This is a genomic window from Commensalibacter sp. M0133 (assembly GCF_016101485.1).
Taxonomy (GTDB): Bacteria; Pseudomonadota; Alphaproteobacteria; order Acetobacterales; family Acetobacteraceae; genus Commensalibacter; species Commensalibacter melissae.
The window spans coordinates 299,815-357,485 of the sequence record NZ_JACFQI010000001.1 but is presented as its reverse complement, the minus strand read 5'-3'; the positions used below and the strand labels follow the sequence as shown (position 1 = coordinate 357,485).

Annotated in this window: 44 protein-coding genes and 1 tRNA gene (1 of these 45 running past the window's edge); 25 read left to right on the top strand and 20 right to left on the bottom strand. The window is 37.7% G+C overall.

Annotated elements, in window-relative coordinates; genetic code table 11:
• A protein-coding gene (locus H3T46_RS01575) for an AsmA family protein (RefSeq protein ID WP_198197226.1) crosses the window boundary here: on the top strand, positions 1 to 1,642 show its 3' portion. Its footprint begins 515 nt before the window's first position; only the last 1,642 of its 2,157 coding nucleotides appear in the window; its start codon lies beyond the left edge, outside the window; it ends in the stop codon at positions 1,640 to 1,642.
• A 29-nt stretch (positions 1,643 to 1,671) separates the two neighbouring features.
• Positions 1,672 to 2,397, top strand: a complete 726-nt coding sequence (locus H3T46_RS01570; protein WP_155580406.1) for an ATP12 family chaperone protein — start codon at positions 1,672 to 1,674, stop codon at positions 2,395 to 2,397.
• Positions 2,398 to 2,442: 45 nt separating this feature from the next.
• Here the strand turns inward: H3T46_RS01570 and H3T46_RS01565 are convergent, their stop codons facing one another.
• Positions 2,443 to 3,624 (bottom strand): bifunctional 2-C-methyl-D-erythritol 4-phosphate cytidylyltransferase/2-C-methyl-D-erythritol 2,4-cyclodiphosphate synthase, encoded by a 1,182-nt coding sequence (locus H3T46_RS01565; protein ID WP_155580405.1) that lies wholly within the window; start codon positions 3,622 to 3,624, stop codon positions 2,443 to 2,445.
• A 132-nt stretch (positions 3,625 to 3,756) separates the two neighbouring features.
• Here H3T46_RS01565 and dusB point away from each other — a divergent pair, with 132 nt between their 5' ends.
• From dusB to hflX, 7 genes are read left to right on the top strand one after another with little or no spacing between them, the layout of a single operon-like run.
• On the top strand, positions 3,757 to 4,800 hold the full coding sequence (dusB, locus tag H3T46_RS01560) for a tRNA dihydrouridine synthase DusB (RefSeq protein ID WP_155580404.1): 1,044 nt from the start codon (positions 3,757 to 3,759) through the stop codon (positions 4,798 to 4,800).
• Between the two features lie 8 nt (positions 4,801 to 4,808).
• Entirely contained in the window at positions 4,809 to 5,909 is a 1,101-nt protein-coding gene (locus H3T46_RS01555) for a nitrogen regulation protein NR(II) (RefSeq protein WP_198197225.1), read from the top strand.
• 17 nt (positions 5,910 to 5,926) lie between these two features.
• Positions 5,927 to 7,387, top strand: coding sequence for a sigma-54 dependent transcriptional regulator (locus H3T46_RS01550; RefSeq protein WP_198197224.1), 1,461 nt, complete (start codon positions 5,927 to 5,929; stop codon positions 7,385 to 7,387).
• On the top strand, positions 7,357 to 9,603 hold the full coding sequence (locus H3T46_RS01545; protein WP_198197223.1) for a PAS domain-containing sensor histidine kinase: 2,247 nt from the start codon (positions 7,357 to 7,359) through the stop codon (positions 9,601 to 9,603). The genes H3T46_RS01550 and H3T46_RS01545 overlap by 31 nt, the downstream gene beginning before the upstream one ends.
• On the top strand, positions 9,593 to 11,005 hold the full coding sequence (locus H3T46_RS01540) for a sigma-54 dependent transcriptional regulator (protein ID WP_198197222.1): 1,413 nt from the start codon (positions 9,593 to 9,595) through the stop codon (positions 11,003 to 11,005). Before H3T46_RS01545 ends, H3T46_RS01540 begins: the two co-directional genes overlap by 11 nt.
• 54 nt (positions 11,006 to 11,059) lie before the next feature.
• Positions 11,060 to 11,332: an RNA chaperone Hfq gene (gene hfq / locus H3T46_RS01535; RefSeq protein WP_122124269.1), complete on the top strand. Its 273-nt coding sequence runs from the start codon at positions 11,060 to 11,062 to the stop codon at positions 11,330 to 11,332.
• 12 nt (positions 11,333 to 11,344) lie between these two features.
• Complete coding sequence (gene hflX, locus H3T46_RS01530; RefSeq protein WP_155566791.1) at positions 11,345 to 12,634, top strand: GTPase HflX; 1,290 nt, start codon at positions 11,345 to 11,347, stop codon at positions 12,632 to 12,634.
• A gap of 7 nt (positions 12,635 to 12,641) precedes the next feature.
• On the opposite strand, the gene H3T46_RS01525 is transcribed toward hflX, so the two are convergent.
• On the bottom strand, positions 12,642 to 13,808 hold the full coding sequence (locus H3T46_RS01525) for a hypothetical protein (protein WP_122123567.1): 1,167 nt from the start codon (positions 13,806 to 13,808) through the stop codon (positions 12,642 to 12,644).
• 97 nt (positions 13,809 to 13,905) lie between these two features.
• Here H3T46_RS01525 and H3T46_RS01520 point away from each other — a divergent pair, with 97 nt between their 5' ends.
• Positions 13,906 to 14,739 (top strand): SDR family oxidoreductase, encoded by an 834-nt coding sequence (locus H3T46_RS01520; protein WP_155580399.1) that lies wholly within the window; start codon positions 13,906 to 13,908, stop codon positions 14,737 to 14,739.
• A gap of 5 nt (positions 14,740 to 14,744) precedes the next feature.
• Here the strand turns inward: H3T46_RS01520 and H3T46_RS01515 are convergent.
• Positions 14,745 to 14,819: transfer RNA gene (locus H3T46_RS01515), tRNA-Cys, on the bottom strand.
• Between the two features lie 136 nt (positions 14,820 to 14,955).
• Between H3T46_RS01515 and H3T46_RS01510 the strand changes: the two genes are divergently transcribed.
• The 4 genes from H3T46_RS01510 to msrA all read left to right on the top strand — a co-directional run bounded on the left by H3T46_RS01510 (position 14,956) and on the right by msrA (position 20,513).
• Positions 14,956 to 15,603: a protein-L-isoaspartate O-methyltransferase gene (locus H3T46_RS01510; protein ID WP_198197221.1), complete on the top strand. Its 648-nt coding sequence runs from the start codon at positions 14,956 to 14,958 to the stop codon at positions 15,601 to 15,603.
• Between the two features lie 54 nt (positions 15,604 to 15,657).
• Positions 15,658 to 17,121 (top strand): TolC family outer membrane protein, encoded by a 1,464-nt coding sequence (locus H3T46_RS01505; RefSeq protein ID WP_110437977.1) that lies wholly within the window; start codon positions 15,658 to 15,660, stop codon positions 17,119 to 17,121.
• Positions 17,122 to 17,156: 35 nt separating this feature from the next.
• A complete protein-coding gene (locus tag H3T46_RS01500) occupies positions 17,157 to 19,838 on the top strand; it encodes a valine--tRNA ligase (protein WP_198197220.1) in 2,682 nt (893 codons plus the stop codon).
• A gap of 117 nt (positions 19,839 to 19,955) precedes the next feature.
• Entirely contained in the window at positions 19,956 to 20,513 is a 558-nt protein-coding gene (gene msrA / locus H3T46_RS01495) for a peptide-methionine (S)-S-oxide reductase MsrA (protein WP_198197219.1), read from the top strand.
• Positions 20,514 to 20,515: 2 nt separating this feature from the next.
• Here the strand turns inward: msrA and H3T46_RS01490 are convergent, their stop codons facing one another.
• The 5 genes from H3T46_RS01490 to H3T46_RS01470 form a co-directional block, all read right to left on the bottom strand.
• A complete protein-coding gene (locus H3T46_RS01490) occupies positions 20,516 to 21,847 on the bottom strand; it encodes an AAA-associated domain-containing protein (RefSeq protein ID WP_198197218.1) in 1,332 nt (443 codons plus the stop codon).
• A 10-nt stretch (positions 21,848 to 21,857) separates the two neighbouring features.
• Positions 21,858 to 23,582 (bottom strand): ABC transporter permease subunit, encoded by a 1,725-nt coding sequence (locus tag H3T46_RS01485; protein ID WP_198197217.1) that lies wholly within the window; start codon positions 23,580 to 23,582, stop codon positions 21,858 to 21,860.
• An 87-nt stretch (positions 23,583 to 23,669) separates the two neighbouring features.
• A complete protein-coding gene (gene dut / locus H3T46_RS01480; RefSeq protein ID WP_198197216.1) occupies positions 23,670 to 24,128 on the bottom strand; it encodes a dUTP diphosphatase in 459 nt (152 codons plus the stop codon).
• 5 nt (positions 24,129 to 24,133) lie between these two features.
• Positions 24,134 to 25,351, bottom strand: coding sequence for a bifunctional phosphopantothenoylcysteine decarboxylase/phosphopantothenate--cysteine ligase CoaBC (coaBC, locus tag H3T46_RS01475; RefSeq protein ID WP_198197215.1), 1,218 nt, complete (start codon positions 25,349 to 25,351; stop codon positions 24,134 to 24,136).
• 24 nt (positions 25,352 to 25,375) lie between these two features.
• Positions 25,376 to 26,146 carry a class I SAM-dependent methyltransferase gene (locus H3T46_RS01470; protein ID WP_198197214.1) on the bottom strand — a complete coding sequence of 257 codons (771 nt, stop codon included), beginning with the start codon at positions 26,144 to 26,146 and terminating at the stop codon, positions 25,376 to 25,378.
• A 23-nt stretch (positions 26,147 to 26,169) separates the two neighbouring features.
• Here H3T46_RS01470 and mutM point away from each other — a divergent pair, with 23 nt between their 5' ends.
• The 9 genes from mutM to thiL all read left to right on the top strand — a co-directional run bounded on the left by mutM (position 26,170) and on the right by thiL (position 36,191).
• Positions 26,170 to 27,033 (top strand): bifunctional DNA-formamidopyrimidine glycosylase/DNA-(apurinic or apyrimidinic site) lyase, encoded by an 864-nt coding sequence (mutM, locus tag H3T46_RS01465; protein WP_198197213.1) that lies wholly within the window; start codon positions 26,170 to 26,172, stop codon positions 27,031 to 27,033.
• A gap of 107 nt (positions 27,034 to 27,140) precedes the next feature.
• On the top strand, positions 27,141 to 27,410 hold the full coding sequence (gene rpsT / locus H3T46_RS01460) for a 30S ribosomal protein S20 (protein ID WP_198197212.1): 270 nt from the start codon (positions 27,141 to 27,143) through the stop codon (positions 27,408 to 27,410).
• A 232-nt stretch (positions 27,411 to 27,642) separates the two neighbouring features.
• Positions 27,643 to 29,184 (top strand): chromosomal replication initiator protein DnaA, encoded by a 1,542-nt coding sequence (gene dnaA / locus H3T46_RS01455; RefSeq protein ID WP_198197211.1) that lies wholly within the window; start codon positions 27,643 to 27,645, stop codon positions 29,182 to 29,184.
• 96 nt (positions 29,185 to 29,280) lie between these two features.
• The gene (gene dnaN / locus H3T46_RS01450) at positions 29,281 to 30,405 is read left to right on the top strand and encodes a DNA polymerase III subunit beta (protein ID WP_198197210.1); all 1,125 of its coding nucleotides are present in this window, start codon (positions 29,281 to 29,283) and stop codon (positions 30,403 to 30,405) included.
• Between the two features lie 24 nt (positions 30,406 to 30,429).
• The gene (gene recF, locus H3T46_RS01445) at positions 30,430 to 31,545 is read left to right on the top strand and encodes a DNA replication/repair protein RecF (protein WP_198197209.1); all 1,116 of its coding nucleotides are present in this window, start codon (positions 30,430 to 30,432) and stop codon (positions 31,543 to 31,545) included.
• A 108-nt stretch (positions 31,546 to 31,653) separates the two neighbouring features.
• The gene (gene gyrB, locus H3T46_RS01440) at positions 31,654 to 34,113 is read left to right on the top strand and encodes a DNA topoisomerase (ATP-hydrolyzing) subunit B (protein ID WP_198197208.1); all 2,460 of its coding nucleotides are present in this window, start codon (positions 31,654 to 31,656) and stop codon (positions 34,111 to 34,113) included.
• A gap of 123 nt (positions 34,114 to 34,236) precedes the next feature.
• On the top strand, positions 34,237 to 34,695 hold the full coding sequence (gene nrdR / locus H3T46_RS01435; protein WP_122123554.1) for a transcriptional regulator NrdR: 459 nt from the start codon (positions 34,237 to 34,239) through the stop codon (positions 34,693 to 34,695).
• A 41-nt stretch (positions 34,696 to 34,736) separates the two neighbouring features.
• Entirely contained in the window at positions 34,737 to 35,234 is a 498-nt protein-coding gene (gene nusB / locus H3T46_RS01430) for a transcription antitermination factor NusB (RefSeq protein ID WP_196424697.1), read from the top strand.
• A gap of 3 nt (positions 35,235 to 35,237) precedes the next feature.
• Positions 35,238 to 36,191: a thiamine-phosphate kinase gene (thiL, locus tag H3T46_RS01425; RefSeq protein ID WP_155568084.1), complete on the top strand. Its 954-nt coding sequence runs from the start codon at positions 35,238 to 35,240 to the stop codon at positions 36,189 to 36,191.
• Positions 36,192 to 36,465: 274 nt separating this feature from the next.
• Here thiL and H3T46_RS08970 read toward each other — a convergent pair whose 3' ends face one another.
• From H3T46_RS08970 to H3T46_RS01400, 6 genes are all read right to left on the bottom strand, one after another.
• Positions 36,466 to 36,597 (bottom strand): hypothetical protein, encoded by a 132-nt coding sequence (locus H3T46_RS08970; protein ID WP_255550275.1) that lies wholly within the window; start codon positions 36,595 to 36,597, stop codon positions 36,466 to 36,468.
• Between the two features lie 371 nt (positions 36,598 to 36,968).
• Positions 36,969 to 37,940, bottom strand: coding sequence for a hypothetical protein (locus H3T46_RS01420; protein WP_198197207.1), 972 nt, complete (start codon positions 37,938 to 37,940; stop codon positions 36,969 to 36,971).
• Between the two features lie 343 nt (positions 37,941 to 38,283).
• Positions 38,284 to 38,460: a hypothetical protein gene (locus tag H3T46_RS01415; protein ID WP_198197206.1), complete on the bottom strand. Its 177-nt coding sequence runs from the start codon at positions 38,458 to 38,460 to the stop codon at positions 38,284 to 38,286.
• A 112-nt stretch (positions 38,461 to 38,572) separates the two neighbouring features.
• Positions 38,573 to 39,346 (bottom strand): hypothetical protein, encoded by a 774-nt coding sequence (locus H3T46_RS01410; RefSeq protein WP_198197205.1) that lies wholly within the window; start codon positions 39,344 to 39,346, stop codon positions 38,573 to 38,575.
• On the bottom strand, positions 39,333 to 39,677 hold the full coding sequence (locus H3T46_RS01405; protein WP_198197204.1) for a hypothetical protein: 345 nt from the start codon (positions 39,675 to 39,677) through the stop codon (positions 39,333 to 39,335). Before H3T46_RS01405 ends, H3T46_RS01410 begins: the two co-directional genes overlap by 14 nt.
• Positions 39,670 to 42,060: a hemagglutinin repeat-containing protein gene (locus tag H3T46_RS01400; protein WP_370552770.1), complete on the bottom strand. Its 2,391-nt coding sequence runs from the start codon at positions 42,058 to 42,060 to the stop codon at positions 39,670 to 39,672. Before H3T46_RS01400 ends, H3T46_RS01405 begins: the two co-directional genes overlap by 8 nt.
• Here H3T46_RS01400 and H3T46_RS01395 point away from each other — a divergent pair.
• Entirely contained in the window at positions 42,025 to 42,243 is a 219-nt protein-coding gene (locus H3T46_RS01395) for a hypothetical protein (protein ID WP_198197202.1), read from the top strand. The two genes, H3T46_RS01400 and H3T46_RS01395, sit on opposite strands and share 36 nt — an antisense overlap.
• On the opposite strand, the gene H3T46_RS01390 is transcribed toward H3T46_RS01395, so the two are convergent.
• The 5 genes from H3T46_RS01390 to H3T46_RS01370 all read right to left on the bottom strand — a co-directional run bounded on the left by H3T46_RS01390 (position 42,224) and on the right by H3T46_RS01370 (position 47,403).
• Complete coding sequence (locus H3T46_RS01390) at positions 42,224 to 43,063, bottom strand: hypothetical protein (RefSeq protein WP_198197201.1); 840 nt, start codon at positions 43,061 to 43,063, stop codon at positions 42,224 to 42,226. The two genes, H3T46_RS01395 and H3T46_RS01390, sit on opposite strands and share 20 nt — an antisense overlap.
• On the bottom strand, positions 43,060 to 43,314 hold the full coding sequence (locus tag H3T46_RS01385) for a hypothetical protein (RefSeq protein ID WP_198197200.1): 255 nt from the start codon (positions 43,312 to 43,314) through the stop codon (positions 43,060 to 43,062). Before H3T46_RS01385 ends, H3T46_RS01390 begins: the two co-directional genes overlap by 4 nt.
• A 68-nt stretch (positions 43,315 to 43,382) precedes the next feature.
• Positions 43,383 to 44,219 carry a hypothetical protein gene (locus H3T46_RS01380; protein ID WP_198197199.1) on the bottom strand — a complete coding sequence of 279 codons (837 nt, stop codon included), beginning with the start codon at positions 44,217 to 44,219 and terminating at the stop codon, positions 43,383 to 43,385.
• Entirely contained in the window at positions 44,216 to 47,230 is a 3,015-nt protein-coding gene (locus H3T46_RS01375) for a hemagglutinin repeat-containing protein (protein ID WP_198197198.1), read from the bottom strand. Before H3T46_RS01375 ends, H3T46_RS01380 begins: the two co-directional genes overlap by 4 nt.
• On the bottom strand, positions 47,185 to 47,403 hold the full coding sequence (locus tag H3T46_RS01370) for a hypothetical protein (protein ID WP_198197197.1): 219 nt from the start codon (positions 47,401 to 47,403) through the stop codon (positions 47,185 to 47,187). The genes H3T46_RS01375 and H3T46_RS01370 overlap by 46 nt, the downstream gene beginning before the upstream one ends.
• Before the next feature lie 62 nt (positions 47,404 to 47,465).
• Here H3T46_RS01370 and H3T46_RS01365 point away from each other — a divergent pair, with 62 nt between their 5' ends.
• Positions 47,466 to 47,690 (top strand): hypothetical protein, encoded by a 225-nt coding sequence (locus tag H3T46_RS01365; RefSeq protein ID WP_198197196.1) that lies wholly within the window; start codon positions 47,466 to 47,468, stop codon positions 47,688 to 47,690.
• A 1,052-nt stretch (positions 47,691 to 48,742) separates the two neighbouring features.
• On the opposite strand, the gene H3T46_RS01360 is transcribed toward H3T46_RS01365, so the two are convergent.
• On the bottom strand, positions 48,743 to 57,643 hold the full coding sequence (locus tag H3T46_RS01360) for a hemagglutinin repeat-containing protein (protein ID WP_232349955.1): 8,901 nt from the start codon (positions 57,641 to 57,643) through the stop codon (positions 48,743 to 48,745).
• Positions 57,644 to 57,671: the final 28 nt, after the last annotated feature.

Genomic DNA, 57,671 nt, shown 5'->3' with positions numbered 1-57,671 from the left:
AAATAATAAACATGCCCATTTTCTTTTGAAAACTGTTGATATTGATCAGTTTGAAGGGAATAAGATACGTTTTGAAATTAATGGACATAATCATCAAGCGAATTTTTCATTATCTGGACGTATTAATCATGCGGATGCTTTGCTATTGCATAGAAATGTAGTTTCTTCATCTCCTGTTAAATTCCAAATGGTTTTAACAGAGTATTTTCAAAATCAAAATGTCGGAAATATACATGTCAATGGAACTGTAAAAGATTCTATCAATTTGAAAAATTTCTCAATATCGGCAAGAGGTGCGATTCTAAACCTGCAGAACCTTAATTTGTTACTTCCACATGCCAATTTACCATTGGTTGAAAATATTACCTTCAATACGCTACTTGAAGATATTGATACAGAAACGGAGAAAAATTCAAAACCAAAAATAAAACTGTTACAATTAAATATGGGTTATATTCCAATTAGGGAATCATACAAAGATTTCGATTTGACGAATGTCCAAATCATGGCCAATCAGTTTAATGAAAATATAAATATCCAGTTTAAGGGAAAACTGAATGACAATATATTCAGTTGGGCTGGCGATTTGGGAACATTGAATAATTTTCAACAAATATTGTTTTCAGATAATCTCAAGGAAATACCCATAAAGGGAAATTTGTCATCAGATAATTATTCGGCACAGATTCATGGGACAGTAGGAGGAAAAAATCCATCTCTCAAAATAAAATTAAATGCATTAAATATTGACCATCAATTTTCTAAAATTGGTTTTGTTGAAGCACATGATATATTTTATAGTGGTAAAATATATTTGCCTTTTAGAGTTGACATTCAGTCAATCAATCATATTCGCGATGAAATTTTGCACAATTTGGGTGCAGAAGGTAGTATAAACGGTAGAAATCTTCAATTTAATCAATATAATTTTAATAATTTTTCAGGATATTTTAATTGGAATAACAACCAGTTAAAAATTAACAATGCACAGTTCATTAATAAACAAAATCATCTTAATCTTGATATCGCCTATAATCATAACAATGATGATCAAAAACTGTATGTTACGATCCATCCATCCGTTTTTCCGATGGAGTGGCTGGAACAAAGATATAAATTGGCAGAATTGTATAGTGGTCCTATTGAAGTGGCTGGAAATATTTCAGCTAAAGGTTCAAATTATGATCAGTGGATTCATTCAATGGTTGGACGAGTTGGAATAGCCGGAATTGGAGGAATCGTCAAGGCTGAAGGATTAAGACATTATCTAGGTAAAGCGGCTGATACTTTGCCATTGAAAAAGAATCTTTCAACGCAATGCTTGGCGGTACATCTTAACCTGAAAAATGATCAATTATATTTTGATACATTTACACTTCAGGCTAAAAAATTTGCCCTGAATGGAACAGGGTATTATTTTATACCCGCACATCAAATTGATTTTCATATTGTTCCCGATATCTCATTGGGTTCATTCAGTGCCTCCCTGCCAATCATTATTAAAGGCAATCTTGACAAACCGATCATAAACTTTGAAAAAAATAAAGATAAGGTTTTTACCCTAAGTATTAATACGATAAAAAAAATGCTTGAACGCACCGATTATTGTTCAGATTCCTTATCAAAAGCTAGAGCACAATAATTATAAATACCTGATATTGGAAAAATTATATGAACAAACCATTAAAATTGCGCCGTTTTTGGGATAAGGCAACTTATATCAAAGATGATGATGGTTTTAGGATATATCTTGATAAACAATTATTACGTCTTCCGCAGAAATCGATACTAAAAGTATCTAACGAAACGCTAGCAAAAAGAATAGTAGATGAATGGCAAAATGCCGGTTGTAAAAAAGGAGATATTTTTTCATTTGATACTTTACCCATTACGCGAATAATCAGTACTCTTATTGAAAAAATCAAACCTGATCGTAAGAAATATATTGATGTCCTTCTTCCCTATGTAAATGGTGAATTGCTTTGCTATCGTGCGGAAAAACCTAAACAATTAGTAAATAAACAAAATCAGCTATGGCAACCTATTTTGCAATGGATTGAAGAGTTTTTACATATAACCTTTAGGGTGACAAAAGGGGTTATGCCTATTGTGCAGGATAAACAAACAATCAATAAGATAAAAACCTATATTATGAGGCTTTCTGATGAAGAATTGACTTTTTTTGCTGTAATTATACCATTATTGGGAAGTGTTGTATTATCAATTGCCATTTTTGAAAGAAAGTTATCAGCACAGCAAGGATTTGAGTATGCTTATCTGGATGAACATATTCAATCTCAAATTTGGGGTTATGATGCAGAACAACAACAAAGATTAAACCTTATACAGAAAGAAATCAATGAATGTGTAGATTATCTTGAATATATCAATAATTGAGGTTCAAATAATTTGATTATCAAACCTCAGAAAATAGTTTGAAAGTTAAATTTTAGACCAAGTTTCCTCTTCTGGCATAAGCAAACATATTACCGCTTGACAGGCAATACCTTCCTGGCGGCCTGTAAATCCCAGTTTTTCGGTAGTTGTCGCTTTAACGGATATAGCTGAAAGTTTGAGTTGCAACAATTCTGAGATCTTTTGCCTCATTGAATCGATATACGGACGCATTTTCGGTTTTTCACAAATCAGGGTAATATCCAGATTACTTATTTTACCACCACGTTCTATTATGCGTTTTCCGGCATGAATAATAAATTTTTGGCTATCCGCATTTTTCCATTGAGGATCAGAGGGAGGAAAATGACTGCCGATATCCCCTTCAGCCAAAGCACCATAGATAGCATCACATAAAGCATGCAGAGCAACATCGGCATCTGAATGGCCTGCCAATCCATGTTCATAGGGTATATTAATACCGCACAGGATCAATGGACGATCTTTTTCAAAAGCATGCACGTCAAAACCGGAACCTATTCTCGGAATCATCACTTTAGACATAAGGCATTCCAATCGTTTCAAATCATTTTTGTAGGTTAATTTAATATTGTTTTCATCACCCATGACCAACATAACGGGTAATCCCGCCTGTTCAAAAAGCGCTGCATCGTCTGTCGCTCCTTTGGAGAATGAACCGCGATGAATTTTAAGTAATTGGCGAAAATTAAACCCTTGAGGTGTTTGTGCACGATATAAATCATCTCTCGAAACTGTATACTCAATAATATTTTGTTTAGTTTTTTTAAGTGTTTCAGCAACGGGAATGGCGGGAATAGCTGCAGGATATTGTTTAAGAGCGTCAATTACCTTTGTAATAATCTCAGATGATACATTCGGTCTTGCTCCATCATGTATTAGAACAACATCAGGCTGTTCAGGTTCGGGAAGTTTTGCCAATGCTTCCAGACCGGCCTTTACACTATCCTGTCGTTCTTCCCCCCCTTGAATGATTGGTAAAATCTTATTATTTTTTAGATCATTTAAAACTGGAGACAGCAATGAGGCATCACCTACGGGCTGTACAAGATCAACATGAGGTAAAAATGCTTTGGCAGCATGAAAGATGACAGGATGACCCAGCAATTGAACATACTGTTTTGGTAACGTTCCATTTTGATTGAACCGTTTACCTGAACCGGCAGATAGAAGAATAAGAGCGATGCGCATAATAACTGAATTGTATAAAAAAAGATATTTTTGTTAAACTATAATTAAAGTAAAAGACTTTATTAATCATGTTTTAAATAATAAATCAATTGTGATAAATTTTACGAAATCAAATTGAAAATAATACCGATAATGATTACAGATACTGCTGAAGATATTCCTGATTTGAAACCAATTTGCCTTGCTGGGGATAAAATAATCAACTATCCTGTTATTCTGGCACCTATGGCAGGAGTGACAGATTTTCCATTCAGACAATTGGTCAAGAAATTCGGTGCGGGCCTGGTTGTTTCCGAAATGATAGCCTCATGGGCCATGATTCGTGAAAACAAGACAACGTTGCAAATGGCTGAACCCATTACAAAGGGCTTGAACTCTACCCAATTAGCTGGTTCAGATCCTCAAGCCATGGCTGAGGCGGCACGAATCGCTGTTGATAAAGGCGCTGATATTATTGATATTAATTTTGGCTGCCCCGTCAAGAAAGTGGCTGTGGGTCAACAAGCTGGCTCAGCCCTGATGAAGGATGAATTAAAAGCATCAATTATATTGGAAGCAGTGGTTAAAGCTGTTGATGTTCCGGTTACGCTTAAAATGCGTATGGGATGGGATCATCAATCCCTAAATGCCCCACAATTGGCCAGAATTGCTGAAGAATGTGGGATTAAAATGATTACAGTGCATGGCAGAACACGACAGCAATTATATAAGGGGAAAGCGGATTGGTCTTTTGTGAAGTATGTTAAGGAAGCTGTTAAAATTCCAGTAATCGTTAACGGTGATATTGTTGATTTCAATACTTCTGTGATTGCTTTGCAACAATCAAAGGCTGACGGAATTATGATTGGACGGGGTGTTTACGGAAAACCCTGGCTTTTATCCAAGATTATCCATTACCTGCAATGCAAGGATATTCCAGCACCTATAACCTTGCAGGAAGAAAAAGAGATCATTCTATCTCATTATGATTCCATGTTAACCTATTATGGGGAGTATTCTGGATTAAGATTGGCCCGTAAACATTTATCATGGTATTGTGCGGGCTTACCTGATTCCGCTTCATTCAGAGCGTCAATTAATAAAATGGACAACGCCAGGGATGTAATCTATGCAATTAACGAATTCTATGATCACCATAGTGATGAATTTTTAATAAGGCATGAATTTGTTAATTGAAATTTATGATGAGCAAAAATATTCATGTTTTTACAGATAGTAATGAGATAATTGAGGCTTTACCTTTTCCATTGGTGATTATCAATCATTTCGGAAAAATTGTTTATTTGAATCATCAGGCAGAATTGTTGTTGAATATTTCCAGAAAATCTGCCCATTGTTGTGAATTGAATGATTTTTTGCTGGAAAATTTATCTTTTTCAACATTGTTTTCACAAGTAAAAGAAAATAGACGTGTTGTTAGACAATACGGAATGAAATTAAGATTGAAAAACGGTAATAATAAAGAATTTTTTCTTTCTCTGGCTCCAGTTGAAAATAATGATGATCTATATATCGTTACATTTCATGATCATTCCTTGCTCAATATCATCAGGAATTCACGGCAAACAACTGATTTCAATCAGATTGAAAAAAATCTGTCACTCATGCTTTCGCATGAAATAAAAAACCCATTGTCAGGTATTCTTGGTGCGGCACAATTGCTGCAACAAACTGTTACAAATGAAGATAAAAAGCTAACCGGCTTAATTTGTACAGAAGTTGAGCGCATAAGTAAAATGCTTGATAGATATATTGATGAAACGCATAAACATATCAAATATTCGAAGTTGAATATTCATGCTATTTTGAATCATGTTATTCAAATCGCAAAAAACGGTTTTGCTAAAGATATCAGAATCAATGCATTATACGATCCATCTCTACCTTTAATAATGGGCGATAAAGATGCATTAATACAATTATTTCTTAATCTTATCAAAAATGCTTCAGAAGCATTGCAAAATTTTGATAATCAAGATGAAATAAGTATAATAACCAAATATCAATCAGATTTGATGATAAAAGAGGCGTGTCATCACTATAATTTTTTACCATTATTGATTGTTATTCGAGATACTGGAGCAGGCGTATCTGAAAAAATAAAAGATCATCTTTTTAATCCGTTTATTAGTGACAAGGAAAATGGATTGGGAATCGGATTAGCTTTATGTAAAAAAATTGTTCAAAATCATGGAGGTATGATTGATGTTGAACGAAATAAGAAATTCACTGATTTTAAGATATTTCTTCCCATCAAACAATCCAAATCGAACCTGAGATATTAAGTTGTAATTAATTAAAAATGGTTATAAAAAAATCAACAATCTTAATTCTGGATGATGATACCTCGATCAGAACAGTTTTAAGTCAGGCCTTTACACGACTAGAATATAATGTAATGGCAACGACAAAAGTTGAATTGGGATTGGATTGGGTTAAGAAAAATAAAGTTGATCTTGTCATAACAGACATAATGATGCCTGATATAAATGGCTTTGATGTTATTGACAGGATTAAATCATTTAATATTGACATACCCATTATTGCTATAAGTGCATTATCAACACTTTCAACGGCATTAGAGGTTGAAAGAAAGAATATTTTTGAATATTTCCCAAAACCATTTGACCTTAATAAGTTAATTGCAACGGTACGAAAAGCATTAAAATCTTTAAAAGTCAATTTTTACAATTTTGATGGAATTATTCATGAAGAAAATTTACCCTTAATTGGTCAGTCAACAGCGATGCAGGAATTGTATCGTATGATCGCTAGGCTAATTCGATCTGATTTGACTGTTCTTATCACGGGAGAAAGCGGAACGGGTAAAGAGCTCGTTGCAAAAGTTTTACACAATTATGGTAATGGAAAAAACAATTCATTTATAACGATAAATTTGGCTATTTTACAGGATGATGATATTGAAAATGAGCTTTTGAAATATACTCCTTTTATTCTTGAAAATAAAAAAGAAATAGACAATCTGGAGAAAAACTATAAAGGTACAATATTTTTGGATGAAATAGGTGAGTTATCACTATCTGCCCAATTTCATCTATTGAAATTTCTTGAAAAAAATTTTTGTTTCTCAACGAATAATTTAAAAACAAAAAAATACCGTATCATAGCGACATCAAAAAACAATCTATTTGAGTTGGTTAAAACCGGGCATTTCAGAGAAGATCTCTTTTATTGTTTAAATATTGCACCATTATATCTTCCACCTTTAAGGGAGAGAACTGAGGATATACCTTTACTTATCCAACATTTTTTAAAAAATGATCAAAATATTATAAATTTTTCTAACGAAACTATGGATTATTTTTTGACTTATAGTTGGCCAGGAAATATTCGTGAATTAAAAAATATCATAACTCGTCTATTGATTCTATATCCCTATGAAACAATCGAGGTTGATTTTGTAAAAAAGATTTTAAATGATTCTTCCATGATTGATAAATCATTCAAGTTGGACAGTTTAAAACCTTTGTCAAAACTGATTGAAAGTCATCTAAACCGTTACTTTATTGAAAATAAAGGTCAACCAATTTCAAATTTACATGAAAAAATTATAATGGAAGTTGAGCGACCCTTGATTGAAATGGCCCTTGTGGAAGCTGAAGGCAATCAAATAAAAACGGCTTCGATGCTGGGAATAAATCGAAATACATTACGTAAAAAAATGAAAATGTTTAATCTTCTCGAATTGAGTAAAAAACATAAAGGCTCAACATGTCTGGAAAAATCTATAAACAGAAAGTGAATAAGGTTACTGAAAAATTTTCTAATAGAAAAGCCACTATTTTCTTAGTTGTGCTGGCCTTGATTTTTACAATCATAACTTTTGTTATTCTTTCAGGTGGAATTGTTACATCTCATAAATCATCGGTACAATTTGTTATTTTAAGTATTAACGGATTAGTTCTTGTTTTATTGATACTAGCTTTATTCTTTTGTATATTTCGTTTGATTTCCGAACATAGACGACGATTGGTTGGTTCAAAAATACATATCAAGCTAATTGTATTATTTAGTATTATTGCCATAGTTCCAACCATTTTGGTTGGAATTTTTGCGACAATTTTATTTCATTTTGGCATTCAAAACTGGTTTAATAACAGGGTAAGCACAGCGCTTAACGAGGCTTTGCTGGCTTCAAAAGGTTATTTACAGGAACATAATGACAATATACGCACTGAAGCCTTTTCTTTGGCCAATTATATACAAGGTATTCAAAACAATTACGCTCAAGCAGGTCAGGATCTATATGATGATAGTAATAGCCTTGATCAGATTCTTGATTCTCAAGCAACATTAAGAGGATTAAATGCTGCCTTTGTCTATAACTCTTTTACCCAAAAAATAATTGCGTCGGGTGGTTTATTCAATAATACATCATACGCCAAACAATTACCTCGATCAGCGACCTTGATGTCACATAATGATGTGGCAATTTTGGATTCACCTGATGAGGAAACAGTTCGTGCTGCCATTCCTATTAACGATACTCCGCCGCTCGTTTTATTGATTATAAGGCCTGTTGATCCGGTTATTCTTAATCATATGCATAAAACTGAAAAAGTTGTTATGCAGTATAATGATTTAAACAACAAAAGTTCAAAAATTCAGGTGATGTTTGTAATTATATTTGCATTGATTGCATTGCTTGTTGTTTTGGTGGCCATTTTGATAGGCCTTTTTATTGCCAACCAAATTGCTCGTCCTGTCGGGTTATTGACGTTAGCTGCACAAAAGATCAGTAAAGGTAACCTCAATGTTAGGGTACCTGAATATGGTAAGGATGATGAAATAACCGATTTGGCACGTGCCTTTAATCAAATGACCAATCAACTTTCTTTCCAGCATAAAGAACTTATAGAGGCCAATCAGCAAATTGATGAACGCAGACGCTTCACCGAAGCGGTTTTATCCGGTGTTTCCAGTGGAGTGATTGGGTTAGACAAGCAAGCAATAATTGAATTGCCTAATCGATCAGCAAATCAACTTCTATCTATTGATTTAATGAATTATATAGGACATAAAATTACGGATGTTGTACCAGAATTCTCTCCCTTGCTATCAATTATTTCCGAAGAAAGAGATACCATCAATAACAATCATAAATTAATTCAAAAGGAAATTCAAATCAAAACCTCTGCTGGGAGTAGAATGTTGCTTGCCCAGATTGGACCAGAAATCAGGGGAAATGAAATTGAGGGATTTGTAATTACCTTTGATGATATAACGGATTTACAAGCGGCGCAGAGAAAAGCCGCCTGGGCAGATATCGCCCGTCGAATTGCGCACGAAATCAAAAACCCTTTAACACCTATCCAACTTTCTGCAGAACGACTTCGAAGACGTTTTCTTAAAGAGATATCCAAAGATCAGGATATATATAATCAGTGTATTGATACAATTGTACGTCACGTTGGTGATATAGGTAGAATGGTCGATGAGTTTTCATCTTTTGCTCGACTTCCCCAACCTGTTATCAAAACAAACGAAGTGACACGCATTATTAGGGAAACATTATTTCTTCAGCAGAATGCACATTGTGAAATAAGATATCATACGGATTTGCCCAATGACAAAATTGAAATGAATTGTGATGCGCGATTGATAAGTCAGGCTCTCACCAACTTGTTTCAAAATGCATCAGATGCTATAAATATGGAAAATGAAAAAAGTAACGGTCATGAAAATTACATAGGAAATATTTGGGTTACATTAGAGTTAAATAAGAATAATATTATCATTTCAGTAAAAGATGATGGAATTGGTCTTCCACAGGAGGACAGGTTAAGGTTAACTGAACCTTATGTAACCCATAAACCTAAGGGAACAGGATTAGGTCTCGCTATTGTAAAAAAAATTATGGAAGAACATAATGGGACATTGCAGTTAAAAGATCGGATCGAAGGTCGGGGAACAATATCAATTTTGACTTTTCAAATACGAGGACAATATGACGCATGAAATTTTAATCGTCGATGATGAGCCAGATATTAGACTACTCATTGAGGGAATTTTACAAGATGAGGGGTATGAAACTCGACTTGCCGGGGATGCGGATTCAGCGATTAAGGCCTTTCATGCAAGAAGACCATCCTTAGTCATTCTTGATATATGGTTGCAAGGGTCAAAAATGGATGGTTTGGAAATTCTTAAACTCATACAAAATGAAAAACCTGCTGTTCCCACTATCATGATATCAGGTCATGGAACAATAGAAACTGCTGTTTCCGCACTTCAACATGGTGCATATGATTTTATTGAAAAACCCTTCAAGACAGATCATCTGCTAGTAGTAGTTCGTCGTGCTCTGGAAGCTGCAAAATTGGCAAGGGAAAATGAAGAATTACGTTTTCGAAGTGGATACGAAGTTAAATTAAATGGACAAAGTCAAACTATCAATTCTGTCAAAAGTCAAATTGAGCGTGTTGCGCCAACTAATTCTCGAGTTTTAATATATGGTGCGCCAGGTACGGGAAAAGAAGTGGCTGCTCGAGCTATACATAAATTATCCAAAAGAGCAGAGGGGCCTTTTTTTGTATTAAATTGCGCAACCCTTTCCCCAACAAGATTTGAAGAGGAATTGTTTGGTATTGAGGGCAATACACAAAATAATTTGCAAAGACGTACCGGTGTTCTTGAAAAGGCTCATGGAGGTACGCTGGTGTTAGATGAAGTTGCCGACATGCCTCTTGAAACACAGGGAAAGATTGTTCGAGCATTACAGGATCAAACATTTCAACGTGTTGGCGGTTCCAGCCGCGTTAAGGTTGATGTGAGGGTTATTGCCATTACGAATAAGGATTTAAACCAAGAAATTGCCAATGGAAGATTCCGAAAGGATTTATATTATCGTCTTGCAGTTGTGCCTTTGAAAATTCCAAGCTTGAAAGAAAGAAGAGAAGATATACCTGAACTCGCAACTTTCTTTTTGAAGCATTATTCTGAATTAACCGGAGTGCCAGTCATTGAATTATCAGCAGATGCTCTAACAACCTTACAGACTTATGAATGGCCAGGAAACGTACGTGAATTACGCAATTTAATGGAACGGCTTTTAATCATGATGCCTGGAAATGTTAATGAAGCTATCCGTACTGATATGTTGCCATCAAATGTCGGTCAAAACGCACCGGGTTTATTGAAAATCGATACACAAACTGATATCATCAGTCTTCCGTTAAGAGAGGCTCGTGATATTTTTGAAACGCAATATTTACAAGCTCAATTAATGCGGTTTGGTGGCAATATCAGTCGGACTGCTGGTTTTGTTGGAATGGAACGAAGTGCTTTACACAGAAAATTGAAACAGTTAGGAGTTACCGGATCAGAAGAAAGAAATAATAATAATAATATAAATAATTAAACTGTTAATATATGCAAGTTTCAATTTCATAAAGTGATTGGTAAAGGTTTTATTTTGTCAAAAGATACATATCAAAATATTCAAGATGTTTTTTTAAATCAGATCCGCCGTTCCAAAGTTTCAGTTACTGTTTTCTTAGTGAATGGCGTGAAATTACAGGGAATCATTTCTGGATTTGATAATTTCTCCATATTATTACGTAGAGAAAGTCATGCGCAGCTCGTTTATAAACATGCTGTAAGTACGATTATGCCCTCGTCACCTGTTCAACTCCCCTTTAATGCACCTGCAGCAACTTCAACTTCCACAACATCTGAAGAAAAGTGAGAATTTATATTTATGATTGAATCCGATTCAGTAAAATCATCAAATTTTGCTGCAGTCATTGTTCCATGGGATGTAAATCTAAAACAAAATGATAGGAATTCTAAATCTAGGCTTGATGAGATTGTTGGATTAGTATCATCTATTAAAATTGATATTGTCTATAGAGAGATTATAAATATTCGGTCATTCCGTTCTTCAACCTTAATAGGGCGGGGAAATATCGAAAATTTAAAATCTGTTATTATTGAGAAAAAGATTCAAGTTGTTATTTTTGATGCACGTTTAAGTCCAATTCAACAACGAAACCTTGAAAAAGAACTTAATTGTAAGGTTATAGATCGAACAGCCTTAATACTGGATATTTTTGGTGAAAGAGCGCAGACCAGAGAAGGTGTGTTACAGGTTGAACTTGCCCACCTACAATATCAGCGTAGCCGACTGGTTAGATCATGGACTCATTTAGAAAGGCAGAGAGGTGGGTTTGGGTTTATGGGGGGGCCCGGTGAAACCCAAATTGAAGCGGATAGAAGGCTGATTGATGAACGGATTACCCGTTTAAAAAAAGATCTTGAACAGGTTCGAAGGACAAGAGGATTGCATCGTAAGGCTCGAAGAAAAGTCCCTTTTCCTATAATTGCCTTGGTTGGCTATACAAATGCAGGAAAATCCACTTTATTCAATCATTTGACAGGGGCTTCTGTTCATGCTCAGGATCAACTTTTTGCTACACTTGATCCAACCATGCGCAAGATTGATCTGCCATCAGGAAAAACAGTCATTCTTTCTGATACAGTTGGTTTTATTAGCGACCTCCCAACCGAATTGATAGCTGCTTTTAGAGCAACGCTTGAAGAAATTTCCGAAGCGGATATCATATTACATGTAAGAGACATTTCACATCCAGAAACCCGTCAACAACAACAAGATGTTTCTTCTGTATTGGACATGATGGTGAAAGATGATGTATTGAGTGAAAACTGGAGGTCATCGACAATTGAAGTTCTCAATAAAATCGACCTCGTAGATTATACTGAATTAACAGGCAAAAATGATAATATTGTCGGTGTATCTGCCTTGACAGGACAAAATCTACCCTCGCTCATTTCTAAAATTGATCAAAGATTGCAATGTTCAATGGAAAAATTGACATATGCTATTGATATTGTTGATGGTTCAGCTTTAGCATGGCTTTATGATCATGGAGAAATTCTTGAGCGTCATGATAGCGAAAAAATCATTCAGATAACGCTGTTACTTTCTCCTATAGATAGAGCTCGATTTGAACAGCTTTATACATACTAAAATTTTTTTATATTTTCATTTCATACATTCGATGAATTTTATTGGGTTCTGGAACAATCCGTTCAATTAAGTTTCGCATACCATGATTTGTTTCCAAAATCCATCCCAATTCAATTGTTTTATAGGGTAAGACTTCTCCACGTTCAAAAAGTTCGGATATAACCAATGATGGCATCAAAGCTCCCAGAGCTGTATCTCTTATGGATCCACTTATACCAAGCAAAATAACGCGGGCTGAATGAAATTGGTGCCGTAAGATTCGATAGATCAATTTACTATATCCCAAAAGGGATGGATCAGGTCCGATATCAATGATTAAATCATAAATATTGGGAATAACCAAAGCAACAGCCACTGGAATATAATTTTGTTCAACCAGAACAAAATTATCAGGTTTTAGCATGGATTTTAAATCTTTAATTAATACAGACATCTCGATTGAGGTGAGAGGAACAAAACCCCAAGTATCATGCCATGCATCATTGTAAAGTTGGCGAAGAATTTCACCATCTCGCGCAATTTCTTTTGTATTTAATTTTCTGGTTGTAATGTTACCCAATTTTCCACATCCCATTTTCAAACCTGCAGGTATTTTATGGGCCTGTTTAGCTCGTGGACCGAATTTCATCTGATATGAAAGTAGATCCATGGCTTTTTCAAGACCGACTGCTTCAATATGGTGATGAAGCCAAGTTGGATGCCAGGGAATGGCAACGGTTGGTAAGGCATTTTGCCCTGTTATCATTATCCCTATTTCAGAATTGGCATTTAGAGTATAAGGTCCCCTGATTTTTTCCATGCCATTATGTTTCAACCATTTGGTTGCAGCGTCTATTAATTTTTTTACGACGCATAAATCATCAATTGCATCCAATGCACCGAACAAACCGACAGGTTCCTTCCATTGTCTTAACGCATTCGGATCAATTTGTGCAGAAATACGTCCAACAGGTTGATGATTTTTATATGCTATGAAATATTTTGCTGAACCATATCGAAAAAAAGCTGATTTTTTTGGATCTAATAAGCTTGATTCTTGCCAGTCCAAGGGAGGGACATATCCAGATAAACCTTTATATAGAAGACGTGGCAATTGAATAAAAAGTTTAAGCTGTTGTTTGGTTTGAACAGGAACAATATCAATATTATTGATGGAGCAAGAATTAAGGGACATGTAAAAACCATAGAAATTATGAATTATTATTTTTGAATTTTACCAATGTAAACTATAAAATAGCATTTTCTGCTTTTATATATAAAAGGATTTTGTCTTGATAGATATAAATTTATCAAAAAACAATCAAACCTTAAATTATCAACCAAAAACTCAATTTAATTCTGCAAAAAATATTCTGATTACCGGGGCTTCCAGTGGAATAGGCCAATCGTTGGCAATAGCATGTGCAAACAAAGGCAAAACTCTTTTTTTATGGGGTCGTTCTCAAGAAAAGTTGGATAGAACGGCACAATTATGTCTAAACAGAGGGGCAAAGGTTCAAATATTTAGTATAGATCTTGCAGATTCAAAAAATAGCTTACGCCAATTGGAAACATTATTAATCAATTATACAATTGATATGGCAATCATGGCTGCCGGTTCTGGGGATATAAGGGAGGATAAAAATAATTTGGAAAGTGATGAGTTATTATTGAAACTGATGCATTTGAATTATGTAACACCATGTGTCATGGGTAATAAAATAGCTCAACAAATGATTGATCGTGGAATTTATGGAAAATTGGTCTTTGTCGGTTCGGTTGCTGCATTTCATTCATTGCCTTTTGCAACTGCCTATAGTAGTTCAAAAGCTGGTTTAAGTCGTTTTGTTGATTCTTTGAGAATTTCCGTGAAAAAATGGAATATAAAAATTACTTTAATCACTCCTGGATTTGTCGATACACCCATGAGTCAAAGGTTGGAATGTAACAAACCTTTTATGATTTCATTAGAAACCGCAACTCAAAAAATAATTAAAGCGATTAATGAAGGAAAAGCAGAGCTAATTATGCCTAAATTGTTTGTTTATCTAAAATGGATCGATCTTGTTATGCCTAACAGATTAAAAGACTTTATTCTCTCTCATCTTCGAGTGAAACAATCTTGAGATCTTGGAGGTCCGGGAGGGAATTGAACCCCCGTAAACGGATTTGCAATCCGCTGCATGAGCCACTCTGCCACCGGACCATTTGATCAAGCTATTGCCTATATCAATGAAATTGGTAAAAAGGTCAAGAAAAAAATGTATAAAAACTTTACTTTTCATATTTGAGTAGTTCATGGTATTAATTTTGAAAGCATAGATATAGAGATTTTATAAACAATGACCCATCCGAATTTTGATTTTGTTCAGGCCCGGCAAAACATGATTGAAAATCAGTTACGTCCTGCTGAAGTCAGTCATGTTAAATTAATAGAAATAATGCGTGTTTTACCACGCGAATATTGTGTTCTGAATAACCAAAAAGAAATGGCTTATTCAGATATTAATATTTTACTTTTTGATCAACGGTATCTTAGTGAGCCAAGAGTGCTTGCCAGACTTGTTCAACTAGCAAATATTGAGGCAAAGCAAAAAATATTGGTTATTGGTGCAGGGACTGGATATCTTTCGGCCATTATTTCCTTAATGGGTGCAGAAGTATATGCATTGGAAGAAAATGAAAAGTTGTCTGTTATTGGTAAAAAATTCTGTAATGAATATGCATCTGACGTGCAATGGTGTGATGGAATATTGCAGGATGGATATCCAAAAAATAAATTTTATGATGCCATAATAATTGACGGCTGTATTAAGAAAATTTCAAAAAAACTGATTGATCAATTAAATAAAAATGGTCATATTATTACGGTATTAAAAAAAGATGGTGATATAGGTCATGCAGTTACAGCAAAAAAGACTGATGAAGGTATAGTAATACAAAAAAGTTTTTATGCTGCCTTACCTTATTTACCAGAATTCATGAAATAATTTATATTTTTGAGCTGCTATTTTATTTTGAAGTGTTATTAATAAGGTATTATCATGATCGTCAATCGTAATTTTGGAATAAGTTTATTAACATTTTTTGCATCGACTACTGTATATGCTCAAAATTATGATGGATCAGGTATGCCAAGTTTTATTCCACATACGCTTGAAGAAGCTTTGGCGACAGCTTATCTAACCAATCCAGATTTGCAACAGGAACGTGCCAGCTTGAGAGCCGTGGATGAACAGGTTTCGACAGCACATGCAGGTTGGAGACCGACTATCACGACAGGTTTGACTGGTGTTGTGACAGAGGGTTATAACTTAGGTGTTTCTGAACCGGCATTAGGTGCTGCAGGGGTTCATTATCCTAAATCTACTACAGAACAAAAATCAGGTGGACGACTTGGATATGGTGCAAATGTTAATATAACACAACCTATTTATCAGGGTGGAAAAACGACTGCTCAAACGCATGAGGCAATAAACAAAGTCATGGCTGAAAGGGCAAAACTTTTATCAACTGAACAAAAGGTTTTTAGCAAGGTTATTGATGCTTATGTAGCTGTTATACAATATCAGCAGCTATTACAGATTAATATTAATAATGAAAAAATTCTGGCTGAACAGGTCAAGGCTACACATCAGCGTTTTAATCTTGGAGAAGTTACGCGAACCGATTCTGCACAGGCAGAAGCGGCATTAGCCGCAGCACGAGCACAGCGTCAAACGACTGAAGGAGATTTGCGTGGTGCTGAGGCAACCTATACCCAAGTTGTGGGGATTGCGCCAGCTCCTAATCTCAAACCACCTCAACCTCTGATTTTACCGATTAAAACAGAACAAGAGGCAATTGCACAGGCAGCATCAAACAATCCAGACGTGATTTCAGCTCTGTTTACTGAAGCATCACAAAAAGATGATGTCAATGTGGCTATTTCGGAAATTATGCCTAAGCTTAATGCTTCTTTATCCTATCAACGCATGGTCAATCAAGGAGTAGGGCAGAATACATCAGATCAAAAAATGGGTATGTTGCAATTAAATATTCCCATTTATCAAAGTGGCGCGGAATATTCTAAAATACGTGAAGCAAAACAGTTGGCTCAGGCTGCACATCGCCAAGTCAGTTCTCAACGAAGAAGTGCCATGCAGCTTGCCTCTACAAACTGGCAAAAATTAATGGCCGCCAAAGCGGCCATAGCAAGCAACCGTGCCGCCATTGCGTCAAATATTATTGCCTTGGCTGGTGTTGAAAAACAGGCTGTTGTTGGAACAAGTACAACATTGGAAATGTTACAACAGCAACAAACCTTGTTAAATTCACAAACCACACTTATTCAGAATTTAAGCTCAATGGTAACGGCATCTTATAGTATTGCTTCAGCCATTGGGCGTTTAACGGCACAAGACCTTAAACTGAATGTACCCCATTATGATTATACAGCATATTATAATGCTGTTAAAAACAGATGGTGGGGTATGAGTGACTACGCACAGGATCAACCTGGACGTTAAAAATTTTTTTTTCTTTAGTACAATAAAAATAATAAATGTTAGATAAAAAATTTAATCCATCTGCTTGTGAAAACGATTTATACTCTATATGGGAAAAAAATGGTTCTTTTTCAGCCAACCCAGAAATCAATGAAAGAAAACCTTTTGCCATAATGATCCCGCCACCAAATGTGACGGGTACCTTGCACATAGGACATGCCCTAACGATGACCTTACAGGATACCCTTGTAAGGTTTCGTCGTATGCAGGGATATGATGTGTTGTGGCAACCAGGTACGGATCATGCTGGTATTTCGACTCAATTGGTTGTTGATCGTCAATTAACAGCTCAAGGCATTGATCGTAAAACCTTGGGCAGGGAAAAATTTATTGAACGTGTCTGGCAATGGAAAGAGGAATCTGGTGGTCAAATTACCCAACAATTAAGACGGGTTGGTGCATCTCTTGATTGGAACAGAGAGCGCTTTACAATGGATGAAGGTTTGTCTGAAGCTGTTAAAAAAGTCTTCATCACGCTTTATCGAGAAGGGTTGATTTATCAGGATAAACGTTTAGTGAACTGGGATCCTGTTTTCAGATCTGCCGTTTCCGATCTTGAAGTCGAGAATAGAGAAATACAGGGAAATCTCTGGTATATCAAATACCCGTTAGTGGAGGATAATACTCAATTTATCGTTATTGCAACAACTCGTCCAGAAACAATGTTGGGTGATACAGCAATCGCTGTTCATCCAGAAGATGACCGTTATAAAGATCTAATAGGCAAAAAAGTTGTTGTTCCATTAACTAATCGTGAAATTATAATTGTTGCCGATGAATATTCAGATCCTGAAAAAGGTACAGGAGCAGTGAAAATTACACCTGCTCATGATTTTAATGATTTTGAAGTAGGTCGTCGTCACAACCTGAAATTGATAACAATTTTAGATGAAAATGCAGCAATTGATCTAAATGAGTTATCTGACAATGAAAAATCAGATTTTATATGTTCTTTACAATCATTACCTCGTGATAAAGCACGTAAAATCATTGTCGAAGAATTAAAAAAGCTTGAATATATTGAAAAAATAGAATCGCATAAACATCAGGTCCCTCATGCTGAACGTGGAGGGGCAGTTATTGAACCTAGATTAACCACACAATGGTATTGTGACGCAAAAACGCTTTCTGAACCTGCTATTAGGGCGGTACAATCGGGAAGGATGAAATTCGTTCCCAAACAATGGGAAAACACTTTTTTTGCTTGGATGAGGGAACTGCAACCTTGGTGTATAAGTCGCCAATTATGGTGGGGGCATCAAATACCCGCGTGGTATGGTCCAGATAATACTGTTTTTGTAGCCTATGATGAAAACGAGGCTAAACAGCAAGCATTAAAATATTATGGATGTGAGCAGGAATTACGAAGAGATGAAGATGTTTTGGATACATGGTTTTCATCCGCATTGTGGCCATTTTCGACATTGGGGTGGCCAAATGAAACAATAGAGCTAGACCGTTATTATCCCGGAAACGTGTTAATAACAGGTTTTGATATCATTTTCTTTTGGGTTGCGAGAATGATGATGATGGGAATGCATTTTATGAAAGATATTCCCTTTAAAACCATTTATTTACATGGACTTGTACGTGACGAAAAAGGTCAAAAAATGTCCAAAACCAAAGGGAATGGTATCGATCCTATTGAAATAATCGACGAGTTCGGTGCTGATGCAATGCGATTCACTATTTGTGCTTTGACAGGGCCGGGTCGAGATATCAAACTAGGTAAAAAACGTATTGAGGAATATCGTACATTCATCACCAAGTTATGGAATGCTGCACGATTTTGCGAAATGAATCAAGTGACTGAAAATACTGAATTTTCACTATCCGATATTCAGTTATCCCTAAGTCAATGGATTTTAGCAGAATTATCAAAAACGATTAGACAGGCCACAGCTGCTCTGGATAATTTTCGTTATGATGAATATGCTTCTGTTTGTTATCATTTTACATGGGATAAATTTTGTGATTGGTTTTTAGAATTTGCAAAATCAGCGTTTCAAAAAAATAACCACGATACAGTAAAAGAAGTTAGAACAATCACTGCTTTTGTATTAAAGAATTTGTTAAAAATTTTACATCCCGTTATTCCGTTTGTAACAGAAATTATTTGGGCTGAATTTGGATTTGGTAAAAAAGGAAGCCTGATCACGTCTTCATGGCCAAAAAGTTATGAATTGGAGGCAGCTGTTTCTCAAAAGGCAAATGATGAAATAGATTTTATAATAAAATTAATAACTGAAATTCGTGTTTTAAAAGCTGAAATGAATATCCCGCCAGCAAAATTAATACCTGTTCTGGTTAGAGATATTGATCAAAAACATTACCAAATTATTGAACAATGGTCAGATGCCATTGGCAAAATGGCCAGAGTGCAATCTATTGCCAAATTACAGAATGAAATACCATCTGGTTCGATTCAAACAGTTATAGATGGTACAATCTTAGTTTTACCCTTACAAGGCATTATTGATATAAAGAAAGAAAAAGAACGCTTAACAAAGGAAATCGAAAAAATTGCATTGGAAATTGAACAACTGAATAAAAAATTATCCAACCAGAATTTTCTTAGTAAGGCAAGACCTGAAATTGTTGAAGAAAATCGTGAACGGTTAAAACAGTTGGTAAAATCTGAGAAGCGATTTAAAACCGCTTTATTGCATTTAAATTAAAAGTAAAATTTTTCAACTATTAAGGATGTTGAAAAGGTAATTCAATATCCTTTTAATTGTACAAATATCATGTTTGATTATTCATCGAAAAAATTTATCTTGTATAAAGGAAAAAATATGCATGGAAATGAAAAAAATCAATTGACAAACAATATAGTTTTGGGTGGTGGATGTTTTTGGTGTATAGAAGCAATTTTAAAAAATGTTAAGGGTATCCATACTATTATACCAGGTTATTCAGGAGGATATACTGAAAACCCAACTTATAAGGAGGTATGCACCAATCAAACTGGGCATGCCGAAGTGGTAAAAATCATTTATGATCCTGATACTATTAGCCTTGATAACATATTAAAATTATTTTTTGTTATTCACGATCCCACGACGAAAGATCGACAAGGTGGAGATATCGGTTCGCAATATCGTTCAATAATTTTACCCGCATCTGTAGAGCGAGAAAAAATTGCCTATAAAATCAAAAAAGAAATTCAAGATAAAAAAATATGGAAAAATCCAATTGTAACAGAAATTAAAATGCTGGATAAATTCTATCCAGCTGAAAAAGAACATCAAAATTATTTTGAATTACATCCTGAAGTGGCTTATTGTCAGACTGTAATTGAACCAAAAGTCAGGAAATTCCGACAGAAATTTATCGACCACCTAAAAAAATAATATTATGTTTTATCAATATTCTTATCATCTTCATCAAGAAAAAACTGGTCAGTTTCCTCATCAAAATCAAAAATTTCTGCATATCTAACCCAACCGATAATGGTTAACAAAGTCTGGCGTGCTGAATTTGGTGACATGGTATCAGTCAATTCATCGCGGAACCTTTCAGCACTTGCTCTATGGTTGGGTCGTTCATCCAGAATGGAACGTATCGAACGGATCAATGAAACATTTTTTATCAAGCTCTTACGGAAAATATCCTTACGTTCTTCCAGTTCAGAATTAACAAGTTTTTTTCCCAATTCAGTTAGGCGGATATCACCTTCGGCCATATCAGCGAATTCAAGCATTTGCAAGGTTTCACCAATAGGCAGTAAATCATCCAGCTCCATTTGCAGACTTTTAGCCAATTGAGGCAAATCTGCCTTTCCACAATAGGGTTCTGTATATAATGTTTCCATCATACCGATCATAAGATTCATTGACATACGTGGAAGCGCTGCGTAACGATTATTTACCGCTTGTTTCATATCGATATTGTTTGGATCGACATTGATTGGATCACGATGAGTCATGAGAATATAAATCCGGTCAACAAATTGTCGAAAAGCCGGATCTTCCCGATTACGGGGATGAGTAAACGTAACTTCCAACTCGTGGGCAATTGTACCCGGATTTGAAGAAAATATAAGTAAACGGTCACACATCAATACAGCTTCCTCGATACTATGTGTAACAATCAAAATGGATTTTACTGGTAATTTTTTTTCTACCCACAGTTCAATAAGATCAGTTCTTAAATTTTCAGCTGTAAGAACATCAAGGGCAGAAAAAGGTTCATCCATCAATAAAAGATCTGGATGCACTACCAACGCTCTTGCCAATCCAACACGTTGACGCATTCCACCCGAAAGCTCTTTTGGATAAGCTTTTTCATAACCCCCTAAACCAATAAGATCTATTGCCTCTTCACTTAACTGTTCCATATTTTTTCGTGGGGTGTTTTTTGCTTCAAGTCCCAGCTGAACATTATCTTGTACAGTCAACCATGGAAAAAGAGCGAAAGATTGAAAAACCATTGCTACATCCTTTGCCGGACCTGACAATAATTGGTTTTTCCATTTTACCTCTCCTTTGCTTGGTGGCGTTAAACCAGCAATAATTCTCAATAAAGTGGATTTTCCAGAGCCAGAGCGTCCTAATAATCCGACAATCTCCCCTTGTTTCAAGGTTAAATTGACGTTATCTAAAACCACCAATTCAGAATTATTATCTTTTTTATATGATTTTTGACAATTCTTGATTTGAAGTAAAATATCCTGTTTTTGATTCATGGTTTTTTCCTTAGATAAAGGACAAGCGTCGTTGAGCAAAACTATATAAAGGGTGCCAGACAATCCGATTGAAAAGAATGACAAACGCCGACATTACAATCATGCCAAGTCCGACCTTGAATGTATTGCCCATTTCTGTTGCAAGTGCGATATATGATCCCAAACCTTCAGCAATCAAGGTTGTATTGCCCCAACTTGCTAATTCTGCAGCGATGGAAGCATTCCAAGCTCCTCCACATGCAGTGAGTGCTCCTGTAACATAATAAGGAAAAATGGCAGGTAACATAACCTTAAACCACCATAATTTTCCATGGATTTGTAAATTGTTTACCACCTCTCTTAAATCACCGGGAAAATTTGAGGCACCACCAACAACATTAAATAAAATGTACCATTGTGTTCCCAGGATCATCAATGGCGTCAACCAAATATTACTACTTAAGTGAAAATGAACAATTCCAACAACAAAAAACGGAAAAAACAGATTGGCTGGAAAGGCAGCCATGAATTGCGCGATAACCTGTGTTCTTTTTGCCCATTTGGGACGTAATCCCAACCATATTCCTGCAGGTACCCAAATGATACTTGCCAGAATTATCATGCTTATAACTCTTAAAAGTGTTAAAAATCCCAGCCATATAACATATAAAATTTCATGAATGGTCAATTGGTTATGGACAGTGTGATAAATGTAAAAACCAGCGATTATGCCCAGAAAACATAATACAGAAATATAAATGACATCTGATGTTTTTGTTGCAATGAATTTTTCATTGAAGAAATTATTTTTCCTGCCAAGAGGCAGGTTGGCAATCTTATGCATTAATTTACCAATGAAGGTCATTACCCACCGAATAAAATAGGTTTTATGTATAAGACGTAAAAACCAAGGAGTAGTGTCTGTTTCGCTTTGTGTAGTTTCAAATCTAAATTTTGATGACCATGCAACCAAGGGACGGAATAGTAATTGGTCATATGCCAAAATAACAAACAACATTGCTCCAATTGCATAAAAAATTGCGGCCAGATTTCTTTGTTCAATTGCCATTCCAACATACGATCCTATTCCAGGCAAAACAATGTTTGTATTTCCAACAGTGATTGTTTCTGAATAGACAATCATGAACCAGCCACCGGACATGGACATCATCATATTCCAGATCAATCCTGGAATAGCGAATGGAACTTCCAGTTTCCAAAAACGTTGCCATCCAGTTAAACCAAAACAACGTGCGGCTTCTTCCATGTCAGGAGGTATCGTTTTGAGGGATTGATACAAACTAAATGCCATATTCCATGCCTGACTGGTAAAAATCGTAAAAATTGCAGCCAGTTCGGCACCAAGAATTTTGCCGGGAAATAATCCCATAAAAAAGACAACTGTAAAGGTTAAAAACCCTAAAATGGGCACAGATTGCAATATATCGAGAACAGGAATTAGCAGCATTTCCGCCTTACGACTTTTGGCTGCTAAGACTGCATATCCAAAGGTAAAAAGTAAAGAAGCGAAAAGAGCGGCAAACATGCGTAAAGTTGTACGCATGGCATATCCTGGCAAATAGATGGGATCCAGGTGTATAAGTTGCGCATTTGGCATATTCAAGGGTTGTATAACGTGCCGTGTAGCTGTTGCAATCGATACTCCTAATGCAATCACACATATAATGGTGATCGCATCAAAAATATTTGGTTTCGATTGAACAGTTACGCTGGCGGGAATATTCTGTTTTTTCATTTGCCCGCCTAGTCCTCTTAATTGTATTTTATTGTTAGATTGAACGATAATTATTAACTAAACTCGATCATATTGTATAAAAAATGATCAGACACCCGTACTTCCAAAACCTCCACACGATCGTTCCGTTTCTTCGAGAATATCTGTTTCTTCCCAAACTGCCCGAATAACTGGGGCTATAATAGCTTGCGCAATGCGCATACCACGTTCGACCACAAAGGATTCTTTCCCTGTGTTCAATAAAATTACTTTAATTTCACCACGATAATCTTCATCAATCGTACCGGGAGAATTGGGAAGTAATATTCCATGTTTCAGGGCCAATCCTGATCTGGGACGGATTTGCAACTCATAATTATGGGGTAAAGCTATCTGTAACCCTGTAGGAATAAGCGCTATTTCTTGCGATAAGATTGTAATCGGTTCATTAACGGCAGCCAGTAAGTCCATTCCTGCCGCACCAATGGTTGCATAGGAAGGGAGTGGCAGTTCTATGGAATGTGCCAGCCTTTTTACTCGAATTCTAGGAAAGGGTGCCAAGGACATGTTAATTACCCCCTATTTTCTGATTTGAAAAATGTAATGATTTCCTGCGTCAAAAGATATCCAATCTTTTTTTTACTGGCTCTCTCAAAATGCTGCTTACCAGAGGATGACAGAATTGTCACCTCATTTTCTGAGCCCCCCATGATATTTGTTGAAGATTGGACATCGTTAACAACTATCCAATCGCAACCTTTACGTATTCTTTTATCAACTGCATTTTTTAAATGGTTTTCAGTCTCCGCTGCGAATCCGATAACAAGTTTTGGACGATTATTTTTAAGTTGAGAAATTTTTGCAAGAATATCAGGATTGATTTCCATTTCCAGAATTGGTGGGAGAATATCCGCTGTCTTTTTGATTTTATGTTTGGCAATATTTCTGACTCGCCAATCAGAAACTGCAGCAGTCATAACAGCCATATCTACAGGTAAATGTGCAAGACATGCATCTAGCATTTCATTAGCTGTCTTAATTTTTACGGTGTTTATATTGTCAGGTGGTGATAGTGATACGGGTCCTGAAATCAGGGTAACCTCTGCACCAGCATCCCGTAAGCTTTCTGCAATGGCATAACCTTGTCTGCCTGATGAATAATTACCTATAAAACGGATAGGGTCAATCGGTTCGAAAGTTGGGCCAGCTGTAACAAGTGCTTTCTTGCCTTCCAAGGGGCGATCAGGCGCCAAGATATTACGAATATGATCTGTAAATTTATCTGGAGAGATAAGGCGTCCATAACCATACTCTCCACAGGCCATCTTTCCTTTTGCGGGTCCTGCAATGACCATATTTCTTTCTTTAAGTGTTTGTATATGATTTTGTGTAATAGGATTTTCCCACATATGAACATTCATTGCCGGAGCAATAAGAACAGGCATAGTTGGTGGTGCGGCTAAAATAATAGTGCTGGCAAGATTATCGGCAATACCCAAGGCAATTTTTGCAATCAAATTTGCAGAGGCGGGATAGATAATTATAAGATCCGCTTCTCTGGTTAATGAAATATGTTCAATATTATGATTTTGGGTCAATGAAAATAAATCTTGGTAAACTTCATTGCCACTTAAGGTTTGCAAAGAAAGGGGAGTGATGAATTCAGCCCCTGATTGCGTCAAAACACATTTTACATTATGATGATTTTTGCGAAATAAACTTATGAGTTCTAAAGCTTTATAGGCTGCTATTCCGCCAGAAATGATAAGTAAAATGTTTTTGGGTGTCATGGTATTTTTTCAAATTGTAACTAATTATATGCGCCAACCTGAATGGATTGCTGCTATTCCACCGGAAAGGTTTTGATAAGTAACACGTTCCAATCCAGCCTGTTCCATCAGGGATTTAAGTGTTTCCTGATCTGGAAAAGTACGAATGCTTTCTGCCAGATATTGGTAGCTATCACGATCCTTGGCAATAATTTGACCTATACGTGGCAATACCTGAAAAGACCATGCATCATATAGAGGGCGTAAAAAGGGAATGATCAATTTTGAAAATTCAAGACATAAAAATCTTCCCCCCGGTTTCAACACCCGTCGTGCCTCTTCTAGAACTTGATTCTTGTGTGTACAATTTCTCAAGCCAAATGAAATAGTTACACGATCAACAGATCGATCAGGCAAACAAATTTTCTCCCCATCAACACAAAAAAGATGGATATTGTCCACATATCCAAGTTCAAGTGCACGTTCCTGACCTACGTGAAGCATACTGTAATTAATATCTGTTAAAAAAACCGTGCCACCTCCTCGATTTAACCAACCAAAACTTATGTCCCCTGTACCTCCAGCCAAATCAAGTAATGTTAAATTGGGGGTGGGATGCAGCTCTTGAATAAAAATCTGTTTCCAAACCCGATGAATGCCCAATGACATTAAGTCATTCATTATGTCATATTTTTGTGCGACACTATCAAAAACAGCCTTTACCATTGAAGGTTTTTCTTTATCATTAACTTGTCGAAATCCAAAATCGGTAATATGTTCGTTGGATTGAGAAGCGGTATCATTATTATTTTTCATACGATTAATTTTCAGAAAAACTTATGCCAGAATTGCCCGAAGTAGAAATAATTAGACGTGGATTGGAAAAAAAATTGACTAATCATACAATCCAAAGCGTTCAACGCCATCGAATTAACCTACGTCAATCTATACCTATAACATTAGAAACATGCTTGGCAAATACCAGAATTGTAAAATTTAATAAACGTGGCAAATATATTTTAATGGAATTAAACAACGGATTGACGGTTTTATTTCACTTGGGAATGTCTGGAAAAATTATCGTGCAACCTTCTGGATCAGGTTATGAAAAACAAAAACACGAACATCTAACGATATTAACCCATGAAGGTGAATGTCTTCAGTTTATAGATCCAAGGCGTTTTGGAATAATAGATTTGTTTCCAACAAATACGATACATAATCTTTTAAAAATGATGGGACCCGAACCTTTGCCCGATACAGGGATTAACGTTTCCTCTCACCAGGCGATATTATGTGATTATCTTCATGAAAAATTTAAACTTAAAAAACAATGTATTAAAAATACAATGCTTGATCAACGTGTTATTGCTGGGTTAGGTAATATCTATGTTTGTGAATCTTTATTTCTTGCTGGAATTTCACCTTTTCAAAGTGCGTGTGAATTAAAAAGACAAGAAATTCTGTTATTGATTCAATCCATTCAATCCATTTTGCTTAAAGCGATCGAGGCGGGAGGATCTAGTATGCGTGATTATGTTCATTCAAATGGTGAAAAAGGTTATTTCCAAATGCAATGGAATGTTTATGGTAAAGAAGGCGAATTGTGCAATTACTGTTTACAAAAGGGAAGAAAAACAGTTATAAAAAGAACGGTTCAGGCAGGGCGTTCAAGTTTTTATTGCGAAATTTGCCAAAAATGAAAAAATCATTGAATAATTCGCTTGACGTATGAACAGTAAGCTATTAATAACATGCATTAATGTGTAGTATTAATCCATTTAAACGAAAATAGACAAACAGGAAATCCATGGCGAATATCGCATCTGCGCGTAAGCGTATACGTCAAACTTTAAAACGCACTGAACGTAATAAGGCTCGCAAGTCGCGGGTTCGTACTTTTGTAAAAAAAGTTGAAGAAGCTCTTTTGGCAGGGAACAAAGAAGGCGCTGTTGAAGCACTTCGTCATGCACAGCCAGAATTGCAAAAAGCATGCACTAAAGGTATTATGCACAAAAATACTGTTGCTCGTAAAATTTCTCGCTTGGCAGGAAAGATCAAGAATTTAAAAACAGCTTAGTTATTGGCTTAAATATATACAGCAAATTACACATTTTGCTGTAAACACGCTTTATAAAAGAAAACCGACGAATGAATATCATTCATCGGGTTTTTTTTACGTTAAATGTTGAAATAATAAATTATAATCAAGAAAATTTTGGTACTTTATAAAAGTATAAAAGAGGTGTATTTTAAAGAAACCGTTATAAAACATCTGCTTACTTTTCATATTCAATAAGTTTTCTTCACGTATGTCCGAACCCACAAACGAATCTCAAGAATTTAAATTATCGCTTCAGGATGCAGACCCCAATACGCTTAAATCAATATTGGAAATACATTGGGGGCGTATTTGTAGCCGCCTGCAGGTTGAAGTTGGTGAGGTGGAATATCGTACATGGTTGAAGCAAATAACGCTTGGCGCAATTGATGAAGATGAACTGACCTTATATCTACCCACCCGTTTTCTAAGAGATTGGGTTAGAGCTCAATACAACAACAAGTTAAGTCAGTTATGGCATGCTGAACTGCCTCAAATTCGTCGAGTAGAGTTAAAACTGGCTTCAAAAATTGAAAATGATCAAATTTTATCTCATAAAAACAGTTCCGATGCGGAAAAATATTCTGGCATAGATAATATTAAAACAGAATTCTCAAACCAACAAAAATCAGATACTAAACTCAATCATGTTAAGGAAGCCCATTCTATAAATGTTATTAATAATGATACCAGTTTGGGAGATAAGGCAAAAGAAGAAGATAAGCTTCCTTTACATTTACAGTTAGATCCACGATTTACCTTCGAAAATTTTATAGTCGGTAAACCAAATGAATTTGCCTATGCGTGTTCAAGAAGAGTGGCTGAATGCCCTTCAAGCACAGGGTTTAATCCATTATTTCTATATGGTGGGGTAGGATTGGGTAAGACCCATTTGATGCATGCAATCGGATTTGAATTGGCAAAGGCAGGAAATATTTCAATTTCCTATATGTCAGCTGAAAAATTTATGTACCGTTTTATTGCCTCTATTCGTTCTCAATCCACAATAGAATTTAAGGAAGAATTGCGATCGGTTGATGTTTTGATGATTGATGATTTACAGTTTTTAATTGGCAAAGACAATACACAAGAGGAATTTTTCCATACATTCAATGCCTTGATTGATGCGGGTCGCCAAATCATCGTATCTGCCGATAAATCACCTTCTGATTTATCGGGGCTGGAAGATCGTTTGCGTACACGATTAGGGTGCGGAATGGTTGCTGATATTCATGCTACAACTTATGAATTAAGAATTTCCATTCTAGAAGCTAAGGCAGCATCCGCCAAGGTAGTTATCTCACCAAAAGTAATGGAATTTCTGGCTCATAAAATTACTACAAATGTAAGAGAGCTTGAAGGGGCTCTAAACCGTTTAATTGCACATGCAAATCTTTTTGGACGTCCCATAACACTGGAAGCAACCCAAGAAGTTCTTCATGATATCTTAAAATCCCATGAACGACGTGTTACAATTGAGGAGATTCAAAGAAAGGTTGCTGAACACTGCAATATTCGTCAAACGGACATGACATCTGCCCGACGAGCCCGTGCAGTTGCACGACCAAGACAGATCGCAATGTATTTGGCGAAACAATTAACAAGCAGGTCATTACCTGAAATTGGCAGAAAATTTGGGAACAGGGATCATACTACCGTGATGCATGCCATTAGTAGAGTGGCTGAATTGATGGAAAAAGATTCTGCATTTGCTGAAGATGTGGAGTTACTTCGCAGAATGTTGGAAACTTAAGACATTTTCCTATGGTATTTGTTTTAGAATACTGCTAAACATTATAATTTATAGCATTTTATATTGTTTATATATAACTTGAATAGGTTTTAGTTAATGAAACTAAAGGTTGATCGTACAATATTACTTAAGGCCCTGGCGCATATTCAAAGTGTGGCTGAAAAACGTAATACTATTCCCATTCTTGCCAATGTTTTAATTGAGGTTCAGGATGGACAAATGACATTAACTGCGACAGATATGGAAATCGCAATTGTTGAAACCATTCAAGCGGAATCATTGGAAAATGGCGCTGTTACCGCGCCGGCTTCGGTTTTATATGAAATTGTACGCAAGCTGCCTGACAGTGCTATAATCGAACTGACCCATACAAGTATTGATATGCCATTATCGCTAAGGGCGGGCAAGTATGTAACCAGCCTGAATGTACTGGATGTAGAAGAATTTCCTTCCATGACGTCTGGTGATTTTCCCCATAATTTTCAGATTTCAACAGAGGTGCTCAGAAAACTTATTGAACAGACAAGATTTGCTATTTCAACTGAAGAAACGCGCTACTATTTAAACGGCATATATTTTCATATTACAAACAGTGAAAACGAAAATAAATTATGCGCTGTCGCAACTGATGGTCATCGTCTAGCCAAGGTCGAATGTACAATGCCTGAAGGTGCAGAAAACATACCTGGTATAATAATACCCCGCAAAACTATATATGAAATATATAAATTGCTGGAAGAAGCGGAAGAAAATATCCAGATCATGTTATCTGATACCCGTATTCAGCTAAATTTTGGAAGTGTCACATTAACGTCCAAGTTAATTGATGGTACATTTCCGGAATATGAAAGGGTCATTCCCAAAAACAATACAAAGGTTTTACGGGTTGGAAAACAAGATTTTGCTACAGCTGTGGCAAGAGTGGCTGCAATTAGTATGGAAAGATCCCGTCCAGTCAAATTGTCTTTGGATAACAATTCCCTTGTTTTATCTGCGAGCAGCGTTGACCAAGGCAATGCAAAGGAAGAACTTGACGGTTCACAAGTTCAATATGAATCTACGCCGTTGGAAATTGGATTTCAAGCACGATATTTAAATGACATAACCGACCAGATTGACAATCAGGTAGAATTTATTCTTGCTGACAATTCAGCCCCGACAATTGTTCGTGATGTTGATGATCCTTCTGCATTATATGTATTAATGCCAATGCGGGTTTAATATTCTTATTTAGATGCTTATATAATGAGTATGACGAAGCTAGAACGTCTTACTTTAACAAATTTCCGTAATTTTGAACGACTTGTTTGGACTGTTCCAAGCCAAAAAATCGTGGCTTACGGTCCAAATGCAAGTGGTAAAACAAATTTGTTAGAATCGTTGTCCTTGTTGGTTCCTGGTAGAGGATTACGTAAAGCAAGAATTGAAGATTTGGCCAATAATAATAATCAGACTCAGGGATGGGGGATAGTAGGTGAATTTTCAAATCAGCAATATGATAGCAATTTTACACTTTCTACGGGCTGTTTTCCTTTTTCATCAAAACGACAATACAGGATTAACGGCAATATAATTCAAAATCAGAATGAAATTACCCGCTATCTTGCGGCTGTTTGGTTAACACCTCAAATGGATCGACTATTTTTAGAAGGTCCATCTGGTCGAAGACGGTTTCTTGATCAAATTATAATTAGTCTGGAGGGATATTATGCCAAAGAATTGGCAGCTTATGAAAAATCACTTTTTCAAAGAAATAAATTACTTTCAGCAAATGTGTTGGATCATAATTGGCTGAAAGCGGTTGAAGAATCAATGGCAAGACATGCCGTGGCTATAACTGCAGCGAGAATTAATTTTATCCAGCAATTAAATCAAATAAATATTATACAAAAAGCTTTTCCTGAAACCCTGTTAAAATTAAATTGTTCCATTGCCGATTATCTTATGAACCATCCTGCCTTGGTAACGGAAGACTATCTAAAACAGAAATGGAAAATGAATCGAGATCAAGATGCGGAGAATAGATCAACTGCTTTAGGTTGCCATCGGATGGATGTTGTCTTTTTTGAAAATAAAAGTAATATTTCTGCGCAGATGGCGAGTACAGGTCAGCAAAAAGCGATTTTAATTAGTGTTATATTAAAACTGCTTGAATTAATTAAAACAAATAAGAAAATTCAACCTTTGTTACTTTTGGACGAACCACTCACGCATCTTGATTCCTATCATAGGAAGATTCTGCTTTCCAGTCTTCTTGATATTGATAGTTTTGTTATTATCACAGGGAACGAGATATCTGATTTTTATGATTTTGAGAAAAACTATGATTTTTTAAACTTGAATCATGGAAAAATAGTATGATTATTTATTCTTTCTGGTAAAATAAATGTTCTTTTATGCGCATTATTACCCATCTGTTGTTTAATAAAAATAAATATAAATTTAATTATTTCTGGAGCCCCATTGAACATGGTTAATACTAACGATAATTCAATTCATTCATCTCATTTAAATAATGATAGTGATAATGAATATGATGCCTCTTCAATTTCTGTATTAAAAGGGTTGGAGGCAGTTAGGAAAAGACCCGGCATGTATATTGGAGATACAGATGATGGATCCGGATTGCATCATATGGTATTTGAAATCGTTGACAATGCCGTTGATGAAGCCCAAGCCGGATTTGCCGATCAGTGTATATTAACGTTATGTAAAGATGGCAGCATAAGAGTCAGGGATAACGGTCGTGGCATACCCACTGATATTCATCCTGAAGAGGGAATAAGTGCTGCTGAGGTAGTGTTGACAAAATTGCATGCAGGGGGAAAATTCAATCAGAATTCCTATAAAGTTTCAGGTGGGCTCCATGGGGTGGGTGCGGCAGTTGTCAATGCGTTGTCTGAATGGATGGAAGTACGTATCTGGCGAAATGGTAAGGAATATTTTATCCGTTTCGAAAATGGTGAAACAGTTCAATCCTTAACGGAAAAAGGATCAAGTGATGAACCGACTGGTACTGAAGTCACCTTTAAACCAAGTAAAGAAATTTTTACGCATATTGTATTTGAATTTGGAATATTAACTCGCCGCCTACGTGAACTGGCCTTTTTGAATTCAGGTATGGAAATAATCGTTACAGATGAACGTGAAGATGAAGTTATAAAGGAAGAATTCCATTACGAGGGTGGTCTAAGTGAATTTGTCAAATGGTTAACTAAATCGAAAAATAACCTTATTGATCCCATTACCGGTAGTTTCTATAACGAAAAAACCAACATTAAAGTGGAATGTTCCTTGGTATGGAACGATACCTATAATGAACATGTATTATGTTTCACAAACAATATTCCTCAAAAGGATGGTGGAACTCATCTCGCAGGTTTTCGTCAATCCCTAACACGTATAGTGGGAAAATATGCGGATGAAGTTTTAAATAATAATAAAAAAGGATCCCTTGGATTAATAGGAGATGATATGCGTGAGGGATTGACCGCCATATTATCTGTCAAAGTTCCTGATCCTAAATTTTCATCTCAAACAAAAGATAAACTTGTATCCTCGGAAGTTCAACCCGCTGTTCAGAATTCAATATCCGATATGCTCGGCCATTGGTTTGAAACCCATCCAAAAGAAGCAAAACTAATCATTTCCAAAGCGTTTGATGCTGCTTCAGCTCGTGAAGCAGCACGTAAAGCCAGAGAGCTTACCCGAAGAAAAGGCGTTCTGGACGTTTCTTCCTTACCCGGTAAATTAGCTGACTGTCAGGAAAAAGATCCTGCACAATCGGAAATCTTTATTGTTGAGGGAGATTCAGCTGGTGGTACTGCAAAACAGGGAAGGGATCGTCGTTTTCAAGCAATTTTGCCACTAAAAGGCAAAATCTTGAATGTTGAACGTGCACGATTTGACAGAATGTTAAATTCTGCTGAAATTGGTACGCTTATAACAGCCCTTGGAACAGGTATTGGTAGAGGAGATGTTGAACAAGGTGGCTTTTCTCTTGAAAAGTTAAGATACCACAAGATTGTTATTATGACAGATGCGGATGTGGATGGATCACATATACGTACATTATTATTAACTTTCTTTTTCCGTCAGATGCCTGAACTGATTGAAAAGGGATACGTTTATATTGCGCAACCCCCACTATACAGAGCAAAAAGAGGTAATGACGAACGATATTTAAAAAATGATGAAGCGCTTGAAGATTATCTATTGAAAAAAGCGATAAATAATACAGCTTTGTACTTGGCCGATGGAACAGAGCTTAGAGAAAACGAGCTTGAAAATCATGTAAAAGATTATTCATCTATACTTCATCGTTTGAGATTTTTTGAAAAATATGCACCTTTATGGATTCTCGAACAAGCGGTCATGTGCGGTGTTTTAAACGAAGATAATATGAATGACCCAAAATGTCGCCAGGAATTACAAGATCGACTTGACAGTTTATCCGCAAAATTAGAAAGAGGATGGGAAATCAGTGTTGAAGATGGAATGAAAATTCATCGTGTAGTGAGAGGTGTCAAGGAATCTTATTCTATACCTTTATCCATTATTAAAAGTAAAAATGCTGCTTGGATTAATCAGCACAGGCAAAAATTGATTACTGATTTTAATGAACCTGCAAACTTGTCCATTGATAAAAGAAATGAAAAAGTGAGCGGTCCATCTTCAGTATATGAATTGCTAATGAATAACGGAAAAAAAGGTTTGGCCATTAATCGCTTTAAAGGGCTTGGTGAAATGAATGATGATCAGCTTTGGAATACAACTCTTGATCCTGCTACACGGACTTTATTGCAGGTAAAAGTGGGGGACCTTGAAAATGCAGATGAAATTTTCACAACATTGATGGGTGATGTTGTGGAACCAAGAAGAGATTTTATTGTTGATAATGCGTTGACCGTTGCAAACCTTGATATTTGATTTCAATGTACTTTATTAAGTTAAAGATAAATTGAATATCAATATCCGTATTTTAATCCGTTATTGTTATTATTAATAAAATATTATTACATTCATTATTTTATTAGGGATATAGGTTAAAAAATGTTCTGTCCATTTTGTGGAAATGAAGATACCCAGGTCAAGGATAGCCGCTCCACAGAGGACGGGACTGCCATCCGACGTAGACGCATTTGTATTAAATGCAATCAGCGTTTTACAACTATTGAACGAATTCAACCAAGAGACTTGATGGTTTTGAAACGAAATGGACAAAGAGTTCCGTTTGATAAAGAAAAGCTTGTGCGTTCAATCGAACTTGCAATGCGTAAACGTCCTTTTAGGGCTACAGATATTGATCAGATTGCCAATAAACTAGAAAAACAATTTGTTGATTTAGGTGACAATGTTATTTCATCTGAATCTATAGGTGCTGCAACCATGGAAATGCTGAAAAAAATTGACAAGGTTGCCTATATACGTTTTGCCAGTGTTTACTGTGATTTTCAGGTTATTGAAGATTTTGCCGAACTTCTTCCTACCCTTGAACATCATGAAAAATAGTAGATTATAATTAATATAAGTTTTTTAATTTTAGGATGATAATGAGCGACCAAAAAAATATAATAAAGAGGCCAAGAACGTTAACCCGAATTGCAGCGGTCCAGGCTATTTTTCAATGGGAACAGGGTATTGAAAAAGCTGCAAATTTATTGATAGAGCAATTTCTGATTCATCGTATTTCACCTGATTTTCATGATGAAACTTATATTGATGGTAAAACTCATATCCCTAACATTCCACTTTTTACTTCTGTTGTTCAGGGATTTGTACATCGATCTCCAGAAATTGATACAATAATTAAATCATCGTTACCAAATGAATGGCCTTTTCAACGATTGGATCCTATTATTAGAGCCATATTAAGAGCTGCAGTTACAGAACTTTTACTTGATAATATTGAACCACCAAAAAAAGTTATTATCAATGAATATATCGATGTTTCACATGCGTTTAGTAATGGTGATGAATCTGTATTGATTAATGGAATTCTGAATAATCTTGCTAACCGTTTAAGGAAAGAGATGGAAAACAAGGCCTAATTTATGGAATTGCCACCCGAATTTCAGATTATTGATCAATATTTTAAAAAATTAAGTGGCCCTGAAGCTCTTGATCTCACAGATGATGCTGCAATAGTATCTTTGAATCAAAATGAAGAAATTGTTTTGACTATGGATGCTATGTCTGAAGGTGTCCATTTTTTCAAAAATGATCCAGCTGATCTTATTGCTCGCAAATTGTTGAGATGTAATATTTCTGATATAGCTGCAATGGGGGCAAAACCATATGGATATTTATTGGCATTATCACTTCCAGATCAATATTTTAACCACCAGTGGATGAATCTTTTCACAAAAGGATTGGCCCATGATCAAAAGAAATATGGTCTTTCTCTATTTGGGGGAGATACAACAAAAAATTTGAATAATATGACCTTATCAGTAACAATGTTAGGAAAAGTTAGAAAAGGTCAAGCAATACGTCGAAATACCGCTAAACCAACTGACGGGATTTGGGTGACAGGAACCATTGGTGATGCTGCCATGGGTTTATTAGCTTTGAATGGTAAAATATCTACCAATCAGTATTTTATTGATCGTTATCATATACCTCAACCCAGGATTGAATTATCATTAAATCAAATTGCATCAGCGGCCATGGATATTTCAGATGGTCTTGTACAGGATCTTAGTCACTTAACTCGAGAAAGTAGGGTTGACGCAGTTATATATACCAATTCAATACCATTATCAAATGAGGCTAAAAAATTTCAAAAGGATTATTTTCAAACGTATATTACAGGCGGTGATGATTATGAACTTATTTTTACAATACCTGTTAACAAAGAAAACAAAGCACTTGAAGAATCTAAACGTGTTGGTATCAAATTAACAAAAATTGGTTATTGTATAGAATATAACAATGGTCAAATACACATTTTGGATGAATATGATAATGAAATCAAATTAGGGAAATTAGGTTGGAGTCATATTTAAAATTTTAAAGAACTAATTGATAAAAATATATATTTTTTATAAAGTGAGTTGGCATAATATATATTATACGTTTTATATAATAACTTATTAACTTATCTCCATTAATTTTCATATCATTTTTAATGACAAAACTATCTAATTTTTTATAAATATTCAATCGTTAAAAAACTATTAACATATTTTTCTATAATTTAATTTAATTATTGATGGTGACCGAGTTTGTTCCGTTCACGACCGTGTTAATGGCCGTCCTGCCATAAGTCGTGGTTTTGCCTCAGCTCACCGATGCATCCCCTCTCGCTCCAAACGCAAACCCGTGCGCCCCTATATCCTCCCTGTTCCCGGAACTGGTCGTCTTGCTTCGACTGGTTCTGTATCCCGCATCCAGACTGATACCGGCCGGCATTGAATATCACGTCGTTCCCGCTGATACTGCTGGCCGTGGCTTTGATATCCTTCACCGCATTCACACTCACCTTTACAACATGAAATAGAAAATGAAAAAATTTAAATTATAAAAATAAACTTATTTATAATATTTATTTGACAATAAATATTTAAAAATCACGGTCTACAATTTAGATAAAAAGGAGTTTTGGATTTATGAAAATTGACCATTAAAAAACAAATAAATTTTATTTATATATCTTTTATAGAATGTCGATATTAAAAAATAAAAGTTTTCAAATGGTCATATTATTCCTTAATAGCAATAGATGAACTATCTAATCATTATATAACGAATAAATATGTAATATTATATATTTATAATTAGATTTAAAAATCAGATAATGCAACCCGTTTCCATTTGTTCGTAGCAACACACACATAGTGATAATTTGTATCGTCTTTAAATTCACCAGCACTACAATTTTCAGATGATGAAGATGGAGTGGAAAGTGAAATTTTTATTTTCTTTGCAGTAATCATTTCTGTTACATCAACATTTCCATCAAATTTATATTTATTTCCATACCGTAAATTAGTAAAATAAAAAGTGTCCTTATCTAAAGTTTGATTATAACCAATTCGATTGCTTTCACTTTCACTAATTTCACGTTGTTTATTAGAATTGTAAGGGTTATAAAACATATAAACAGTCTGGTTATTTCCATCCAAACTACCAGTCGGAAATGAAACAGGTAATGAGGATGAAATACTTACCCCTTTTTTCATGGTAGGTTTTACATCAAAAAAAGTTTCAGTCTTTCCAACACGAAATATAGGTTGAGTTTTTTGAATATCCTCAGAATTTTCAGGGTCTTTCGTATTGATAGTATCTCTAGTTTTAATATCATAAAAATCAAATCCTCCTCTATCTCCAAGAGGATCAATATTAGTAAATTCAGTATGTGCATTTCCAGGATAGAACATATTCCATGTTTGCATAGTACCTTGTCCCGTTACTCTTTTCTCACTGTCAATATACCCTGCTGCTGCTGTTAAAATCGGACTACTAATTGAGGATTTGAAAATGATATAATTATTTTTATCAACTACTATCCCTAGTTTAATATTTTTACCTTGAACAGTTCCTAATGCAACACCACCTTCATATCCTAGTGGATCAAATATAACCTGTCCTGAAACAGAACTATTATTTGAACCAAAATTTAATTTTGAAGTTTTATTAAGTGCATTGTTTTGAGATATTTTGGTTTTATCTTCTGCATGAATGTTAGATAATTCAAAACCTTTAATTATCAATATGAGGCTTGTAAAAACCTGCAATATTCCCTTTAAAGTCATTTAATTCAACCCAAGAAAATTATAAAAATAAATTAATTTAAAAATAATGTTTAATTAATGAAATTTTATGTACAAAAAGCGCGAAACATTAATTAAGCATATTGTCACAAATAATTTTTTAAATACACGTACCATATCAATTTAATAAAAATATACCACTAACATCGTAAAAGAAACCTATATTACTATTATTAATCAAATATTTATTAATTGTTAAAAACTCTGATTTAATTAAGTTTAATAGTACACAAGAAATAAAAAGTATTTTTATAAATAAAAAATTTAAAAATTTTTTTAATCATTTATTTAATAAAGTTTTTTACATTATAGGATATGATTTTAATTATTTAAAATAATGAACAAATCTTATGCTTTTACTTTTTTTCATCTTCCCTGCATTCAGGTTGACATTACCCTCGGTTGATATAATGTCACTGGCCGTATGCAGGGAATTGGATGTCGATTTTTTTTCAGTGTCGTTCTTTTGGCCAATTTGTACGCTCAATTGCGCCTCGTTCATGAAAAAACCGAATTTTTTCGCCTGGTGATAACCATATGTTAAATTCAATTATCATCTACGTCATGCCCGCAGTCAGCCTGTTTAAATCACCCAAGGGAAACCACTGCCGTGTCTATTTCTTCTTGTTAATGTTTGCCTCCACCTTAACAATTTCAGGATGTTCCTGATTGATGAGATAAACCTTATACTGTCCAATCATGTCTGGATAATTATGCCATACTGCCGCTGTTAAATGATCAAGAATATAAGATGCGCTATTTGCTTCCGTGTTGATTGACCCAAAGCCTTCAAATATCGTTTCATAGTTGGATGGATGTTCCGGAGCTAAACAAAATTTTGCACTTAAATCCGTAACTAGACACTTTAAAAGACTGTTATCCTTTCCTACTGGTCTGACCAGTCTAACTTTATAGTCGACATATTTATAGGTAAACACATCCGCGTTTGTTTTCCACAACTCGGGATTTCCATTGGTATCAGTGAATAGAGGGGTTTGATAGGTTCTCACAACCGTATCATCCTTTGTCGTGTCTCTATTTGTATCTATCAAGGCAATGACATTTGGATGACCATCATTCTTTGGATGCAACCCATCATTGACAACCCTATATCCCAATTCCTTCAGACGATCTTCTGTATATATTTTGGCAGCACCTTCATATAAAGCAGCTTGATCATACGTCAACCAATCCTTATCATCGCTTCGTGCCTTTTTAACCATTTCTTGAATTTTGTATGGCACAAGGACGGCGATGACATCATTTGTTTTGGATAGAGGGCTGGCTGTGCCCAGTCTATTATTTACAGGTGAATAATACTTCCCTGGTCCACAGGCTGAAAGAAGCAAGCATAGTCCAAATCCGTAAAGATAGTTAGATTTTGTCATTCTGGTTTCCTTTTTGTGAAGAGGCTTTCTGTCCCTGTGAACTGGTCATGGGTTTTAGCGGATTTCTGGACCTGCCATCCTGGTCACGGGGCTTTTTCACATGTTTGAGGTCCGGATTGCTTATATTTGGTGCATTCTGTTTCAATGCCGTCAGGCCACCCGCTGTCGCGTCAAGGGACATGTTGTCGCCAGAGGTCGCAATACCCGCCAGTGCTCCAGATCCCCCAACTATCACGTTCTGCGTCATGCCCGCAATCAGCTTGTTTAAATCATTCGTCTCATCATATGTCGGATTCTTTTGCGATGTTATTCCTTGTTTATTCTTACCCATGGATGTTCCAAGATTTTTTTTGAAGATTAACATCACCTTTTTGCTGTTTATTATTATTTTCTTTATTAATTGGCTTGAGAGGATTTTCCATTGGAGGAGCGATTTTGTCAGCAATTACCTGACCGATATTTGGCAGCTCTGTATTGACAGCATCAGCCGCGGCAACACCCGCAACCGTTGCGCCAACATCCCCGCCCCCAAGCGCAGCCCCTGTAATAGAGGCAATTCCAGAAGCCCCCATCTTCATTATGTCCCTGTCACTGATTTCACCAGATGGGGTGGCCGTTACATTCGTTCCCTTGCCGCCATTGGGCTTAAGGGCGTTCCCTGACTGCGCATGATTGTCCCGGTTGGGTTTCTTGTCATTGTATACCGTGTTGATAATAGCATCCGATATGGTGTTGATCGTCTGCGTAATTTCATTCTGTTTCTTGAAATTGCTGTCAATTTTATTTGCATCAAACCGATCAGCAAGATAACCATTGGCTGCATCTGGATCACGTGAGATAGTGCCCGTAATTGATCCCGCATTGATGGTTATATTGTCCCCTATGGCCGCTTCCGTCTTAGAATGCTCATTATGTGTGGTAATATTACCCGTAAAGCCGGGACCAACAACCTTGTTCAAAACATTGCCGGGCAATAGATTGTTTTCTTTCTCGTCAGTGGCTACACCGGCAACCGTATACTGGCTCTTGAGCGTTTCGGTTCCATTGACATTAAGTCCGCTCCAAATCGAATGGTTATCAAGACTGTTGCCAACCAACCTGTCTGTATTGATGACATTCTTCGAGACATCTGCAGTGCTAGTAATCGCCCCACCATTGATGGTGGTCGTTCCACCAACATTGATATCAAGTCCCCCGCTGCCAGCCTCAATTCCAGAAACATGCTTTTCCGTTGAGAGATAATTGTTGTGAATATCCTTGACACCACCCGTGATTGTATCTTGGGATTCAGGTATGTCAGGAGAGCTGCCTCCAGCCAAACCAAAACCCGCAAGGGGTATCCCGGCCTGCATTCCAAGTGATTTCGAATCACTGTCATACCTGTTACGGTTTTGCGGTGTGGTTATGTTCATGCTTCCCGTATTGATTGCTATGGATCCACTGGAGGTTTTTCCATCAAGAATTGAACCTTCTTCTGTAGGAATTTTATTGGTGATATGCGCACCATTTAAATTCAGGCTGCCGTTTTTATTATTAATAATTACGGAATGTTGTCCATTCACAATCGTATCGATTGCGGTCGTGCTGGAAGAATGCATATTGCTACCGCTCAATGCCATATTGGCGTTGATCATTGCGCTTCCGCCCCCCATACCGATATCAGCTGTGACCCCTACACCAAAAGATTTGCTTGATGTTTTCCTTTTGGCTCTGTCAGTGGCATGACCTGCATTCAGGTTGATATCCCTGCCGGCATTGAATATCACGTCATTGCCATTAATCGTTGCCGCCGTGGCATTAATATCATTTTTTGCATTGATGCTAACTTTTCCACCTGCCGATACAACTGATCCCGTATCCCTGGTTGATTCCGTTGTCAGATGAGATTTGTTGGAGGAATGACCAATCGAGGCATATGCACCAACCAAATTATAATTTGCAGCTGAACTGTTATTTTTATTCGCTTTATTAATTTTGTCTATTTCTTGGGGAGTCATATTGCCTTTAATGGCTTGATCTTTGATCCCTGCTTTACCCAAACCGGTATCTATACCGGCATAACCAGCTTTAATACCATTAGTTAATATTGTTGTCTTACTGGTAGAATTGGCTGCAGCCAGTCCCAAACCCGCCATACCTCCGGCTACGGATTTTGTGTCAACCCCTGCTGTTAGCCCTGTAAAGCTGTCCTTGTGTTTTTGATCCCCTTTTACAATATTCTGAACAGTATTAAAGTTCACTGTATCTCCAGACATATTGATATCTTTGTTTGCATATATCATTGACCCATTAACATTGATGTCTTTTGCAGCATTTGCGTTAACACTACCCTCAGTTGAATTTATCATTGATCCTTGCCAGAGAGTTGAGGAATTACGGTTTTGATCAGTAATTTTTTTATTACCTACTTGTACACTCATTCCGCTTGGATTGCTAAAGAAACCAGTCTTGTTGACATGATGATAAGTATAATCATCTGTTGTGGATTTTAATGCATTTTCAGTAATGTTATTCCCCGCATCAATATTGATATCCCGAGTGGATTCAATAATTCCTGCAATATTCACATCTTTGTTTGCAAATAAATTTGTCTCACCACCTGACAAAATATTTGATCCCATTTCTTTTGAATATGCATGCTTATCCTCGAACGAACTTGAATTGAAGGCACCTGATTTATGTCCCCTAACATCGGTGAGGCCCTTGTCCGTGATGGCGTCAATGGCTGTATTGGTGCCATTGAGATTGTCACTGTACCCATGATGCCGGTAATCGCACTCGCACCGCCAATGATCCCGGTATGGATCATGCCGCTGGGTATCTTGTCTATGTCCGTCGTATTGTCATATCCAAAAGAAAGAAGAATGCTTTATAAACTTATTGGGGAGTATCAGTAACTTTGGTGACCTGAAAAAAAGGCTGGCTGATCTGATGAATACGTTTTTTACCCAGCAAGTTGGGATATTGATACAATACTGATGAGGTCAAATGGTGTTCTATATAACCAGGACTAGGAGAATTTGTGGTCGTTGTACCTACCCCATAGAAAATTGTTTTATAACGTGTATCATCTTCCCAATATCCCTCAGGAAAAGTGCAAAAATTAGTACTCAAAGAGGAATTGTTGCATTGATAAAGGGGATTGTCTTTACCAATGGGTCTTACCAGTTTAATTCCATAAACTATTTTATTCATGGTGACTTCATCGACATGATTTGTCCACATGGTGGTTGCACCTGTGCTTGGATCACTTGAATATGGTTCGTCAGATATGAATCTTTGTGTATAGGTATCCAGAACTCTTGAATCTACCATTGCATATACGGTTGGCTTTCCTCCATGTGTCATGGCCTGTCTTTCATTACCCTGGCTATCAATCCAGTCTATTTTTTTAGATTTTCCACTATCACCAGAATGAAGGCCTGTATCAGTTAACTGATAGCCTAAATCTTGCAATCTCTCTTCCGTATCAAGTTTTGCCATACCAATCAAATCAGCCAACTTCATTCCATTTTCATATCCGTCAGGATCATCACTTCTTGCCTTGGCAACATATTTTTTAAGTCTATCCGATACTACGACCCTGATTACATCATCCGTTTTGGAGATGGGTTTCGCATCTCCCTTCCTATTCCAGATAGGAATGTAAAACTTGTCGATACAAGCTGTTAGAGATAAACACAGCATCATTAAACTTGCCAAAGAATAAAGTCTCATTTTGTATCCCCTTTCTTTTCAGTCCGTTCCGGGTTTCTGTCAGCCTGTTCGGCTTTGGGTTTCGGTCCCGCTTTACCGGCCGGCTTTTTGCCTTTGTTTTTACCCTTCTCGACCTTGGGTGCATTCTGGGCAAGTCCTGTCAGGCCACCCGTGATGGCGTCAATGGCTGTGTTGGTACCATTGAGATTGTCACTGCCACTCGTGATGCCGGTAATCGCACTCGCACCGCCAATGATCCCGGTATGGATCATGCCGCTGGCTATCTTGTTTATGTCCGTCGTGTCATCGTATCCATAAGAAAGAAGAATGCTTTATAAACTTATTGGGGAGTATCAGTGACTTTGGTTACCTGGAAGAAAGGCTGGCTGATTTGAATTACACGTTTTTTACCCAGCAAGTTTGGATATTGATACAATACCGATGAGGTCAAATGGTTTTCGATATAATCTGGATCCCGTGCAGTCGTGGTCATCGTACCTACACCATAAAAAATTGTTTCATAATGAGATTTATCATCCCAATAACTGTCAGGATAAGTGCAAAAATCAGTGCTTAAAGAAGAATTGTTGCATTGGTAAAGGGGATTGTCTTTACCAATGGGTCTTACCAGTTTAATTCCATAAACTATTCTATTTATGGTGACTTCATCGACATGATTTGTCCACATGGTGGTCGCACCTGTGCTTGGATCACTTGAATAGGGAACTTCAGATATCAATTCTTTTTTATAAGTATCTGCCACCTGAGAATCAACCAATGCAAATACGGTTGGTTTTCCTCCATGTGTCATGGCATACTGTCTATTACCCTGGCTATCAATCCAGTCTATTTTTTTTGATTTACCAATATCATTTTCTATATAGTGTGTATCTGTTAACTGATATCCCAAAGCCTGCAATCTTTCTTCCGTATCAAGTTTAGCCATACCAATATAAGCCCCTAATTTTGACCCATCCAACCAATCGGGATCATCACTTCGTGCTTTAACTATATATTTTTTAAGTCTATCCGATACAACGACCCTGATTACATCATCCGTTTTGGAAAGGGGTTTCGCAGTCCCCTTCTCATTCCATATAGGAATGTAAAACTTGTCGGTACAGGCGGTTAGAGATAAACACAGCATCATTAAACTTGCCAAAGAATAAAGTCTCATTTTGTATCCCCTTTCTTTTCAGTCCGTTCCGGGTTCCCGTCAGCCTGTCCGGCTTTGGGTTTCGACCCCGCTTTACCGGCCGGCTTTTTGCCCTTGTTTTTGCCCTTCTCAATTTTGGGTGCATTCTGGGCAAGACCTGTCAGGCCACCCGTGATGGCGTCAATGGCTGTGTTGGTGCCATTGAGATTGTCACTGCCACCCATGATGCCGGTAATCGCACTCGCACCGCCAATGATACCGGTATGGATCATGCCGCTGGCTATCTTGTTTATGTCCGTCGTGTCATCGTATTTTATATTATGTCCATTTATATTTTGTGTTTGTTGTTTTGACACATTATTGGATGTTTCTTTTGTATAATATTTTTCATTTTTATTCGTTGTTTTACCTCCTTGAACATTATTTTTAGGATCTAGGGGATTTATATCCTTTCCGAAAGGACCATCAGGGAAAAAGTGGTTATAGATGATGTTGCCAGCCAATCCACCCGCTGCACCCGCTGCCGTTGGCCCGACATTGCCACCCCCCATGATCGCCCCGCCAATCGAGGACGCGGCCCCGACTATCGCCGTGGCGTTCGCGCCATTGATCAGGGATTCATCAGGTTTCTTATTCAGGCCGATTTCTGAAAGCGCATGATTGAGATCCAGTTTGTCCTCTTCGTTTTTCACGTTCTCCGCACGCTTGTTCGCACTGACAACCGTGTCGACAATCATGTTGCCATACTTGTTCATGACCTCTGTCGCCTTGTTCTGGAGATTGAAATCATTGTTGATCTTGCCAGGATTGAACTTGTCCTCCATATAGCCGTTGGCCTCGTTGATATCATGCGAGAAATGACCGTTCACGCTGCCCGCGTTCACGGCGATATTGTCCCCGATCACGGATTCAGTCGTTGAATGCTTGTTGTGAACAATGCTGTTGCCCGATATCCTCGTGCCTGTTCCTTTCCCGAGTATGTTCCCTGGAATACTTATAACTTCAGTACCACCCTCAACCGTGCCAACCGTATCTATAGCGTATTTGGTATCAAGATTTTGTTTCATCTGGATATCGAAACCGCTCCATATCGAATGGTTCCTGACTGAATTGCCCTGCAGGCTTCCTGTGGTGATCTGGTTTCTGGAGGCATCGGCTGCACTGGTGATGGCGCCGGCTGTCAGGGTCGTGTCCCCCCTCACATTGACATTCAGCCCTCCCGTGCCGGCATAAATCCCGGACATCTCCTTTTCTGTTGACGCGTAATCATTGTCAATGACACGTATGTCCCCAAAGAGATCAACGTTAGTGTAGGGCGTGTCAGGCTTATTAAGTTTAAGAGGTTTTTCTGAGCTATCACCTTTATTTACTAAAGAAGTTTTATCATTAGACCCATTACTTGCCTGCTGATTTCCCTCACCAAAATTGTGATAGTCGCTAAGGGGTGTGCTGAACTCCATGCCAACCGTCTTGTTGTTGCTGTGATACCTGTTGACATTCTGCGGCGTTGCAATGGACATGCTGCCTGTGTTGATGGTGATGGAACCGTTGCTGGGTGTTCCCCTGGTGATTGTTCCATCCCCGTTTTTCACATCGGGATTTTTGTTGACAATCTGCGCCCCATTGAGGGCGAGCCTGCCGTTTTCATTATTGATGGTGACCGAGTTTGTTCCATTCACGACCGTGTCAATGGCCGTCCTGCCATAGGTCGTGGTTTTGCCCCAGCTCACCGATGCATCACCTCTCGCTCCAAACGCGAACCCGTGCGCTCCCACATTGGCATTCGCCCCTATATCCTCCCTGTTCCCGGAACTGGTCGTCTTGCTTCGACTGGTTCTGTATCCCGCATCCAGGCTGATATCCCGGCCCGCGTTGAATATCACGTCGTTCCCGCTGATACTGCTGGCCGTGGCATTGATATCCTTCACCGCATTCACACTCACTCTCTCTCCAGCCTTTATGGTCGATCCGGTATCCGTGATCGTCGTCGACGTCATGTGACTCTTATTCGATGAATGCGTGAAGGTCGCCGTGATCCCTATCAGGTTGTAGTCAACGGCTGTCGCCGCTCCATGGGCAAACGCTCCCGTCAGGATCCCGCTTTTACCCAATCCCGCGTTGAGACCCTGGCTCGCCATGTCCGCGGCGTTTAGCGCCTCCATTCTCTCATCCGTCGTGTTGGCCGCCGCAAAGCCCGTCTTCGCAAGGTTCGCCAGAAGGCCACTCGCACTCAGGCCTATCCCCGTAAAGCTGTCCTTATGTTTCTGGTCACCCTTGAAAACATCCTGGACCGCATTGAAATTCACTGAATCTCCGGACATATTGATATCCCTTCCCGCAATAACATTGGAACCGTTGATATTGATATCCTTGCCTGCATTCAGGTTGACATTACCCTCGGTTGAGATAATGTCACTGGCCGTATGCAGGGAATTGGATGTCGATTTTTTATCAGTGACGTTCTTTTGGCCAATTTGCACGCTCAATTGCGCCTCGTTCGTGAAGAAACCGAACTTCTTCGTCTGGTGATAATCATATGTATCGTTGGAATAGTTTAGCGCGTTCTCGGTTATATTGCCGCCAGCGTTGATATTAACATCATTTTTGGACGCGATAGCCCCTGCCAGGCTAACATCGTTTTTCGCAGAGATACCAATTTGTCCACCCGCAATGACAGCCGATCCAATATCATTGGTATAGGCTCTTTTTTCCTCGAACGAACTTGAATTGAATGCACCTGATTTATGTCCCCTAACATCGGTGAGGCCCTTGTCCGTGACGGCGTTCAGTCCGATATTTCCCGCGGATGACAGGGCTGCATCACCCCCGACATTCAGGGTGCTGCCCGCAAGGTTCAGGTCACCCCTTGTGGATTGCAGGATGGCGTTTCTACCGGCACTGACCATGGTTCCATAGTTCTTGTTCTGGTTACCGTTAAAGGCCAGCATTTCATGCTTTCCGTAACTGGCGCTGGAGGCGGCGGCATTCAGCTGTGCCGCACCGATATCGATCGAACCGGCCTGCATCGCCATATCGGATCCGGACTGGATGCTTCCACCTCGGCTGATGATGCTGTCACTCGCCTTGATCCCCATGGTTCCAGAGGCAAGGATCTTTCCCTGTGAACCAAGATAGGAGGACGTTCCCCCCTCAACAAGATAGTTGTTGATCGTGTCGCGGTTGATGATCGAGCCGTTCTGGGCATTAAGGGACATGTCCCCGCCCCTTATGGTTCCGCCATCATTGATGATGTTGCCATGTGTGCTGGTGAGCGCGATCGAGTGTGTCCCCTCCATCAGGCCGGAATTGAGAATGGAGCCGGCCTGGATGCCGACATCCTTGCCCACGATGGCAGCGCCGGATATCACCGCGGTTTTTGGTGAAAGATACAGCTGGGGAACCAGCACCTGTCTGCCATCAACCAGCGCGGGAACATACCAGACAATATCCTTCGCAAGTGAGGCCTGTTCCATCATTTCATTAACAATTTGAATTCCCGTCTAGCTGTTAAACTATTTTTTTTAATTAAAAGAATTTTAATTAAACAATTAATTATTTTTATAGAGTTTTAAAAATTTGCGAATACAAATCGGAATAATTACATATGTATATATACACATAAATATTAATAATAAATATAAATAGAATTGAAATAATATTGAATGTGTGAGAAAAAAAATTAATATTATTGTAAATGGAAAAAAAATAATAAATAAAAGACAAAAAAATACATCTTTTACAAAGAAAAAAATTAATAATAATAATAATGCATAAATATCAAGTAATATAAAAGGTAAACAATTATTAAAATTTCTTGATATATAAAAATCAAGCAATAAACTTAACTCAATAAATACTATTATATAAATTCTTATATAATTAATATTAATTATGAGATTATTCTCATTAATTATCGATATCACATTAATTAATATTAAACTTAATAAAGTTATTATATTTACAAATAATTTTATAACAAGTTTTTTATTGATATTTTTTTTAGAGAATATTAACATAATATTATTTTTTATTTAATATATTTTCATTTATAAATATTTTTATAATTTTATAAATACAAATTGGAACTATAATAATTGTATATATCCACATAATCAATAATGATATTGCTAATCCTAAAACAATAAAAATGGAATGATGATAAACGTCTGATGCCCACATAAGTAACGATATTAATGAAAATGGAAATATTATTGAATATATAAAAAAATTAAATATATTTTTAATTATAAAAAAAATAATTAAATATATTACTGTATATAATTCTAATAAAATATATGGTTTATAGTTTAAATAATTTTTTTTTAATAAAAAAATATTAAATATTAGACTTAGAATGATATATATTATTATTAATAATCTTATATATAAAATATTAATAATATATTCTGATTTAAAAAAAAATGGATTATTACATCTTAATAAAAGATATAAAATAAAAAAATTTATAATAATTTTACTTAATATTAAATAGTTTATTAATTGGAATTTTTCAATTTTTTGCATAATAGTATTACATTTTACCCTTACTTGTGATTAACATTATGAGACAATTGATCTTTGGTCTTATAATATTCATGGTTGGTTGCCCTATGTACAACTGTGGCAAAATGCAATCCACCAGAATTCAAGATGTTATAGGGATACAAGACACCCTGATCTTCTGGCACAGCTGAAATATATTCTGTTTTAGTTCCTGTTATGGGATCATTGATCGGTGAATGAGGAGGAATATTAACTGTAGTATCGATTGCTTTAGTGTTTGTAAGAAGTTCTGAAATGATATTTGCCGCTTGTATTGGTGCTGAAACACCACTTATCCCATTATTTATAATATAATTTGATCCATCTTGAAATAAATGTAAAAACTCTCCCTTAACATAGGTATTGTATGATGCATGAAATAACGGATCATTTACTGTAATGTCATTTAATCCTGCAGCATTCGATGTCACTGAACTTAATCCTGACGCTTCACCTGCCGCATTTGCCAATCCTCCACCAAGTGAATTTCCAGCAAGTATCGGTGATCTACCACCTATATTCTGGTATATTTGATTGAATTCTTTACCTATATTTTGAGCCGCACTATATTCTGGCGAACCAAGTCCCAATCCTTGTGTAAAATCCTCAATTCCTTCCCACATATTTGTTGTACCTTTAAAGATTATCATAGGCGGAGTCAACGGATTATCAGGATCATTAGGCAGATACATAACTGATTCTAAATTTGTTGATTTTCCAGTTTCCGGATTTTTGGGATGATACAACATTTTGCTCAAACCATCCTGACCATCTATTCCCATCTTTCTCAACTCCTCATCCGTGGGAACATGATATTCGTCAGGTGGCAGAGCATCCTTATTGATTTTTCCATTTGCATCATAATATCCCCTGCTTTTTTCTGGAAAACCATGCACATACCCATCTGCCGCATGGTCGGCAATTTCCTTTTCCTCCATTGTCTGAACCAGTTTTTCATATCCTCCTTTTTGTATAGCTTTTTTGACCACTCCCCATGCCGTATCATTATATTCATTTATTAAGGATGCAATAGATGCCCCGTTTAATGCTTCCGTGGCACCTCCAACTGCACTGCCTGCTGCCGCTCCCGCCCCCGTAGAGGCTGCATTGGTCAACAAATTGCCTATTGTTTCTGTTACAGCATTGTCACCATAATGATAGCCCAGATATTCCCCAAGTTTATTGCCAACAATACTTCCGGCCACCTTACCGGCAACTGTACTTGCAACAGCCGCTCCTGCGTTTCCACCAGTGACAGCGGCAATGGCGGCACTTCCTCCGGATTCAATTAGAATACGTCCGATATTATTTTTTGCATTCGTCTCGTCAAAACCCCATACACCGCTATTGTCCAGCCTGTCAGACACCTGTCCCATCACCTCACCAACAAGCTGCATTCCCGTCTGGCTGTTTTGCAATTCATTGGCAAGCCTGTTCGCATCAAACCGATTCTTTATATGACCATTTGCCTCATCCACGCTGGTGGCATACTGGCCGGTCACACTACCGGCATGTACCGTTATGTTATCTGATATGGCTGACTGACTGATGCTTTGTTCAGCATGTTTTCTCTGCGTTCCGCTGATCAGACCAGAATTTGCGGCAATATTGCTGCCAATATAGCCAAGGGGACCCAAGCTTCCTCCAAGTCCTGCACCTCCAAGGCTTAATCCGCCTCCTGTAGCCGTCGCTTTCCATCTGGATTGATTGCTTTCACTTTCAGCGACCAGTCTTCCTGTATCAAAATGGTTTTTGGACTGGGCTGCCGTGCTGCTGATTACACCCGCCTTTAGATGCGTTGTATCCCCAACATGGATATCCACCCCTTCTTTGCCAGCGTAAATGCCAGAAAGCTGTTTTCCTGTGCTTTGATAATTATCCCTGATCTTTTGATTGCCATAGCTGACACCTCCAGCAGCTGATCCCGCACCAAGTGGTATTTTGATGCTGGCTCCGGCCTGGCTCGAGTTGCTCTTATAATGAGAGATGTCCTGAGGGGTTACAACATCAAGATTGCCTGTATTGACACCGACATGATCGCCAGATACCGTCGCACCGTTGATCGTCGTTTTGCCAGAAGCATTGATTTTTACATCATTGGAGGCTGTAACCGTGGTGTTCACTGATGTCAAGCTATTCCCCTGGGCATGTTGGGAGGATCCCTGACCATTGGCACCAAGTGATAATCCTGCACTACCTATCTCTATACCAGCCCCTCCTCCATAACTGTGACTTTTGCTATATTCATGCGTCGTGTCCCAGCCAGATTGCAATATTACATCATTGCCAGTCAGGGATACGTTATTACCGGCAAGATGGGCTGCCGTTGCAGTTAAATCACCATTATGAACATCCGCCCTGTTATCCCCACGAGCCACAACATTGAGTTCATTACCGGCAACAGCTGAGGATCCAACCACATTGCTTTGTGAATATTCGCTGTATGATTTGCCAACATTAAATCCAAGTGCTGCAGTTCCAGAGATCAAACCTCCTCCAGTGCTGTTTCCATTCGTTGCAAGGGCATTGCCAACTACATATCCGCCCTGCATCGCATTCAGGGTTCTGCCAGCCGCACTACCCTTGCCGTGCATGTCAGAGGCTGACTGTCCTGAACGAGCCGCTTGGCCAGCCGCCGAATCCCCGGACAATCCTACACTTAAGCCCGCAAATACCGATGATCTTTTATGCGTTTCTTCTACTGTATTGTTCACTGTATTGAAATTTACTGATGATCCACTGATGTTAAGATCATTGCCAGCACTTAAATCAGTTCCCGTAAAGGTTGATGATCCCCCAGATACAAGATTCAAGTCATGACCAGCACTGATTTCACTTGGTGTCCAATGAACTGTTTTGCTGGTATCTGTCTGCTTCATTGAGTGATAGCCAATTGATGCCATACCCCCGTTGAAACTTGCCCCCAATCCAGACTTGCTTTCATGATGATAATTGCTTGTCGTATCCTTAAGTGCGGTGGTGGCTATATTATTACCGGCAACAAGATTAACGTCTTCCTTGCCTGTAACTGTACCAGCTACATTCAGATCATGACCTGCAGAAATACTGATGTTTTTTCCTGCCCCAACAAGAGTTCCTATTTCTTCACTTTGTTGAGGAATATCCTTAAGATTTTCCTTTTGCAATAACCCAGAACTTTTATGTTCGGCATAAGAATATACGGTATTGGTAACAGTTCCAAGATTTACATCATGACCTGCAGCAAGAGTTGTGTTTTCTCCTGATAAAATGACCGAACCAGCAGTGTTAATATCATGGGTTGCACCCATGCTAATATTTCCATTGGCAATGACATTACTGCTGATTGCTTCAGAATAATTTCTCTTATCCTCGAACGAACTTGAATTGAATGCACCTGATTTATGTCCCCTAACATCGGTGAGGCCCTTGTCCGTGACGGCGTTCAGTCCGATATTTCCCGCGGATGACAGGGCTGCATCACCCCCGACATTCAGGGTGCTGCCCGCAAGGTTCAGGTCACCCCTTGTGGATTGCAGGATGGCGTTTCTACCGGCACTGACCATGGTTCCATAGTTCTTGTTCTGGTTACCGTTAAAGGCCAGCATTTCATGCTTTCCGTAACTGGCGCTGGAGGCGGCGGCATTCAGCTGTGCCGCACCGATATCGATCGAACCGGCCTGCATCGCCATATCGGATCCGGACTGGATGCTTCCACCTCGGCTGATGATGCTGTCACTCGCCTTGATCCCCATGGTTCCAGAGGCAAGGATCTTTCCCTGTGAACCAAGATAGGAGGACGTTCCCCCCTCAACAAGATAGTTGTTGATCGTGTCGCGGTTGATGATCGAGCCGTTCTGGGCATTAAGGGACATGTCCCCGCCCCTTATGGTTCCGCCATCATTGATGATGTTGCCATGTGTGCTGGTGAGCGCGATCGAGTGTGTCCCCTCCATCAGGCCGGAATTGAGAATGGAGCCGGCCTGGATGCCGACATCCTTGCCCACGATGGCAGCGCCGGATATCACCGCGGTTTTTGGTGAAAGATACAGCTGGGGAACCAGTACCTGTCTGCCATCAACCAGCGCGGGAACATACCAGACAATATCCTTCGCAAGTGAGGCCTGTTGCTCCTTTGTCAAGGCGGTGCCGAATTTGAACCCGTGCTGGTCGGCCTCATCGGTCGCATTGTCGAGGAGTTCCTTCATCATATCAGCGGCATTGTTATAGGTTCCACCGACAAAGCTGTGCCCTGTGGCCTGAAGATATTGCTGCTGTATATAGTTGCTGTCAAACCCTGCATCCCCCAGGAACATATATGAGCCGGCAATATTCAGGTGATCCAGCAGATATTGCGACCCATAGAATTTCTGCAAGGATGTATATTGTGGGCGGGTTTCAATAAGATAGCTTGATCCCTCCGGCACGCCACTTGTATTGACCTTACCCTGCTGGGTGGCAGCTTCACTGATTTTGCCCGCATCGTTTATATTTACCGCCCGCCCTACCTTGGCTGGGGCTGTACCGGGTTTGGCAAGACTTTCATTATTGCTGATATTGTCAATATTACTGTTTCCATTAACATTGATATTACCAATTGTTTTATTACTATTAATATTGCTGTTACCGTTACCATTAATATTAATATTACCATTCGTTTTATTATTAATGATATTGCCGTTATCGATACTGTGAATGTTTCCACCGGTTATTTCACCAATACTGGCGGTGTCATTGCCCTTAATATCCGGATTAGGCCTGAACAAAGCGTGTCCACCGGCAATGGATGAGAGTATATCGTCAACACTTGCAGAAACTCCCTGATAATTAAAACCTGGAAGATGGACATGCAAACCCGGATCAATTCCCTCGGGATTGCCTACCCCACCATATCCTGGAAGCGTGGTGTTTTGACCGTTTACCCCTTTTCCACTTGATGAATTATTGACCAGATTACCTTCTCCAGGCCCATTCAATCCGTTTCTGCCCGTTTCACTCTGGACAGATGTCAATTGTTTTCCCGAGGGAAGGCTTGGATTGACCGTGACATAGTCATCAGGAGATGCATGTATCTTGATTGTCCGGTTATTAACCTGATTGGCCACTATCCCTATCAGGGTTCCACCTGCCATAATCGTGCCGCTCAATCCGGGGTTATATGAACTATCCCCCCATACATATGCAATATTTTTATTGTTACCATCTAATGGAGGTGGATGTGAGTAAGGAGGATTGGCTGCATTGGCTGGATCTTTTGGATATAGGGATCGGCAAAGTTTACCATTGTGACATACCAGTTTAAAAGTTATATCATCTTTATACCCGATATTGTCCAGGGATGACGCATTCAGGGTCATATCATGACCCGCTTCCAAATGGCTTACATCATTGACAATCTTTCCGGAAGTTTCAATGATCAAGTCATGACCGGCCGTAACAATGGCTGAACTGCCTTTCAAGGTTGTTCTTGTTCCAGTTTCCGTCACCTCAATCCTGGCTTTTGGATTACCCCTACCTTGGGATAGAAACATGTAAAAATAACCACTTGCTGGGGTCCCATCCGCTTTGTACATATCTTTGGGAGCGTAAACCTTGATCATTTTTACATTACCCTTCCAAAAATATTTGTATAAATTGCTATCCCCACCCCAGCCACTTGTATTTAAGTCTTCCTCAAGGGCTATCTGTTTGTTGGATTTTCCGTATCCTTCCTGTCCTTCATCGTTAATCGCTTTATCATAGATAGTAGTGCTGTCAATTGTTTCCGTAACAAGTTTCCCGGTATAGCTGTTGGTAAAAGAGGCGGCCTTGATTGCAATATCCCCATTGGCGCTCTGTGTACGAATTAACCCTCCCTTGTTGATTATATCCCCATCAACATCCATGGCGATAGATCCCAAATCCGACTGGATAACCCCATAATTATTCAGCGTGTTTTGTCCATTATTGCCTTTAATGTTGATTGTCAGGTTGTTTCCGCTACTTAATAATCCAGATTGATTGTTTTGAAGCGAGGTCCCATCCAAGACCAATCCATTCATGGCCAATATGACACCATTATTTATGATGTTTCTTGCCGTGACATGAATATCGCCATTAGAGGTAATCCCACCATCCTGTCCGGCTTCATAATCTCCATGAATATCGAGATTAACCAGACCACCTTCATTTGCTCCCCTTAACGCCCCGAAGATAATACTGTTATTTTTTAAATCCCCTTCAATTGTTGCATTCAGTGCGGCAGCAGAAAGAATCTGGCCGGTGGATGAAAGTCCATTGCTTAGGACGTGCATATCTATATTACCTGAAGATTGTATAATACCGTTCTCATTCAGGTTCAAAAAGGATAGTGCCTGATTTTGCCGGTTAGCAGCAAGAACCATATTCCCTTTAACATTTTCATCAGTAGCTTGCTGCGTTATTATCATTCCACCCTGATTGTTTATATTATTGGCATAAAGGTTCATTCCTGTTGCAGCTTGCAAAGTTCCTTTGTAATTGTTTAATTCATTTAATCCGTTTCCATTTTGATTTTGCGCAATCGTCGTGCCACCATTTGTACTGATAATTACTCCCTCAGAATTATCCAAAGATGGTGTAAAAATCTGGATATTTTGTTTTGCTTGCAACCATCCTTTATTATTTAGAGCTTGCAAAGCAATCAGATCTGCTGTGCCATTTGAGGTGAGAACCTGCCCATATCTGTCCAATGTTACACGAGGCGCAACAAGCGATAATGTTCCTGTGTCTGATCCGATTTGACCATGGGCTTGATTGTGAATAGCCGTATTGGAGTTAAGAACTAAACCTTTAGAGCCATATAAATAACCGTTTTCAAGATTATTGATATCTGCCGAACTATTAGCAACAAGTTGACCTCCTGCAAGAATAAGCCCCTGATTATTTAAAGCGGAAGCAGAAAGCGTTATATTTCCTTGTTTATAGGCAGTAATCTCTCCATTATTTTGATTTGATAACAAAGAATCAGCTTGTAAATTTATATCCGAATTGGAATATATTCTGCCATTATCATTCACAAACGTATTGGCGAATACAGAGATATTCCCTGACGTATCAGTATTTTGAACGATTCCTTGATTTTTCAAATATCCTTTCTGAATATTTAAAATAATAGAACCTTGATCTGCACTGATCATTCCGCTTTGAGTGTTAACCAGGTTAGATGCAGACAGATTTATACCTCTTCCACCCCATAAATTCCCTTGATTTACAAAATCAGAACCAATTGTAAGTGATAATAATCCATTAGAAAGAATCTTGCTTTCTTCAGAATTTTCAAGATGATTGGTAGCAAGATCAATATCACCAAAAGACTGAACCGTTCCTTTTTCATTTAAAAACTGTTCCAGCGCAAGAGCGGAAGATCCTTGATTGATACGGATATTTCCTTTTTGACTGGTCAATACACCATTATTGTTATTCAATTGTTTAGCTGCAATTGAAAGATCACTGAAAGCCTGTATATTCCCCTGATTGTTGTCAATTATATTAACTGGAACACTTTCCTGAACAGTCGATCCTCTTCCTTGCAATATTGTATTCGCATTTGTTGATAAAATGACACCATCAAGATTATTATCAATCCTGTCGGCAATAAGATTGACAGTATCTTTTCCCTGGATCCATCCTCCTTCATTATCTATAACCTGTGAAGATATCTGAACAGTGTCACCAATTAATGAACCAGAAGCAAGCTTTTCATTATTAAAGGAAATTCCAGAATGGGTTGTTTGATTACCTGTTCGCTCTGATGTTTGGATATTTAATGAGCGAACAGCAGATACATACCCGTTATTTTCCAGAACGGAGGCAATAAGCTGTAAATTCTGATGACCAATCAAGATTCCTGCATTGTTAAACTTTGAAGAGAAAACCGTCAGGTCACCTCCCTGAACAAGAATTTGACCAACATGATCTTGGTTAATCCGATTTATGAACTGCTGATTAGCCTTTAAAGTGGCTTTCCCTTTTGCAAAAACGATGCCCTCATTAATCATGTTTAGGCTATTTAGTAAAAGATGACTGTCCACAGCATTTGTTTGAATATTTCCCAGATTAAATAATCCCTGTTGCCCCATCACAGTCAGGTTCAGATCATTATTATCGGTATAAATCAATCCTGAAATTCCGTTTATTAAGGAATTAGAAGTTAAATCCATTCCAGAACCTGCTGCAATCTGGCCATTATTACCAACATTACCAGTATAGGTAGAGTGAATTTGCTTTTGTGCTGTCAATAAAGCCATATCATCACCTTGATAGGCAGCAGCATTGATTATTATATTACCATTTGCCTGAATTTTGCCTGTATTTGTAATTGATGACAAAGTAGGGATAAGTTGTGAGGGTATAATAGCCAAATCACCATCTAGCGCCAGAATATTTCCTGAATTATCTAAAAAAGATGTTGATAACGTTAATCCCTTACTGGCTTGCAGAAATCCTCCATTACTTATTTTGTCAGAGACATTTAAATGTAAATTATCATCACTTAAAATTTGTCCATTGTCATTTTGCAGGGTTTTAGCCGTCAGCTGCATGATCTTTCCAGACTGAATTACGCCTGAATATTGACCCATAGAATGGTTGATAACATCTCCACCCAGTGTCAGGGTAACCGCTTTTGATCCATTGATTATCCCTGTATTATTAAGAGAATTTGCTGCAATGTTAATGTCACCTTCTGACTGGATCATTCCACCATTTAAAGTATTATCTGTATCGGAAAGAGAACCTTCATTAGTTAAAAGATTGCCTATTAATAATTGCGTTGCTGTTTTACCGAATATAGAACCTGAATTGGACAGAGAAGATGCCGATAAAGTTAAATAACCCTTAGAACTGTAAAGACTTCCCGCATTGAGAAGGCTATTGGCGATGGCAAGTGTTCCATCCCCGTTCAAGCTGCTAATGGAGGCATCCCTGTTATTC

What these genes read in the sequence shown, in the direction of transcription:
- H3T46_RS01570 (WP_155580406.1), top strand. Translation starts at nt 1,672, where the DNA reads ATGAACAAACCATTAAAATTGCGCCGTTTTTGGGATAAGGCAACTTAT.
- H3T46_RS01565 (WP_155580405.1), bottom strand. Translation starts at nt 3,624, where the DNA reads ATGCGCATCGCTCTTATTCTTCTATCTGCCGGTTCAGGTAAACGGTTC.
- dusB (WP_155580404.1), top strand. Translation starts at nt 3,757, where the DNA reads ATGATTACAGATACTGCTGAAGATATTCCTGATTTGAAACCAATTTGC.
- H3T46_RS01555 (WP_198197225.1), top strand. Translation starts at nt 4,809, where the DNA reads ATGAGCAAAAATATTCATGTTTTTACAGATAGTAATGAGATAATTGAG.
- H3T46_RS01550 (WP_198197224.1), top strand. Translation starts at nt 5,927, where the DNA reads ATGGTTATAAAAAAATCAACAATCTTAATTCTGGATGATGATACCTCG.
- H3T46_RS01545 (WP_198197223.1), top strand. Translation starts at nt 7,357, where the DNA reads ATGTCTGGAAAAATCTATAAACAGAAAGTGAATAAGGTTACTGAAAAA.
- H3T46_RS01540 (WP_198197222.1), top strand. Translation starts at nt 9,593, where the DNA reads ATGACGCATGAAATTTTAATCGTCGATGATGAGCCAGATATTAGACTA.
- hflX (WP_155566791.1), top strand. Translation starts at nt 11,345, where the DNA reads ATGATTGAATCCGATTCAGTAAAATCATCAAATTTTGCTGCAGTCATT.
- H3T46_RS01525 (WP_122123567.1), bottom strand. Translation starts at nt 13,808, where the DNA reads ATGTCCCTTAATTCTTGCTCCATCAATAATATTGATATTGTTCCTGTT.
- H3T46_RS01510 (WP_198197221.1), top strand. Translation starts at nt 14,956, where the DNA reads ATGACCCATCCGAATTTTGATTTTGTTCAGGCCCGGCAAAACATGATT.
- H3T46_RS01505 (WP_110437977.1), top strand. Translation starts at nt 15,658, where the DNA reads ATGATCGTCAATCGTAATTTTGGAATAAGTTTATTAACATTTTTTGCA.
- H3T46_RS01500 (WP_198197220.1), top strand. Translation starts at nt 17,157, where the DNA reads ATGTTAGATAAAAAATTTAATCCATCTGCTTGTGAAAACGATTTATAC.
- msrA (WP_198197219.1), top strand. Translation starts at nt 19,956, where the DNA reads ATGCATGGAAATGAAAAAAATCAATTGACAAACAATATAGTTTTGGGT.
- H3T46_RS01490 (WP_198197218.1), bottom strand. Translation starts at nt 21,847, where the DNA reads ATGAATCAAAAACAGGATATTTTACTTCAAATCAAGAATTGTCAAAAA.
- H3T46_RS01485 (WP_198197217.1), bottom strand. Translation starts at nt 23,582, where the DNA reads ATGAAAAAACAGAATATTCCCGCCAGCGTAACTGTTCAATCGAAACCA.
- dut (WP_198197216.1), bottom strand. Translation starts at nt 24,128, where the DNA reads ATGTCCTTGGCACCCTTTCCTAGAATTCGAGTAAAAAGGCTGGCACAT.
- coaBC (WP_198197215.1), bottom strand. Translation starts at nt 25,351, where the DNA reads ATGACACCCAAAAACATTTTACTTATCATTTCTGGCGGAATAGCAGCC.
- H3T46_RS01470 (WP_198197214.1), bottom strand. Translation starts at nt 26,146, where the DNA reads ATGAAAAATAATAATGATACCGCTTCTCAATCCAACGAACATATTACC.
- mutM (WP_198197213.1), top strand. Translation starts at nt 26,170, where the DNA reads ATGCCAGAATTGCCCGAAGTAGAAATAATTAGACGTGGATTGGAAAAA.
- rpsT (WP_198197212.1), top strand. Translation starts at nt 27,141, where the DNA reads ATGGCGAATATCGCATCTGCGCGTAAGCGTATACGTCAAACTTTAAAA.
- dnaA (WP_198197211.1), top strand. Translation starts at nt 27,643, where the DNA reads ATGTCCGAACCCACAAACGAATCTCAAGAATTTAAATTATCGCTTCAG.
- dnaN (WP_198197210.1), top strand. Translation starts at nt 29,281, where the DNA reads ATGAAACTAAAGGTTGATCGTACAATATTACTTAAGGCCCTGGCGCAT.
- recF (WP_198197209.1), top strand. Translation starts at nt 30,430, where the DNA reads ATGAGTATGACGAAGCTAGAACGTCTTACTTTAACAAATTTCCGTAAT.
- gyrB (WP_198197208.1), top strand. Translation starts at nt 31,654, where the DNA reads ATGGTTAATACTAACGATAATTCAATTCATTCATCTCATTTAAATAAT.
- nrdR (WP_122123554.1), top strand. Translation starts at nt 34,237, where the DNA reads ATGTTCTGTCCATTTTGTGGAAATGAAGATACCCAGGTCAAGGATAGC.
- nusB (WP_196424697.1), top strand. Translation starts at nt 34,737, where the DNA reads ATGAGCGACCAAAAAAATATAATAAAGAGGCCAAGAACGTTAACCCGA.
- thiL (WP_155568084.1), top strand. Translation starts at nt 35,238, where the DNA reads ATGGAATTGCCACCCGAATTTCAGATTATTGATCAATATTTTAAAAAA.
- H3T46_RS08970 (WP_255550275.1), bottom strand. Translation starts at nt 36,597, where the DNA reads ATGCCGGCCGGTATCAGTCTGGATGCGGGATACAGAACCAGTCGAAGC.
- H3T46_RS01420 (WP_198197207.1), bottom strand. Translation starts at nt 37,940, where the DNA reads ATGACTTTAAAGGGAATATTGCAGGTTTTTACAAGCCTCATATTGATA.
- H3T46_RS01415 (WP_198197206.1), bottom strand. Translation starts at nt 38,460, where the DNA reads ATGAACGAGGCGCAATTGAGCGTACAAATTGGCCAAAAGAACGACACT.
- H3T46_RS01410 (WP_198197205.1), bottom strand. Translation starts at nt 39,346, where the DNA reads ATGACAAAATCTAACTATCTTTACGGATTTGGACTATGCTTGCTTCTT.
- H3T46_RS01405 (WP_198197204.1), bottom strand. Translation starts at nt 39,677, where the DNA reads ATGGGTAAGAATAAACAAGGAATAACATCGCAAAAGAATCCGACATAT.
- H3T46_RS01395 (WP_198197202.1), top strand. Translation starts at nt 42,025, where the DNA reads ATGTCCCCTAACATCGGTGAGGCCCTTGTCCGTGATGGCGTCAATGGC.
- H3T46_RS01390 (WP_198197201.1), bottom strand. Translation starts at nt 43,063, where the DNA reads ATGAGACTTTATTCTTTGGCAAGTTTAATGATGCTGTGTTTATCTCTA.
- H3T46_RS01385 (WP_198197200.1), bottom strand. Translation starts at nt 43,314, where the DNA reads ATGATCCATACCGGGATCATTGGCGGTGCGAGTGCGATTACCGGCATC.
- H3T46_RS01380 (WP_198197199.1), bottom strand. Translation starts at nt 44,219, where the DNA reads ATGAGACTTTATTCTTTGGCAAGTTTAATGATGCTGTGTTTATCTCTA.
- H3T46_RS01375 (WP_198197198.1), bottom strand. Translation starts at nt 47,230, where the DNA reads ATGGCGATGCAGGCCGGTTCGATCGATATCGGTGCGGCACAGCTGAAT.
- H3T46_RS01370 (WP_198197197.1), bottom strand. Translation starts at nt 47,403, where the DNA reads ATGCCCAGAACGGCTCGATCATCAACCGCGACACGATCAACAACTATC.